The 56,756-nt window shown below is 62.2% G+C and carries 53 protein-coding genes and 1 riboswitch (1 of these 54 running past the window's edge); of the genes, 33 read left to right on the plus strand and 20 right to left on the minus strand.

What is annotated here, in order from left to right; all coding sequences use genetic code 11:
• The 10 genes from I6E42_RS08550 to I6E42_RS08595 all read right to left on the minus strand — a co-directional run.
• On the minus strand, positions 1-574 hold a 574-nt coding region (locus tag I6E42_RS08550; RefSeq protein ID WP_235371501.1), incomplete at its 3' end, for an HAD family hydrolase.
• Positions 571-1,827: a phosphoribosylamine--glycine ligase gene (gene purD / locus I6E42_RS08555; RefSeq protein WP_235371574.1), complete on the minus strand. Its 1,257-nt coding sequence runs from the start codon at positions 1,825-1,827 to the stop codon at positions 571-573. The genes purD and I6E42_RS08550, both read right to left, overlap by 4 nt.
• Before the next feature lie 21 nt (positions 1,828-1,848).
• On the minus strand, positions 1,849-3,021 hold the full coding sequence (locus tag I6E42_RS08560) for a phosphoribosylaminoimidazolecarboxamide formyltransferase (RefSeq protein WP_235371502.1): 1,173 nt from the start codon (positions 3,019-3,021) through the stop codon (positions 1,849-1,851).
• A 719-nt stretch (positions 3,022-3,740) separates the two neighbouring features.
• A complete protein-coding gene (locus tag I6E42_RS08565; RefSeq protein ID WP_235371503.1) occupies positions 3,741-4,448 on the minus strand; it encodes an IMP cyclohydrolase in 708 nt (235 codons plus the stop codon).
• Positions 4,449-4,495: 47 nt separating this feature from the next.
• Positions 4,496-4,575, minus strand: a riboswitch (ZMP/ZTP riboswitch).
• Between the two features lie 42 nt (positions 4,576-4,617).
• Entirely contained in the window at positions 4,618-5,244 is a 627-nt protein-coding gene (gene purN, locus I6E42_RS08570; RefSeq protein ID WP_235371504.1) for a phosphoribosylglycinamide formyltransferase, read from the minus strand.
• 34 nt (positions 5,245-5,278) lie between these two features.
• A complete protein-coding gene (purM, locus tag I6E42_RS08575) occupies positions 5,279-6,322 on the minus strand; it encodes a phosphoribosylformylglycinamidine cyclo-ligase (RefSeq protein WP_235371505.1) in 1,044 nt (347 codons plus the stop codon).
• A 76-nt stretch (positions 6,323-6,398) separates the two neighbouring features.
• Entirely contained in the window at positions 6,399-7,820 is a 1,422-nt protein-coding gene (locus tag I6E42_RS08580; protein ID WP_235371506.1) for an amidophosphoribosyltransferase, read from the minus strand.
• Between the two features lie 71 nt (positions 7,821-7,891).
• Positions 7,892-8,602 carry a phosphoribosylaminoimidazolesuccinocarboxamide synthase gene (gene purC, locus I6E42_RS08585; RefSeq protein WP_235371507.1) on the minus strand — a complete coding sequence of 237 codons (711 nt, stop codon included), beginning with the start codon at positions 8,600-8,602 and terminating at the stop codon, positions 7,892-7,894.
• A gap of 72 nt (positions 8,603-8,674) precedes the next feature.
• Entirely contained in the window at positions 8,675-9,166 is a 492-nt protein-coding gene (gene purE / locus I6E42_RS08590) for a 5-(carboxyamino)imidazole ribonucleotide mutase (protein ID WP_235371508.1), read from the minus strand.
• A gap of 314 nt (positions 9,167-9,480) precedes the next feature.
• Positions 9,481-10,572, minus strand: a complete 1,092-nt coding sequence (locus tag I6E42_RS08595) for a glycosyltransferase family protein (protein WP_235371509.1) — start codon at positions 10,570-10,572, stop codon at positions 9,481-9,483.
• A gap of 242 nt (positions 10,573-10,814) precedes the next feature.
• Between I6E42_RS08595 and I6E42_RS08600 the strand changes: the two genes are divergently transcribed.
• The gene (locus I6E42_RS08600; RefSeq protein ID WP_235371510.1) at positions 10,815-11,351 is read left to right on the plus strand and encodes a phosphatase PAP2 family protein; all 537 of its coding nucleotides are present in this window, start codon (positions 10,815-10,817) and stop codon (positions 11,349-11,351) included.
• A gap of 48 nt (positions 11,352-11,399) precedes the next feature.
• Positions 11,400-12,254 (plus strand): aminotransferase class IV, encoded by an 855-nt coding sequence (locus I6E42_RS08605; RefSeq protein WP_235371511.1) that lies wholly within the window; start codon positions 11,400-11,402, stop codon positions 12,252-12,254.
• Positions 12,255-12,306: 52 nt separating this feature from the next.
• Here I6E42_RS08605 and I6E42_RS08610 read toward each other — a convergent pair whose 3' ends face one another.
• The 6 genes from I6E42_RS08610 to I6E42_RS08635 all read right to left on the minus strand — a co-directional run bounded on the left by I6E42_RS08610 (position 12,307) and on the right by I6E42_RS08635 (position 18,468).
• A complete protein-coding gene (locus I6E42_RS08610; protein WP_235371575.1) occupies positions 12,307-12,876 on the minus strand; it encodes a uracil-DNA glycosylase in 570 nt (189 codons plus the stop codon).
• 98 nt (positions 12,877-12,974) lie between these two features.
• Complete coding sequence (locus tag I6E42_RS08615) at positions 12,975-14,483, minus strand: YifB family Mg chelatase-like AAA ATPase (protein ID WP_235371512.1); 1,509 nt, start codon at positions 14,481-14,483, stop codon at positions 12,975-12,977.
• Between the two features lie 628 nt (positions 14,484-15,111).
• Positions 15,112-16,563, minus strand: a complete 1,452-nt coding sequence (locus tag I6E42_RS08620) for a sensor histidine kinase (protein WP_235371513.1) — start codon at positions 16,561-16,563, stop codon at positions 15,112-15,114.
• 45 nt (positions 16,564-16,608) lie between these two features.
• Complete coding sequence (locus I6E42_RS08625; protein ID WP_235371514.1) at positions 16,609-17,115, minus strand: flavodoxin domain-containing protein; 507 nt, start codon at positions 17,113-17,115, stop codon at positions 16,609-16,611.
• 85 nt (positions 17,116-17,200) lie between these two features.
• A complete protein-coding gene (locus tag I6E42_RS08630) occupies positions 17,201-17,875 on the minus strand; it encodes a response regulator transcription factor (protein ID WP_235371515.1) in 675 nt (224 codons plus the stop codon).
• Positions 17,876-17,889: 14 nt separating this feature from the next.
• Positions 17,890-18,468, minus strand: a complete 579-nt coding sequence (locus tag I6E42_RS08635; RefSeq protein WP_235371516.1) for a UBA domain-containing protein — start codon at positions 18,466-18,468, stop codon at positions 17,890-17,892.
• A gap of 600 nt (positions 18,469-19,068) precedes the next feature.
• Here I6E42_RS08635 and aspS point away from each other — a divergent pair.
• The 15 genes from aspS (at position 19,069) to ftsZ (ending at position 38,297) form a co-directional block, all read left to right on the plus strand.
• Positions 19,069-20,388 (plus strand): aspartate--tRNA(Asn) ligase, encoded by a 1,320-nt coding sequence (gene aspS / locus I6E42_RS08640; RefSeq protein WP_235371517.1) that lies wholly within the window; start codon positions 19,069-19,071, stop codon positions 20,386-20,388.
• A gap of 24 nt (positions 20,389-20,412) precedes the next feature.
• The gene (gatC, locus tag I6E42_RS08645) at positions 20,413-20,700 is read left to right on the plus strand and encodes an Asp-tRNA(Asn)/Glu-tRNA(Gln) amidotransferase subunit GatC (RefSeq protein ID WP_235371518.1); all 288 of its coding nucleotides are present in this window, start codon (positions 20,413-20,415) and stop codon (positions 20,698-20,700) included.
• A 12-nt stretch (positions 20,701-20,712) separates the two neighbouring features.
• A complete protein-coding gene (gatA, locus tag I6E42_RS08650; protein WP_235371519.1) occupies positions 20,713-22,185 on the plus strand; it encodes an Asp-tRNA(Asn)/Glu-tRNA(Gln) amidotransferase subunit GatA in 1,473 nt (490 codons plus the stop codon).
• A gap of 1 nt (position 22,186) precedes the next feature.
• Positions 22,187-23,617, plus strand: coding sequence for an Asp-tRNA(Asn)/Glu-tRNA(Gln) amidotransferase subunit GatB (gene gatB, locus I6E42_RS08655; protein WP_235371520.1), 1,431 nt, complete (start codon positions 22,187-22,189; stop codon positions 23,615-23,617).
• 286 nt (positions 23,618-23,903) lie between these two features.
• A complete protein-coding gene (mraZ, locus tag I6E42_RS08660; RefSeq protein WP_235371521.1) occupies positions 23,904-24,317 on the plus strand; it encodes a division/cell wall cluster transcriptional repressor MraZ in 414 nt (137 codons plus the stop codon).
• Between the two features lies 1 nt (position 24,318).
• The gene (rsmH, locus tag I6E42_RS08665; protein ID WP_235371522.1) at positions 24,319-25,317 is read left to right on the plus strand and encodes a 16S rRNA (cytosine(1402)-N(4))-methyltransferase RsmH; all 999 of its coding nucleotides are present in this window, start codon (positions 24,319-24,321) and stop codon (positions 25,315-25,317) included.
• 5 nt (positions 25,318-25,322) lie between these two features.
• The gene (locus I6E42_RS08670) at positions 25,323-25,886 is read left to right on the plus strand and encodes a hypothetical protein (RefSeq protein WP_235371523.1); all 564 of its coding nucleotides are present in this window, start codon (positions 25,323-25,325) and stop codon (positions 25,884-25,886) included.
• A 91-nt stretch (positions 25,887-25,977) separates the two neighbouring features.
• Positions 25,978-28,434: a penicillin-binding transpeptidase domain-containing protein gene (locus tag I6E42_RS08675; protein WP_235371524.1), complete on the plus strand. Its 2,457-nt coding sequence runs from the start codon at positions 25,978-25,980 to the stop codon at positions 28,432-28,434.
• A gap of 470 nt (positions 28,435-28,904) precedes the next feature.
• A complete protein-coding gene (locus I6E42_RS08680) occupies positions 28,905-30,395 on the plus strand; it encodes a UDP-N-acetylmuramoyl-L-alanyl-D-glutamate--2,6-diaminopimelate ligase (RefSeq protein ID WP_235371525.1) in 1,491 nt (496 codons plus the stop codon).
• Positions 30,396-30,450: 55 nt separating this feature from the next.
• Complete coding sequence (gene mraY, locus I6E42_RS08685; RefSeq protein ID WP_235371526.1) at positions 30,451-31,437, plus strand: phospho-N-acetylmuramoyl-pentapeptide-transferase; 987 nt, start codon at positions 30,451-30,453, stop codon at positions 31,435-31,437.
• A gap of 58 nt (positions 31,438-31,495) precedes the next feature.
• Positions 31,496-32,719 carry a putative lipid II flippase FtsW gene (ftsW, locus tag I6E42_RS08690; RefSeq protein WP_235371527.1) on the plus strand — a complete coding sequence of 408 codons (1,224 nt, stop codon included), beginning with the start codon at positions 31,496-31,498 and terminating at the stop codon, positions 32,717-32,719.
• Positions 32,720-32,808: 89 nt separating this feature from the next.
• Positions 32,809-33,927, plus strand: coding sequence for an undecaprenyldiphospho-muramoylpentapeptide beta-N-acetylglucosaminyltransferase (murG, locus tag I6E42_RS08695; RefSeq protein WP_235371528.1), 1,119 nt, complete (start codon positions 32,809-32,811; stop codon positions 33,925-33,927).
• 896 nt (positions 33,928-34,823) lie between these two features.
• Positions 34,824-36,077, plus strand: coding sequence for a UDP-N-acetylglucosamine 1-carboxyvinyltransferase (gene murA / locus I6E42_RS08700; RefSeq protein ID WP_235371529.1), 1,254 nt, complete (start codon positions 34,824-34,826; stop codon positions 36,075-36,077).
• 56 nt (positions 36,078-36,133) lie between these two features.
• Entirely contained in the window at positions 36,134-36,988 is an 855-nt protein-coding gene (locus I6E42_RS08705) for a cell division protein FtsQ/DivIB (RefSeq protein ID WP_235371530.1), read from the plus strand.
• A gap of 157 nt (positions 36,989-37,145) precedes the next feature.
• Positions 37,146-38,297 carry a cell division protein FtsZ gene (gene ftsZ, locus I6E42_RS08710; protein ID WP_235371531.1) on the plus strand — a complete coding sequence of 384 codons (1,152 nt, stop codon included), beginning with the start codon at positions 37,146-37,148 and terminating at the stop codon, positions 38,295-38,297.
• Between the two features lie 75 nt (positions 38,298-38,372).
• Here the strand turns inward: ftsZ and I6E42_RS08715 are convergent, their stop codons facing one another.
• The 3 genes from I6E42_RS08715 to I6E42_RS08725 form a co-directional block, all read right to left on the minus strand.
• A complete protein-coding gene (locus I6E42_RS08715) occupies positions 38,373-39,053 on the minus strand; it encodes an LrgB family protein (protein WP_235371532.1) in 681 nt (226 codons plus the stop codon).
• Positions 39,046-39,417, minus strand: a complete 372-nt coding sequence (locus tag I6E42_RS08720) for a CidA/LrgA family protein (protein ID WP_235371533.1) — start codon at positions 39,415-39,417, stop codon at positions 39,046-39,048. The genes I6E42_RS08715 and I6E42_RS08720 overlap by 8 nt, the downstream gene beginning before the upstream one ends.
• A 150-nt stretch (positions 39,418-39,567) precedes the next feature.
• Positions 39,568-40,827: a diaminopimelate decarboxylase gene (locus tag I6E42_RS08725; protein ID WP_235371534.1), complete on the minus strand. Its 1,260-nt coding sequence runs from the start codon at positions 40,825-40,827 to the stop codon at positions 39,568-39,570.
• A gap of 406 nt (positions 40,828-41,233) precedes the next feature.
• Here I6E42_RS08725 and I6E42_RS08730 point away from each other — a divergent pair, with 406 nt between their 5' ends.
• From I6E42_RS08730 to I6E42_RS08775, 10 genes are all read left to right on the plus strand, one after another.
• Positions 41,234-42,589 carry a uracil-xanthine permease family protein gene (locus I6E42_RS08730; RefSeq protein WP_235371535.1) on the plus strand — a complete coding sequence of 452 codons (1,356 nt, stop codon included), beginning with the start codon at positions 41,234-41,236 and terminating at the stop codon, positions 42,587-42,589.
• 195 nt (positions 42,590-42,784) lie between these two features.
• On the plus strand, positions 42,785-43,165 hold the full coding sequence (locus I6E42_RS08735; RefSeq protein WP_235371536.1) for a serine proteinase: 381 nt from the start codon (positions 42,785-42,787) through the stop codon (positions 43,163-43,165).
• Positions 43,166-43,278: 113 nt separating this feature from the next.
• Positions 43,279-43,467: a hypothetical protein gene (locus I6E42_RS08740; RefSeq protein WP_235371537.1), complete on the plus strand. Its 189-nt coding sequence runs from the start codon at positions 43,279-43,281 to the stop codon at positions 43,465-43,467.
• A 114-nt stretch (positions 43,468-43,581) separates the two neighbouring features.
• Positions 43,582-43,929 (plus strand): arsenate reductase family protein, encoded by a 348-nt coding sequence (locus I6E42_RS08745; RefSeq protein ID WP_235371538.1) that lies wholly within the window; start codon positions 43,582-43,584, stop codon positions 43,927-43,929.
• A gap of 218 nt (positions 43,930-44,147) precedes the next feature.
• Positions 44,148-45,257, plus strand: coding sequence for a SpoIVB peptidase (spoIVB, locus tag I6E42_RS08750; RefSeq protein ID WP_235371539.1), 1,110 nt, complete (start codon positions 44,148-44,150; stop codon positions 45,255-45,257).
• A gap of 286 nt (positions 45,258-45,543) precedes the next feature.
• The gene (spo0A, locus tag I6E42_RS08755) at positions 45,544-46,305 is read left to right on the plus strand and encodes a sporulation transcription factor Spo0A (protein ID WP_235371540.1); all 762 of its coding nucleotides are present in this window, start codon (positions 45,544-45,546) and stop codon (positions 46,303-46,305) included.
• Positions 46,306-46,428: 123 nt separating this feature from the next.
• On the plus strand, positions 46,429-46,671 hold the full coding sequence (locus I6E42_RS08760) for a TIGR03905 family TSCPD domain-containing protein (RefSeq protein WP_235371541.1): 243 nt from the start codon (positions 46,429-46,431) through the stop codon (positions 46,669-46,671).
• A 142-nt stretch (positions 46,672-46,813) separates the two neighbouring features.
• Positions 46,814-46,966 carry a hypothetical protein gene (locus tag I6E42_RS08765; RefSeq protein ID WP_235371542.1) on the plus strand — a complete coding sequence of 51 codons (153 nt, stop codon included), beginning with the start codon at positions 46,814-46,816 and terminating at the stop codon, positions 46,964-46,966.
• A gap of 105 nt (positions 46,967-47,071) precedes the next feature.
• Positions 47,072-48,127: a TAXI family TRAP transporter solute-binding subunit gene (locus I6E42_RS08770; protein ID WP_235371543.1), complete on the plus strand. Its 1,056-nt coding sequence runs from the start codon at positions 47,072-47,074 to the stop codon at positions 48,125-48,127.
• Between the two features lie 173 nt (positions 48,128-48,300).
• Positions 48,301-50,313, plus strand: coding sequence for a TRAP transporter permease (locus tag I6E42_RS08775; RefSeq protein WP_235371544.1), 2,013 nt, complete (start codon positions 48,301-48,303; stop codon positions 50,311-50,313).
• A gap of 204 nt (positions 50,314-50,517) precedes the next feature.
• Here I6E42_RS08775 and I6E42_RS08780 read toward each other — a convergent pair whose 3' ends face one another.
• The gene (locus tag I6E42_RS08780) at positions 50,518-51,882 is read right to left on the minus strand and encodes a D-alanyl-D-alanine carboxypeptidase family protein (RefSeq protein ID WP_235371545.1); all 1,365 of its coding nucleotides are present in this window, start codon (positions 51,880-51,882) and stop codon (positions 50,518-50,520) included.
• A 118-nt stretch (positions 51,883-52,000) separates the two neighbouring features.
• On the opposite strand from I6E42_RS08780, the gene I6E42_RS08785 reads away from it, so the two are divergent.
• From I6E42_RS08785 to I6E42_RS08810, 6 genes are all read left to right on the plus strand, one after another.
• Positions 52,001-52,396, plus strand: coding sequence for a ComEA family DNA-binding protein (locus I6E42_RS08785; protein WP_235371546.1), 396 nt, complete (start codon positions 52,001-52,003; stop codon positions 52,394-52,396).
• Positions 52,397-52,463: 67 nt separating this feature from the next.
• Positions 52,464-52,979 (plus strand): CDP-alcohol phosphatidyltransferase family protein, encoded by a 516-nt coding sequence (locus tag I6E42_RS08790; RefSeq protein ID WP_235371547.1) that lies wholly within the window; start codon positions 52,464-52,466, stop codon positions 52,977-52,979.
• Positions 52,980-52,985: 6 nt separating this feature from the next.
• Positions 52,986-53,690, plus strand: a complete 705-nt coding sequence (locus I6E42_RS08795) for a response regulator transcription factor (protein WP_235371548.1) — start codon at positions 52,986-52,988, stop codon at positions 53,688-53,690.
• 29 nt (positions 53,691-53,719) lie between these two features.
• Positions 53,720-55,207, plus strand: coding sequence for a sensor histidine kinase (locus I6E42_RS08800; protein ID WP_235371549.1), 1,488 nt, complete (start codon positions 53,720-53,722; stop codon positions 55,205-55,207).
• Complete coding sequence (locus I6E42_RS08805) at positions 55,204-55,725, plus strand: GerMN domain-containing protein (protein ID WP_235371550.1); 522 nt, start codon at positions 55,204-55,206, stop codon at positions 55,723-55,725. Before I6E42_RS08800 ends, I6E42_RS08805 begins: the two co-directional genes overlap by 4 nt.
• Before the next feature lie 111 nt (positions 55,726-55,836).
• Positions 55,837-56,756, plus strand: partial view of an O-acetylhomoserine aminocarboxypropyltransferase/cysteine synthase family protein gene (locus tag I6E42_RS08810; RefSeq protein WP_235371551.1) — the 5' portion only. The gene runs 364 nt beyond the window's last position; 920 of the gene's 1,284 nt are visible here — the first part of the coding sequence; the start codon lies at positions 55,837-55,839; its stop codon lies off the right edge, out of view.

Below are 56,756 nucleotides of genomic sequence, written 5' to 3' on the forward strand. Positions count from 1 at the left end.
GGTCGGGGACCATGATCACCTGCATCCCGGCTCCACGGGCGGACAGGATGCCGTTGCGGCTGTCCTCCACGGCGACGGCGCGGGCGGGGTCGACGCCCAGAGAGCGGCAGGCCAGGGTGTAGATCTCCGGGTCAGGCTTGCTGTGGACCACCTGGTCGCCGGTGGTCATGGTCTGGAAATATTGCCCCAGCCCGGTGCGCCCCATGCGGTACTGGGTGCGGTCCCGGTAGGTGGAGGTGGCCAGGGCCACCGGAACACGGCGCTCCCGCAAAAAGGACAGAACCTCATGAACGCCCGGCTTGAGGGGGACGCCCTCCTGTTCCATGTGCTCCATGGCACGGCGGGAGCCGTTGGTCAAAAAAGCCTCTCCCGGGAAATCTGCCCCGAACATCCGGGTCATCTCGGATAAAATATCCGCCCGGCTCCGGCCCACAAAGTGGAGGTAGTGCTCTGCGGGCTGGGGACAGCCCATTTCAGCGCCGATCTCCCGCCAGGCACGGCGGCCCAGGTTTTCGGTGTCGAAAAGAACTCCGTCGGCGTCGAAGACCACGCCGTCAAATACCGGCCCGATCATACCTTGCCGATGTCGGTACGGAAGTGCATGTCCTGCCAGGTGATAGGCTTGCAGGCGGCGTAGGCCTTGGCGATGGCATCCTCCAGGTTGGAGCCCACAGCGGTGACACCCAGCACCCGTCCGCCGGCGGTGACGATCTCACCCGCCTCGTTCCGGGCGGTACCGGCGTGGAAGACCACGGCCTGCTTCCCTGCCTCCTCCAGACCGGAGATGGGGTAGCCCTTCTCGTAGGCCACGGGATAGCCGCCGGAGGCCAGCACGATGCAGCAGGCGGCGCCCTGCTTCCATTTGATGTCCACCTGGTCCAGGGTGCCGTCCACACAGGCCTGGAAAATATCCATCAGGTCGGTGTCCAGCATGGACAGGATGGGCTGGGTCTCGGGGTCGCCGAAGCGGGCGTTGTACTCCACCACCTTGGGGCCGTCCTGGGTGAGCATCAGGCCGAAGTAGATGACACCCTTGAAGGGCCGGCCCTCGGCCTTCAGAGCTTCCACGGTGGGCAGGAAGATCTCCCGGGTGCACCGCTGGGCGATCTCCGGGGTGTATTTGGGGGAGGGGCAGAAGGCGCCCATGCCGCCGGTGTTGGGACCCTGGTTGCCGTCGTAGGCCCGTTTGTGGTCCTGGCTGGACAGCATGGGGACCAGGTGCTCCCCGTCGCAGAAGGCCAGCACGGTGACCTCGGGGCCGACCATGCACTCCTCAATGACCACGGTGGAGCCGGAGGCGCCGAACTTGTGGTCCTCCATCATCTCCCGGACAGCCTGCTGGGCCTCCTCCACCGTCTGGGCCACCACCACGCCCTTGCCCAGGGCCAGACCGTCGGCCTTGACCACGATGGGAGCGCCCTGCTCCTGGATGTAGGCCAGGGCCTTGTCCAGCTCGGTGAAGGTCTCATACTTGGCGGTGGGGATGTGGTATTTTTTCATCAGGGACTTGGAGAAGGCCTTGCTGGCCTCGATGATGGCGGCGTTGGCCCGGGGACCGAAGGCGGGGATGCCGGCGGCCTCCAGAGCGTCCACCATGCCCAGGGCCAGGGGATCGTCGGGGGCCACCATGACAAAGTCCATGGCGTTCTCCTTGGCCCACTTGACCATGTTCTCCACGTCGGTGGCCTTGACGGGGACGCAGGTGGCCACCTGGGCGATGCCCGCGTTGCCGGGGGCGCAGTACAGTTCCGTTACCTTGGGGCTCTGGGCCAGTTTCCAGCAGATGGCATGCTCGCGGCCGCCGCCGCCTACCACTAATACTTTCATCATTCGCACCTCTTATTCTAATCAATGATGGAACAGTCTGATGCCTGTAAAGGCCATGACCATGTTGTACTTGTTGGCGGTCTCGATGACCAGGTCGTCCCGGATGGAGCCGCCGGGCTGGACGATGTAGTCCACGCCGGACTTGCGGGCCCGCTCCACATTGTCGCCGAAGGGGAAGAACGCGTCGGACCCCACGGTGACGCCGGAGAGTTGGGCGATCCAGGCCTTCTTTTCCTCCTGGGTCAGGACGTCGGGCTTGACCTTGAAGGTGGTCTGCCACACCCCTTCGGCCAGCACGTCGTCGTGCTCCTCGGAGATGTACAGGTCGATGGCGTTGTCCCGGTTGGGGCGGCGGATGCCGTCCACGAACTGCAGGCCCAGCACCTTGGGGTGCTGCCGCAGCCACCAGATGTCCGCCTTGTCGCCGGCCAGGCGGGTGCAGTGGATGCGGCTCTGCTGGCCGGCGCCCACGCCGATGGTCTGACCGTTCTTCACGTAGCAGACGGAGTTGGACTGGGTGTATTTCAGGGTAATGAGGGCCAGCATCATATCGTTTTTGGCCTGCTGGGACAACGTCTTGTTTTCGGTGACGATGTTGGTCAGCATGTCCTCGGTGATGGCCAGGTCGTTGTAGCCCTGCTCAAAGGTGATGCCGAAGATGTTCCGGCGCTCGATGGGGGCGGGGGTGTAGTTGGGGTCGATCTGGATGACGTTGTAGCCGCCCTTGCGCTTGGTCTTCAGAATGGCCAGGGCCTCGTCGGTGTAGCCGGGAGCGATGACGCCATCGGACACCTCCTCCGCCAGAACCCGGGCGGTGTCGGCGTCACAGACGTCGGACAGGGCCGCCCAGTCGCCGAAGGAGCACAGCCGGTCGGCCCCCCGGGCCCGGACATAGGCGCAGGCGATGGGGGACAGGTCCCCTTCGGGGGCCAGGTAGATCTGCCGCTCCACGTCGGACAGGGGCAGGCCCAGGGCCGCCCCGGCGGGGGAGACGTGCTTGAAGGAGGCGGCGGCGGGCAGGCCGGTGGCCTTTTTCAGGGCCTTCACCAGCTGCCAGGAGTTGAGGGCGTCCATAAAGTTGATATAACCCGGACGGCCGTTGAGTACGGCCAGGGGCAGCTCGCCCTGCTCCATGAAGATGCGGGCGGGCTTCTGGTTAGGGTTGCAGCCGTATTTCAGTTCCAGTTCGGTCATAAGACACATCCTTTCTAAAGATAAAACGGGAGGCATAAATTTTCGTTTATAGGGTTAGGAGATTTCGCCGCTGCGGTGGCGAGTGACTTTTGGAGCCATCCAAAAGTAACCAAAAGATGGCCGGGGGACGGCCAGGCCGGCCTCGGGCTGCGCCCTCCGCCGCCAAGGGCCTTACCCCCGGACCCCACTACGGGAGCCCAGCGGCCCTGCGTTGAACCCAAGCCGCAAAATTTGATTTGCCCCACACCGCCTTTTTGCTTCGCAAAATTCGGAGGTTTTGCGGGGGATCAGCAATACAGCCCGCCTCGACACGGGGAAAACCTGTTCTTGATGCGTCTTACTCCTGTGGCCCGCCGGGGCCGCCCGGTGGGACGTGCCACTGAATTAAGTTTTGCACAACGGGGCGGGGCAGCGCGGCCAAGAATCACGCCGCACAATTCGGAAACTCAGGTGCCGATATTCAGCGGTTGCCTGTATTCAAATTCACTCCGCTCAGGGCCGAAGGCCCGGAAAGAGGGGCAGCAAAACCAGGAAATGAGCGCCGGACGCAAGGAAGGCTTTTTTGTAGGACGCCCCTTGGGGGCCGGGGCCGAAGCCCCGGAGATTTTTTGGGTACTTTTGTATCTCTACAAAAGTACCTCGCCCGAGGGCGAAACATCCCTATCTCCCGTCCCGCCCGCAGGCGAAATTAAAAATCCATTTCACCGATAAACGAAAATTTATCCGTGTTTGTTGATGATAACGGTATCCCGTTCTCCAGTGGACAGATCCATGTATTGGACGAACAGGGATACCTTGTTGTCCTCGTTCAGGCTGGCCCACAGTGCATTGGCCAGCGTCTTGGCGTCAGGCGCGGTGATGGCCACCTTCCGGGGCTCTCCCTCGAAGGAGGGCAGGGGGTCCCGGTTCTCCTGATAGGTGTGGATAAAGCGGCCTTCGCCGGCCTTGGGATGGTCGTAGCCGAAGAAGTACCGGCAGCAGCAGGAGGGGTCGCCGTCGTCGGACTTCAGGATGGACAGGGCGAAGCTGCCGTCCTTGTGGAGCAGGCCGGAGATCCGGGGGGTGTAGTTGGGGCCGTCGGGCTCAAACTCCCGGGTGCGGAGAGGCTGGGCGAAGACCTGACCCGCCAGCAGGCCGTCCCGGATGGTGTCCGTCTGGTCCCCGTTGGTGACCACGGTGTCGTCCCCCACGATGCGGACGGGGTGGTAAATAATGAGGGAGGGGTCGGTCATCTTGCTCTCGTCGTAGGCTTTGGTGCGGATACCGTCCCCGGTAGTCTCAAAGACCCGGTTGCGGCTGTTTTCGCTGCGGCCCATGATGAAATAGGCGATGACCGCCTTTTTGTCATCAGCGGAACGGCCCAGAACAATGCCCCGGCCGGGATAGGGGTGGTCGCGCAGCAGCTGGTTCAGATCGAGTGTTTTCATAAAAGATCCTCCTCAAATCAAGTAAAAAGAGCGCACCAATGCAGAGCACGGTGCGCCCAGACGGTCGGCAGTTCAGAGGCGGCGCTCCCTGTGGTCCATTCCACTTCCGTCAGTTGTGCCGCTTGATTCCATTGTGAGATTTGGGTGCGCCCGGTGGGTGAGTCCGAAATCAGAGTACGCGGACGGTCCGACCCTCCACCTTCAGCCGGTCCTGGCAGAACAGGGAGACGGCCTGGGGCAGGATCTTCCACTCGCACTGCTCCATGATGCGCCGCTGGAGCACCTCGGGGGTGTCGTCAGGCAGCACCTCCACCGCTTTTTGCAGGACGATGGGGCCGGCGTCGCATTCCTCGGTGACAAAGTGGACGGTGGCGCCGGACAGCTTCACCCCGTAGGCCAGGGCCTTCTCATGGACATGGAGGCCGTAGCAGCCCTTGCCGCAGAAGGAGGGGATGAGGGAGGGGTGGATGTTGAGGACCGCGTTTTCATAGGCCTGGAACAGCTCTCCGGTGACGATGGTCATGAAGCCCGCCATCACCACCAGCTGAATGTCCAGCTGGCGCAGCTTTTCCACCAGGGCCTGAGTCATGGCCTGGGTACTGGGGTAGTCGGCCCGGGCCAGCACATAGCCAGGGATGCCGGCCTTTTGGGCCCGCTCCAGGGCGTAGGCATCGGAGGCGGAGGAGATGACGGCGGTGATCTGGCCGCCTATGATCTCGCCCCGGTCCTGCGCGTCGATCAGAGCCTGGAGGTTGGTCCCGCCGCCGGAGACCAGGACCGCGATATTTTTGGTCATAGGTACATCCTCCGAATTTGGTGTGGGAGCGGGCTTACGCCAGGGTGACGCCGTCGTCGCCCTTGACCACGGAGCCGATCTGGTAGGCGGTCTCGCCGGCCTCCTTCAGGACAGCCAGGGCCTGCTGGGCCTGGGCGGCGGGAAGGGCCAGGATCATGCCGATGCCCATGTTGAAGGTGTTGTACATGTCCCGCTCGGGGATGTTGCCCTGCTTCTGGATCAGGCCGAAGATGGGCAGGCGGGGGAAGGAGTCCAGCTGGATCTGGGCGGTGAGGCCCTCGGTCATCATGCGGGGCACGTTCTCGTAGAAGCCGCCGCCGGTGATGTGGCTGATGGCGTGGATGTCCACACCGTCTTTCAGCAGGGCCTTGACGGCCTTCACATAGATCCGGGTGGGAGTCAGCAGGGTCTCGCCCAGGCTCTTGCCGTCCAGCTCCGCCACAGGGGAGGTCAGATCGGCGTGCTCCACGTCAAAAACCTTCCGGACCAGGGAGAAGCCGTTGGAGTGGACACCGGTGGAGGCCAGGCCGATGAGGACGTCGCCCTCAGAGAGACGCTTGCCGTCGATGATCTTCTCCTCGTCCACGATGCCCACGGAGAAGCCGGCCACGTCGTAGTCGTCGTCCGCCATGAGGCCGGGGTGCTCGGCGGTCTCGCCGCCCACCAGGGCGCATTCGGACTGGCGGCAGCCCTCGGTGATGCCGGAGACGATCTCGGCGATGTGGACGGGATCGTTCTTGCCGCAGGCGATGTAATCCAGGAAAAACAGGGGGGCGGCGCCGCCGCAGATGATGTCGTTGACGCACATGGCCACGCAGTCGATGCCGATGGTGTCATGCTTGTTCATGAGCTGGGCTAGGCGCAGCTTGGTGCCCACGCCGTCGGTGCCAGACACCAGCACGGGCTTCTTCATGCCGGCCACATCGGGGGCGAACATGCCGCCAAAGCCGCCCAGGGTGCCCATGACCCCGGGGATATAGGTGGACTCCACCATGGGCTTGATGCGCTTGACCGCTTCGTACCCGGCGGTCACGTCCACGCCGGCGGCGGCGTAGGACTCGGAATGGGAGTTCTTCATCACTAAAACCTCCAGATAATGAATAGAGGGGTGGGCGGGGACACATCCCCGGCCCGCGAAATGCAAGGAGAAAGTCTTACTCTTTGCCGCTCCAGCAGTAGGTGCACACCTTGTCCTTGTCGATTCCGATGGCCTCCAGCAAGCCTTCCAGGGACTGGTAGCCCAGGGAGTCGAAGCCGAACTTCTCGCAGATGGTCTTGAGCATGCACTGGCCCCGCTCGGTCTTGGCGTCGGCATACTCATCCAAGTGCTTCTGGCCCTCGTCGCCCTCCAGCTCCTGGACGGTGCGGCGGGCCAGCAGCTCCATCTCGGAGTTGCTGCTGGAGAAGTTCAGGTATTTGCAGCCGTACATGATGGGGGGGCAGGCGGAGCGCATGTGGACCTCCTTGGCCCCGGACTCGTAGAGAAATTCCACCGTCTCCCGCAGCTGGGTGCCCCGGACGATGGAGTCGTCCACAAAGAGCAGCTTCTTGCCCTGAATCAGCTCAGGAACGGGGATCTGCTTCATCTTGGCCACCTGGTTGCGGACCTTCTGGTTGGTGGGCATGAAGGAACGGGGCCAGGTGGGGGTGTACTTGACGAAGGGGCGGGCGAAGGGGATATGGCTGGCGTTGGCATAGCCGATGGCGTGGGGCAGGCCGGAGTCGGGGACGCCGGCCACGAAGTCCACGTCCTGGGCCAGCCCCCGCTCCTTGTCGGCGCGGGCCATGATCTCGCCGTTCTTATACCGCATGACCTCCACGTTGACACCCTCGTAATTGGAGTTGGGGTAGCCGTAGTAGGTCCACAGGAAGGCGCAGATCTTCATGTCCTTCCCGGCGGGGGACAGGGTCTCGTAGCCGTCGGCGGTGAGCTTTACGATCTCCCGGGGGCCCAGCTCGTAGGCGTCCTCATAGCCCAGCTTGTGGTAAGCGAAGGACTCGAAGGAGACGCAGCAACCCTCCTCGTTGCGTCCGATGAGGACGGGGAGGCGGCCCAGCTTGTCCCGGGCGGCGATGATGCCCTCGGGGGTGAGAATCAGGATGGTGGCGGAGCCGTCGATGAGCTCCTGGGCATGGAGGATGCCGGACACCAGGTCCTCCTTCTGGTTGATGAGGGCGGCGATGAGCTCGGTGGCGTTGACCTTGCCGGAGCTCATGGCCATGAACTGGTGGCCGTGGTCGGAGAAGTAGGTCTCCACCAGCTTTTCCGCGTTGTTGATGATGCCCACGGTGGAGATGGCGTACAGACCCAGGTGGGACCGGACCAGCAGGGGCTGGGGGTCGGTATCGCTGATGCAGCCGAAGCCGCAGTGGCCGTGGAAGTCGGCCAGGTCCTTTTCAAATTTGGTGCGGAAGGGGGTGTTTTCGATGTTGTGGATCTGGCGCTGAAAGCCGTCCGTTTCATCGTAGACGATCATGCCGCCCCGGCGGGTGCCCAGATGGGAGTGGTAGTCCACTCCGAAGAAAATATCCAGGGACACGTCCCGCTTGGATACGGCGCCAAAAAAGCCTCCCATGGAGTTCCTCCTCGAACTGATATAGAATCGGTAGAATCAGGCCGCCGTTGGCCTGGGAAAATAAAGCCGGATTACTTGCCCATCAGACGGCGGCTCATCTCCTGGTAAGCGCCCTCCACGTTGCCCAGGTCGCGGCGGAAACGGTCCTTGTCCAGCTTCTCGCCGGTCTTGGAGTCCCAGAAGCGGCAGGTGTCGGGGGAGATCTCGTCGGCCAGGACGATGGTGCCGTCGGCGGTCTTGCCGAACTCCAGCTTGAAGTCCACCAGGGTGACGCCGCACTCCAGCAGGGTCTTCTTCAAAAAGTCGTTGACCTGGAAGGCGTACTTCTTGATGAGGGCGATCTCGTCCCAGGTGGCCAGCTTCAGGGCCACGGCGTGATACTCGTTGATCAGAGGGTCGTGGAGGTCGTCGTTCTTGTAGGAGAACTCGATGGTGGGCTCCTCAAAGACGATGCCCTCCTTGACGCCGTAGTTGCTGGCGAAGTGGCCGGCGGAGATGTTGCGGACGATGACCTCCAGGGGGACGATGGACACCTTCTTCACGGCGGTCTCCCGCTCGCTCAGCTCCTCCACATAGTGGGTGGGGACGCCCGCCTTCTCCAGCTGCTGCATCAGGAAGTTGCTCATCTGGTTGTTGATGGCGCCCTTGCCGGTGATGGTGCCCTTCTTCAGGCCATCAAAGGCGGTGGCGTCGTCCTTGTAGGAGACGATGACGATGTTGGGGTCCTCGGTGGAATAGACCTTCTTGGCCTTGCCCTCGTAAAGCTGCTCAACTTTCTTCATGATAGACGTTCCTTCCTTTTTCAAGAAATTTTATATGTGAGATCAAACCATTTGACAGCGGATGGACAGGAGTTACGCCAACTCAGCCTGGAGCTTGGCCTCCTTCTCGGCGATCTGGGCGGCCATCTTCTCCCGGGCCGCGTCCAGCTTGGCGGCCAGCTGGTCGTCGGAGACGGCCAGGATCTGAGCGGCCAGGACGGCGGCGTTTTTGGCGCCGTTAATGGCCACGGTGGCCACGGGGATGCCGCTGGGCATCTGGACAGTGGCCAGCAGGGCGTCCAGACCGTCCATGGCGCCGCCCTTCATGGGAATGCCGATGACGGGCAGGGTGGAGTTGCCGGCGAAGGCGCCGGCCAGGTGGGCGGCCATACCGGCGGCGCAGATGAGGACGCCGAAGCCGTTCTTCCGGGCATTTTTGGCAAATTCCGCGGCGGCGGCGGGGGTGCGGTGGGCGCTGAGGATATGGGCCTCATAGGGGATGCCGAATTCCTTCAGCTGGGCGCAGGCGCCCTTGACCACCGGCCAGTCGGAATCAGAACCCATGATAATGGCGACTTTCTTCATGTGATAGCTCCTTCCTATCAAAAAAGTTCAGGCTATCTGCGCATACAGATAGCCTGGTCAGGTTTTATCGGTGGATTTTGGGCGTGCTGGGGCCATGTCCGAACTGCTGCATGGGACAAAACAGACGAGAGCAGATCATGACAGGAACCTCCCCCATTGGAATCAAGGCGTTGCGCCCAACATCTCGGATTTTATTCTATCGAAAAAAGGCAGATTTTGCAAGAGGTGATAACATTTTCGTGAGCTTGTACAAGGAAAGGGAAAAAAGGGCGGGTAAAGTTGTCAGCCCGGGGCATACCCGGCGGGAAGAGAGGTCAAAGCAGTCCCGCAGTGCTCAGAATCCGGCTGACCTCCCGGGCGCGGTTGGGCCAGGCGGCCTGGGCGCCATAGTCCCGCCGGCGCTGGGAGACGAACCCCGGAGCCTCCTCCAGGGCGTGGCGGCACAGGGTGACGAACTCCTGCTGGTCGTGGGCCCCGTAGATCACGTCGGGGAACCGCTCCACCTGGTCGGGCCAGAGCATGGATACCACCGGCTTTCCGGTGGACAGGTATTCATAGACCCGGGTGGGCACCACTCCGTCGTCCTGCCGGTCGTCCCGGAGAAAGTTCAGCAGCACGTCGCAGCGGTAGAGCCAATCGGGCACCTGGTCCAGGGAGCAGGGCCCGGCCAGCACCACATTAGGCTGCCGCTCCAGACGGGGGAGCAGGCGGTTGCCCTCCCGGCGGCCCAGAAGCAGGAAGGTCCAATGGGGGCACTCCCGGGCGGCATAGAGGAGGGGGGACAGGTCCACGTCCTCACGTATGGTGCCCGCCCAGCCCAGCACGGGGCCGGAAGCCTGGGGCAGGGGGTCGGAGCGGAGGGAGGCGGTCTCTCCGGAGAACAGGGGGAAGTTGACTCCGTTGGGCAGCAGGGCGATGTTGGGACTGCAGGGGGACAGCCGCTCCCCCAGCAGGGGGGAGGCCACGAAGACCACGTCGGCGGCGTTGGCCAAACTGCCCTCCCAGATGGGGGGCAGGTCCTCCCATTCCCGGTCGCAGTCATAGACCAGACCGCTGTAGTCCAGCTGGTCCAGCAGGTGGATGTGTTCCGGACTGGAGGTCCAAAGAAGGGGGGAGCGGAACCGGTGCCGGGCGGCCTGCTCCGCGATAAAACGGCCCAGCTTGCGCTGGCCCAGGCGGAAGAGCCCCCCGTACCGCTCCTCCATGGGCAGAAGGAGGGGGGGCAGGGTGTAGGCCGTCACATTGGGGCGGACCTTGCGGCCCTTTTCCCGGAAGGACCGGTCCATCGGTCCCGCGGCGGGGGAAAAATACAGCACCTGGGTGTCCTTCAGCCGGGAGATCAGCTGTTGGGTCCGGCCGGGCGTGGAGCTCCAGGGCTTGTTGGACAGGCATAGGATCTGCCGCACGTTGGGAAGCCTCCTAAAATCAAAAGTAATGAATTGGTTCGGGATTTGTGAGGTTCAGGTGAAATCGGGGAAATGTACCTTGCGCAACAGGACAAATGCGGCTATAATGAAACCTGAATCTAAATGGAGCGGTTGGACGGTCCGGGGAACATGCCTGCGGTGACCGCCCCATACTCAGAACATACACTGTGTCCATTATAAGTGACGGGGAAGACCTGGTCAAGGAGCGGGAGGTGAAAAATATGTTAGGTGCCCTGCAGAGTGTTGACGAGGGGATTTTGCTGGCCCTACAGGCGGTACACAGCGATTTTCTGGATCCTCTGGTGGAGGCCTATACCTGTACGGGCAACGCGGGGATGATCTGGATCCTGCTGTCCCTGGCCATGCTGTGCTACCAGCCCACCCGCCGGGCGGGGGTCCTGGCCCTGTGCGCCATGGCGCTGGGCCTGGTGTGCACCAACATGATCCTGAAGCCCCTGGTGGCCCGGCCCCGGCCCTGGCTGGACGTGGCGGGACTGGTCCCCCTCATCCAAGAGCCGGACCCCAATTCCTTCCCCTCGGGCCACACCTGCGCCGCCTTTGCCGCGGCCGTGATCTTCTGGCGGGCCCTGCCGGAAAGCTGGGTGGGGACCAAGGCCCTGACGTTGACCATGGCCTTTCTGATGGGCCTGTCCCGGCTGTATGTGGGGGTCCACTATCCCTCGGACGTGGTGGCCGGAGCGCTGGTGGGTTACGCCTGCGCCTGGTCCGTATGGCATGTTTATCTGCTGCGCCGGTAGAGAAGGCGGCGCGGAAAAATACAGATAAAGAGAAAGAGGAGAATGGAAATGAAGGAAGTAGGATATTATAACGGGACCATCGGTCCCCTGGCGGAGATGACCGTCCCCATGGGGGACCGGGCTCTGTACTTCGGCGACGGCATCTATGAGGCCACCTGCGTGGCCAACCGGGTGCCCTTCGCCCTGGACGACCACCTGGACCGGATGTACAACAGCCTGCGGCTGCTGGAGATCCCCTTCACCATGGAGCGGGAGCAGGTCAAGGCGGAGCTGCAGAAGGTCATCGACGCGGCGGAGGAGACCCCTGTCCAGTTCCTGTACTGGCAGGTCACCCGGGGCGTCTGTCCCCGGAACCACCCCTTCCCCCCGGCGGACGTACATCCCAGCCTGATGATCTATGTGAAGCCCCACACCATGAAGTCCATGGACAAGCCCTATAAGCTCATCTCCATGGAGGACATCCGGTTCAAGCTATGCAACATCAAGACCCTGAACCTGATCCCCAGCGTGCTGGCCAACCAGCGGGCGGTGGAGCACGGCTGTGACGAGGCGGTGCTCCACCGGGGCAGCCGGGTCACCGAGTGCGCCCACAGCAACATCTCCATCCTGAAGGACGGCGTGCTGCGCACCGCCCCCACCGACGAGCTGATCCTTCCCGGCATCACCCGGAAGCACCTGCTGGCCCTGGCCAAGGAGCACGGCATCCCCACCGACGAGCGGCCCTTCTCCATGGTGGAGCTGATGAACGCCGACGAGGCCATCGTCACCAGTTCCAGCGCCCTGTGTATGCGGGTGGAGTCCATCGACGGTATCCCCGTGGGCGGTAAGGATCCCCAGCGGCTGAAGCTGCTCCAGGACGCCTACTGGGAGAAGTTCCAGCGGGAGACGCAGCCTGCCAAGTAAAAAGAATGAAAACAGCCCCCGGCGTTTTGGAAACGCCGGGGGCTGCGCTGTCTCAATAGGTGTGGGTGCATACCTCACGGATCTTGGCCTGGAGGCTTTTCAGGTCCTGGAAGGTGTCGGGGCGTTTGCTGGGGTCCCGGAGGATGGCGGCGGGGTGGTACAGGGCGGTCATCTGGACCCCGGCCTTGGTAAACCACTGGCCGTGTTCCTTGGTGATCTTGAAATCCTCCCGGATCAGACGGGTGGCGGCGATGCGCCCCAGGCAGACGATGATCTTGGGCCGGAGCAGAGCCACCTGATTCCGAAGGTAGCCGATGCAGGCGTCCTGCTCTGTGTTCAGGGGGTCCCGGTTCTGGGGCGGACGGCACTTGACAATGTTGGCGATGTACACGTTTTTCTTCCGGTCCAGGTCGATGAGCTCCAGCATGTCGTCCAGCAGCTTGCCGCCCCGGCCCACGAAGGGCTCGCCCTGGAGGTCCTCGTTTTCACCGGGGCCCTCGCCGATGCACATGACCTCGGCGTCCCGGGGGCCCACGCCGAAGACCACGTTGTGCCGGGTGTCAGCCAAGGCGCACTTCTGGCAGGCCATGCAGGTCCGCTCCAGCGCCTCCCAATTTAACATCGCCATCCGTGTTTCATCCTTTCTTACGGCCGGTGACCGGTATCAAACAGGCCGCCGGAGTTTTCCTGCCCCGGCCATTGCGGGGAGGAAAGGCGGGACTACCGCCTCAAATATTCCGGCGGGCGGTACTGGAGGGCCTCGGCCAGGTGGGGGACCTGAATGGTCCCGCTGCCCTCCAGATCGGCGATGGTCCTGGCCACCCGCAGGATGCGGTCGTAGCTCCGGGCGGTGAGGCCCATCCGCTCAAAGGCACCCTTCATCAGCCGCTGGCAGCTCTCATCCAGCGCGCAGAACCGGTCCAGTTCGTCCCGTTCCAGCCGGGCGTTGCAGGGGGCGGTCTGGCGGCGGCGCTGGAGGTCCCGGGCCTCGTTGACCCGTTCCCGGACCATGGCGGAGGGCTCGGAGCGCTCCTGCTGGGACAGCTCCTCAAACTCCAGGGCTGCCACCTCCACAAAGATGTCGATGCGGTCCAGCAGGGGACCGGACAGCCGGGAGAGATACTTCTTTACCTCACTTTCCGTACAGCGGCACCGGCCCGAGGGGTGGCCGTACCAGCCGCACTTGCAGGGGTTCATGGCGCATACCAGCATGAACCGGCTGGGGTAGGTGACGGTGCCCGAGGCCCGGGAGATCTGGACCTGTCCGTCCTCCAGGGGTTGGCGCAGCACCTCCAGCACCTCCTTGGGGAACTCGGGCAGCTCGTCCAGAAACAGCACCCCGTTGTGGGCCAGGGAGATCTCTCCCGGCCGGGGGTTGGAGCCGCCCCCCGCCATCCCCATGGGGGAGACGGTGTGGTGGGGGGACCGGAAGGGACGCGCGTCGATGAGGGGGTGTTCCGAGGTGGTGAGCCCCATGACGGAGTGGATCTCGGTGGCCTCCAGGGCCTCCCGGTGGCTCATGCGGGGGAGAATGCCGGGCAGGCGGCGGGCCAGCATGGACTTGCCAGACCCCGGCGGGCCGGACATGAGGATGTTGTGGCCGCCGGCGGCGGCGATCTCCAGGGCCCGCTTCACCTGCTCCTGGCCCTTCACCTGGTCAAAGTCGGGACCCTGGACGGCGTCAGACCCGGGACGCCAGGGGGCGGCGGGAAGGATGGGCTCCTCCCCGGACAAGTGGCGGACCAGCTGGGCCACGTCGCGGACGGGGTAGACAGTGGGACCCTCCGCCAGGGTGGCCTCGGCGGCGTTGTCCTCGGGGACATAGATGGCTTCTATCCCCTCCCGCTTGGCAGCCAGCGCCATGGGCAGCATCCCGGCGCAGGGCCGCAGGGCGCCGGACAGGGACAGTTCCCCCAGAAAGGCGCAACTCTGCTCCCGCAGCTTCAGCTGGCCTCCGGCGGCCAGAATGCCTACCAGCATGGGCAGGTCGTAGAGGGTGCCCACCTTCTTCAGGTGGGCGGGGGCCAGATTGACGGTGATACGGCTGACCGGGAAGGTAAACCCACAGTTCTTGATGGCGGCGCGTACCCGCTCCCGGGCCTCGTTGACGGCGGCGTCAGGCAGACCCACAACTGTGAAGGCGGGCAGACCGCCGGACAGGTCGCACTCTGCGGACACCAGGTAGCCGGACACGCCATGCAGCCCCAGCGAGCGGACAGAACATACCATGTTGAAACCTCCCGGGCAGAATGAGATGGTCCTCCCCACCTGCGGCAGATGGGGAAATATGTTCCTATTTTAGCCCTTTTGGCCAGAGATTGCAACCGGGCATCTCTCGGGTTTTTGAGAAAGCTGAATTTTGAGAAATAAGGGTTACAAACGGTAAATTTTGGTTTATCGCCCTAAGGCACCTAAAACCTATGTTATGTAGGGCAAGGGCTTTGCCCTTGCCTTTTCTGGGTAGACAAAATACTGGGAAAAATTTGCGCACTGGAACACTTCGCTTGCGGGCGGGACGGGAGATGGGATGTTTCGCCCCCCGGGCGAGGTGCTTTTGTAGAGATACAAAAGTACCCCAAAAATCTCCGGGGCCCCGGCCCCCCAGGGGCGTCCTACAAAAAGGTCTGCCTCGCATCCGGCGCCCATCCCCTGGTTTTGCTGCCCCGCCTTCCGGGCCTTCGGCCCTGGGTCGGGGAAACTTGGATTGGGACAGCCGCTGAATCCTGCGCCTGGGTTTCACAACTGTGCGGCGTGGTCCTGGACTGCGCTGGCCCGCTCCACAGCACAGCTTGATTCATCGGCAACCACTCATACAGAGCGTATCATTGCTGCCCCATAAACTAAAATGGATAAAGGACTAACCCCGTTCGTCCGGTTCTTCACACAGCGGCAGCACAAACGTGATCCGAGTGCCCACATCCACCCGGGACACCACCTCGAACCAACCGCCGTGGCGGTCTACGATCCACTTGGCGATGGATAAACCCAGGCCGGTGCCGCCGGTCTTGCGGTCCCGGGACTGGTCGGCGCGGTAAAACCGCTCGAAAATGTGGGGGATCCCCTCGGGGGGGATGCCCATTCCCTCATCCTGAACGGTGACCCGGGCATAGCCCTGGTTTACTGTCACCCGCAGGTAGACCTTATCCCCTTGGCTGCTGTATTTCACGCTGTTGTCCATCAGCACCCGCATCAGCTGCTTCATCAGGCCGGGGTCTGCGAACACCGTCACCGGTTCCTCACCCCACCGGGGCAGGAACAGCCGGTCGGGATGGATCATCTCCTCCTCCCGGAGCACCTCGCCGGCCAGCCGGGTCAGGTCCAGCCGTTCCTTTTTCACCGGCTGGGAGTCGTTGTCGCCCCGGGCCAAGAAAAGCAGCTGTTCCACCAGCCGTTCCATGGCCGCGGCCTCAGACCGGATGGCATCGATGGACTCCTGAAGGGCTTCCGGGTCTGACTTGCCCCAGCGGTCCAGCAGGGCGGCGTAGCCCTGGATGACGGCGATGGGGGTGCGCAGCTCGTGGCTGGCGTCGGAGACAAAACGCATCTGCGCGGTGTACGCCCGGTTCACCCGGTCCAGCATGTCGTTGATGGCCTGGGCCACGCCCCGCAGCTCCTTCTGGGTGGCCAGAAGATCGATGCGGCTGTCCAGGTGCTTGGCGTTGATCTTATCCAACTCTCCCGCCAGGTTTTCCAGCTCCCGCCGTGACATGTGTGTCATGGAGTTGAGGCGGGAGGCGGTGGCGGCCAGGTCCTGGATGGGCCGCAGCACCTTGCGGATGGCTCGGTTGTTTCGGAACAGGTTGGTCAGCAGGGACAGCCCCTGGCAGACCAGCAGAGCCATGCCCGCCCAGTACAAAGTCCGGAAGATCCCGGCCAGCTCCACCCTGACGGCGTAGGGACGCCCGCCGTTTGGCAGCTCCACGGTGTAGTAGCTGCTCAAGTTCCAGCTGCGCAGGCCGTCTTTGGTCTCATCCCGCAGGGGAAGCCAGGAGAAGGCCGACAGCTCATAGCCCTCCGGCGCCCTGTCCAGGGGAGCGATGGTATAGTCGCTGGCCTCCATCCAGGGGATGGCGTCGGCGGTGGGCACTCCGCGCTCCGCCACAAGGGCGGCCACATCGGCGCAGCGGTTCTCGGCATAAAAGACCAGGCCCACCAGCGCCATCAGCACCAGCAGCAGGTCCATGACCAGAAAGATCCCCAGCTGCCGCAGGAAAAAACCGCTGTTCAGCCGGAAGACCAGGGAGGAGTCCCGGGCCGCGGTGATGGGGTCCGCCGGGGGCGGGTTTCGAAACCGGTTTTTTTTGACCACAGATACTCCCTCCTTCCAAGCTTTTTCCAGGGAAGAAGCTGCCGCTCAGCCCTGCTCCCTCAGCCACTTCCGAATCGTGTCCAGATTCTGATAGGCCACAAAGCTGCCGCCCTTCAAGTACATGTCCAGCTGGGCCTGCTCCTCCGGGGTGCGGCGGCTACCCTTGTCCTGGAGCGCCTCGCGGTCAGACCGGGTGGCCATGTTCACCATACGCCGCTTCAGCCAACCCACCTTTTTGGGGGCATACCCGCCCTGGAGATAGAAGATAGGCGCATTGGGTACATAGTTGGCCTTGCTCAGGGTGGATAGGGCCTGGGACCCGGGCGGGGTCATACCTACGCCGCAGGCCGCCTTGACAGTAAAATGTTTGACCGCCTGGTCGATCCCCTGGATGTGTCCGGCCATCAGCGGACCCATGAACAGCACTTCGTCTTCGAGGCCCAGCTTCTCCTGGGCCTGGTCCAGCTCATAGAGCTTCAGCTTCTCCGCCTTGGACAGCATCTCGGCGTACTCTTTGGTGAATCCGGTGTTGGATTTGTAAACAATGACCACTGTGGACCGCTCCTTTTGTGTTGTTATATTTGTGAGAGTGCGAGGCAAAGTCCGGCTTGCCGGCTCACGGCAGCCAAACGCGGCATTATTCGTCTTTGATCACATATCCCACGCCACGGACGGTATGAATCAGTTTGATGCCGAAGGCCTCGTCGATCTTGCTGCGCAAAAAGCGGATGTACACATCTACAGAATTGGTTTCTCCCACGAAGTCAAAGCCCCACACGCTGTCCAGCAGGGCTTCCCGGGTCAGGACCCGGCCCTTGTTTTCCAGCAGGTGGCACAGCAGGTCGAATTCTTTCTTTGTCAATTCCACCTCCTGGCCCCTGACAGTGACCCGGTGGCGATCAATATCCATGGACAACTCGCCTGCGGTGAGGACCTGGCTGTCGTGCCCGCCGTGGTTCCGCAGGGCGGCCCGGATCCGGGCCAACAGCTCCTCGATGGCGAAGGGTTTGGTGATGTAGTCATCCGCTCCGGAATCCAGGCCGGACACCTTGTCCATGACGCTGTCCCGGGCGGTGAGCATGATGACGGGGAGCTGGCTCTCCTTCCGCAGGCGGCGCAGCACCTCCATCCCCGACAGCTGGGGCAGCATGATGTCCAGCAGCACCAGGTCGAACTCCCCGGACCGGGCCCACTCCAGACCGGTGCGGCCGTCAAAGGCCTTTTCCACCCGGTAGCCCTCATACTTCAGCTCCATCTCCACCATACGGGCCAATTTTTCCTCGTCTTCCACCAAAAGGATCCGTTCTCCCATATCCCTTCACCTCATCACTGACCGTCTTTTTTGTTCCGGGTGTATTTGTCATGCTGGCTGCGCAGCTCGTCCATGACCTGCCGGCCCAGGTCGGCAGCTCCGTCCGCCACATTTCCCATCATGTTGTTGATGCCGTCCCGCTCCAGGTCTGGGCCGGAAAACCGGTAACGGAAGCCGAAGAAAAGCCCCAATATCAACAGAGGCAGCGTCACATAGAGGGCGAAGACCAGCAGCAGGATCAGGATGAGCACCGGCAGGGCGGTGACCGGCTGGTCCTTCCGCCAGATCTCCAATTCGTTGTCCAGCAACAAATAGCGGATGCGGCTGAAAATATTCATTCTGGGACGCGCTTTTTTTTCTTCTGGGAGGGGCTGCGGCAGAACGTCGGCTTGGTTTTCCTGAGCTGCGGCGGTATGTTCGCCCCGGGTGGAGTAATAAGCCTCCTCGGGACGGGGGATGGCCCCTTTCTCCTCCAGGTAGATCAGGGCGTCCAGCAGATTGCCGCCGCTGTACTCCAGTGCCTCCTTGGCCTGGGCGTAGCTGACGTCGGCCTTTTCCCGCAGACGCTCCACCTGTTCCAATGTGATCTCCATAAAATGGCTCCTTTCGCCCGGTCGGCTCCTGATGGTCAGCCTCAGGGTACCACGACCGGCTTGAAAGAAATTTTACCGATCATTAAAATTGCATTAAGTATTTGTTTGCCCATGGGAACCAAACCCCGCGCGGGGCGGGCGTTATTCCCCTGCCCACAGTATAGCATGCCTGCCGCCGCAAAAAAAGACAAACTTTCAACGTGAAAATTCACCTCGTTAGCACACTGAAATACAGAAAAATTTTCTCTTGACAAACGGGAATGGGGGACGTATAATCCGTCCATAATATTTCAAAAGCGCCGACGAAGACCGCGCTCCACGGCGTCCAACAGAGAGACCGGGCCACTGTGCTGAAAGCCCGGTTGGGAAAGACGGAGACGCGCAACACTTCCGAGCTGACAGTTCGAAGCATTCCGCTTGAGGGCTGTCCGTCTTCCCCACGTTACCGGGGCTCGAAAGAGGTTCCTTGTTGGAGGAGCAACGCGGGTGGTACCGCGGAATCATGGAAACGATGATTTCGTCCCGGGTCGTATTGTTGATACGACCCGGGACGTTTTTTGTTCCGGGGACGTATCCAAGGCAGAAAGGAATGTGAAAACCATGGAATTTGTCACCGGAACACAGAAAACCGCCATTACTGCATCTGAGATCGCCTCCGGCGCGCTGGATGGACAGACCGTCACCGTCAAGGGCGCGGTCCATGCCCTGCGGGAGCTGGGCGGCATCGACTTCATCACCCTGCGCCTGCGGGACGGCGTTCTCCAGTGCGTCTGCGGGCCTGAGGGCCTGCCCGAGGGGCTGACGGAGGAGTGCACGATCGCCGTGACCGGCGCCCTCCGGAGAGAGGAACGGGCTCCCGGTGGCCGGGAACTGGCGATGGAGTCCCTTCAGATCCTGTCCCGTCCCGCCGAGGCCATGCCGGTCCCTGTGTCCAAGTGGAAGCTGAACCTGAATCTGGACACCGAGTTGGGCCTGCGTCCGGTGGTGCTGCGCAACCTGCGGGAGCGGTCGGTGTTCAAGATCCAGGAGGGCCTGTCCCGGGCCTTCCGGGAGTACCTGACAAAGGAGGGCTTCACCGAGATCCACACCCCTAAGATCGTCCACGCCGGAGCCGAGGGCGGCAGCAATATTTTCCGCCTGGACTACTTTGGAAGAAAGGCCTTCCTGGGCCAGTCCCCCCAGTTCTATAAGCAGACCATGGTGGGCGTGTTCGAGCGGGTCTTTGAAGTGGCCCCCGTCTTCCGGGCTGAAAAGCACAACACCCAGCGCCACCTGAACGAGTACACCTCCCTGGACTTCGAGATGGGCTATATCGACTCCTTTGAGGACATCATGGCCATGGAGGCCGGCTTCCTGAAATACGCCATGGAGCTGCTGAAAGCCGAGTACGCCGACGATCTCAAGCGGCTGGACGTGGAGCTGCCCGAGGTGGATAAGATCCCTGCCGTCCGCTTTGACGAGGCCAAGCGGCTGGCCGCTGAGAAGTACGGCCGCCCCATCCGGGACCCCTTCGACCTGGAGCCCGAGGAGGAGCACAACATCGGTCGCTACTTCAAGGAGGAGTATGGCGCCGACTTCGTGTTCGTCACCCACTACCCCACCAAGAAGCGCCCCTTTTACGCCATGGACGACCCTGCCGACCCCCGCTACACCCTGTCCTTCGACCTGCTGTTCCGGGGCATGGAGGTGACCACCGGCGGCCAGCGCATCCACGACTACCAGGCCCAGGTGGAGAAGATGCTGTCCAAGGGGATGCACCCCGAGGAGTTTGAGAGCTACCTGATGATCCACAAGCACGGCATGCCCCCCCACGGCGGCCTGGGCATCGGCCTGGAGCGGCTCACCGCCCGGCTGTGCGGCCTGGACAACGTGCGCTACGCCAGCCTGTTCCCCCGGGATTTGAACCGGCTGGAGCCCTAAATGCGGAGGAAAGGAGCAAATGCTATGAAGATCACGACAGAAATGGTCGATTACATCTCCGTCCTCTCCCGGCTGAAGCTGCCGGAGGAGGAGAAGGAGAAGATGACGGGCGAGCTGGAGCAGATCATCGCCTATATGGACACCCTGAACGCCCTGGACACCAGCAGCGTGGAGCCAATGAGCCACGTGTTCCCGGTGAAAAACGTGCTGCGGGAGGACGAGGTGGTCCCCTCCTTCGACCGGGCCGAGCTGCTGAAAAACGCCCCCAAGGCGGACGAGGAAGCCTTCCTGGTCCCCAAGACGGTGGAATAAGGAGGAGCGACGATGAAAGAGATTTTGAACCTGACCGCCCTCCAGCTGGGCGCGGCCATCCGGAAGGGGGAGGTCAGCCCCGTGGAGGCCGCCAGGGCCGCCCTGGAGCAGATCGAGGCCACCAAGTCCGACAACGCCTTCGTGGCCCTCACCGCCGAGGCTGCTTTGCAGCGGGCCGAGGAAGTGGGCAAAAAGATCGCCGCCGGGGAGCTGACCGGCCCGCTGGCCGGCGTGCCCCTGGGCATCAAGGACAACATCTGTACCCGTGGCGTGTCCACCACCTGCGCCTCCAAGATTTTGACGGGTTTTGAACCCCCCTACAACGCCACCCTGGTGGAGAAGCTGGACGCCCTGGGGGCCGTCTCCCTGGGCAAGCTGAACATGGACGAGTTCGCCATGGGCTCCACCACCGAGACCTCTTTTTATGGTCCCACCCACAACCCCTGGGACGCCGGACGGGTGCCCGGCGGTTCCTCCGGCGGCGCGGCCGCCGCGGTGGCGGCCCGCTCCTGCTGGTACGCCATCGGCTCGGACACTGGCGGCTCCATCCGCCAGCCCGCCGCCTACTGCGGCGTCACCGGCATCAAGCCCACCTACGGTACCGTGTCCCGCTACGGCCTCATCGCCTACGCCTCCTCCCTGGACCAGATGGGTCCCCTGGCCCGGGACGCCGCCGACTGCGCTGCCGTCCTGGACGCCGTGATGGGCAAGGACCCCCGGGACGGCACCTCCCTGGACGTCCCCGCCGGAAACCTGTTGGCCGGTCTCACCGGGGATGTGCGGGGCATGAAGATCGGAATCCCCGCCGACTGCTTCGGGGACGGCCTGGACCCCGAGGTGAAAAAGAGCGTGCTGGCCGTGGCCGACGTGCTGCGCGCCCGGGGCGCGGAAATCGTGGAGTTCACCTTCCCGGTGATGGAGTATGTGGTGCCCACCTACTATATCATCGCCGCCGCCGAGGCCAGCTCCAACCTGTCCCGGTTCGACGGGGTCAAGTACGGCTGGCGGGCCGAGGGGTACGAGGATCTCACCGACCTATATAACCGCACCCGCACCGAGGGCTTCGGCTCCGAGGTGAAGCGCCGCATCCTGCTGGGCACCTTCGTGCTGTCCTCCGGCTACTACGACGCCTACTATAAAAAGGCCCTCCAGGTGAAGGGGCTCATCAAGCAGGCCTTTGACGACGCCTTCGGCAAGTGCGACCTGATGCTCACCCCCGTGGCCCCCACCACCGCCCCCAGAATCGGCGAGAGCCTGTCTGATCCTTTGCAGATGTACCTGTCCGACATCTATACCGTGTCGGTGAACCTGGCCGGCCTGCCCGGCCTGTCCATGCCCTGCGGCTTCGACTCCAAGGGCATGCCCATCGGGGCCCAGCTCATCGGCCCCGCCCTGGGGGAGGCCAAGGTGCTGAACGCCGCCCACGCCTTCCAGCTGGATACCGACTACCATAAACAATCCCCCGTAGGAAAGGAGGCGCGCTGATATGACCTGGGAAACTGTCATCGGTCTGGAGACCCATGTGGAGCTGGCCACCAAGACCAAGATATTTTGCTCCTGCACCACCGAGTTCGGCGGCGCGCCCAACACCCACTGCTGCCCCGTGTGTACCGGCATGCCCGGCACCCTGCCTGTGGTCAACCGGCAGGTGGTCCGGTTCGCCGCCAAGGCCGGCCTGGCCCTGAACTGCGAGATCACCCGGTACAACAAGTTTGACCGGAAGAACTACTTCTACCCCGACCTGCCCAAGGCCTACCAGGTGTCCCAGCTCTACCTGCCCATCGCCCGGAACGGCCGGGTGCCCATCAAGACCGAGTCGGTGGAAAAGGACATCCGCATCCATGAGCTGCACATGGAGGAGGACGCGGGCAAGCTGGTCCACGACCCCTGGATCGACCAGACCAAGTGCGACTACAACCGCTGCGGCGTGCCCCTGATCGAGATCGTCACCGAGCCCGATTTCCGCTCCGCCGACGAGGTCATCGCCTACCTGGAGAAGCTGAAATCCACCCTGGAGTACCTGGGGGTGTCCGACTGTAAGATGCAGGAGGGATCTCTCCGCTGCGACGTGAACCTGTCCGTCCGCCCCGCCGGCAGCACCGAGCTGGGCACCCGCACCGAGATGAAGAACCTGAACTCCTTCAAGGCCATCTCCCGGGCCATCGAGTATGAGGCCCGCCGCCAGATCGAGCTGATCGAGGAGGGCAAGCGGGTGGTCCAGGAGACCCGCCGCTGGGACGACAACAAGGACGCCACCTTCTCCATGCGCTCCAAGGAGAACGCCCAGGACTACCGCTACTTCCCCGAGCCCGATATCCCGCCTCTGGAGCTGTCCCAGGAGTATCTGGAGCAGCTGCGGGCTGAGCAGCCCGAGATGGCGGAGGCCAGAAAGGCACGCTATCAGGAACAGTACGGCCTGCCCGAGTATGACGCGGGCATCCTCATCAGCCAGAAGGCCCTGGTGGACTTCTTCGAGGAGACGGTGGCCCTGGGGGCCCCCGCCAAGGAGGTGTCCAACTGGATGCTGGGCGACATGATGCGCCGGCTGAAGGACGAGGAGCTGGAGCCCAAGGACATGAAGCTGACCCCCGCCAACCTGGCCAAGCTCATCAAGCTGATTGCCGACGGCAAGATCAACCGCAACACCGCCGCCAAGGTCTTCCGGGCCATCTTCCCGGACAACGCCGACGCGGAGGAGTATGTGAAGACCCACGGTCTGGAACAGGTCAACGACGCCGGACTGGTGGCCCAGGTGGTGGAGAAGGTCTTTGCCGCCAACGAATCCGCAGTGGCCGATTACCGGGCCGGCAACCAGAAGGTCATGGGCTTTTTGGTGGGCCAGGTCATGAAGGAACTGAAGGGCAAGGCCGATCCCAAGGCCGTCAACCAGGCGGTACGGGAAAAATTGGAGGGCTGAGTCCGCCGATTGTGGGGCAACAAAAAACGGATACACAATATATTGCGACTTGAAGGCGAAATAAAAATATATATTGTGAGCCGTAACGGAAAGTGTAAACTAAATAGAACATTAGTTTTATATCGAAAAACCGCTGATTTTCCAGGAAATCGGCGGTTTTTTTCTTTTCAAATTGCGAAAAAAACTCTTGCAATTTATGTCAACAGCCCTTATACTAAAACCATGGTGGGGCAAAGTGGGGTAAAATCCCCATAAAAGAAATTAAAGTGGGGGAGAGGTGGACAGCATGACTGGCACGTACGAGCACAGCATCGATGCCAAGGGCCGTCTGTTCATCCCTGCCAAGCTCCGGGTGGAGCTGGGCGAGACCTTCTACCTGGCCATGGGCGTGGACGCCTGTCTGGCCATTTATCCCCAGTCCACCTGGGACCGCTTCACCGAAAAATTTGCCTCTCTGCCCATGAGCCAGTCCAAGGCTATGCGCCCCCTGTTCGCCAACGCCACCAAATGTGAACTGGACGCCCAGGGCCGCATCGTCATTCCCCAAAAGCTGCGCAAGTACGCCGGACTGGAGAAGGATGCCGTCATTATCGGGGTCAATGACCGGGCGGAGATCTGGGCGGCCGACACCTGGAACGCCCAGGAGGAAGAAATGACGCCTGAAAAGATGGCCGCCTGTATGGCGGAACTGGGGTTCTGATATGGCAGAAACGAATGGAACCTTCACCCACCGTCCGGTACTGCTGGACGAGTGCATTGAGGCGCTGAACATCCGGCCCGACGGGATCTATCTGGACGGCACCCTGGGCCGGGCGGGCCACAGCCGGGAGATCGCCAGGCGGCTCACCACCGGACGGCTCATCTGCGTGGACCGGGACCAGGCTGCTTTGGACGCCGCGCAGGACCGGCTGGCCGATTGGATGGACAAGGTCACCCTGGTCCACAGCAACTTCGACCGGATCGACGCCATTTTAAACGACCTGAGCCTGAGCGGTGTGGACGGGATGCTTTTCGACCTGGGGGTGTCCTCGCCCCAGTTGGACGACGGCTCCCGGGGCTTCTCCTACATGGCGGACGCGCCCCTGGACATGCGGATGGACCGCAGCGAGGGACTGACCGCCGCCGACGTGGTCAACACCTGGAGCCAGGAGGAGCTGCGCCGCATCCTGTTCCAGTACGGGGAGGAGCGGTGTGCCGGCCAGATCGCCGCCGCCATCGTCCGCCGCCGGGCGGACAAGCCCGTCGAAACGACCCTGGAGCTGGTGGAGGTCATCAAAAGCGCCATGCCTGCCAAGGCGTTAAGGGAGAAGCAGCACCCGGCCAAACGCAGCTTCCAGGCCATCCGCATCGCGGTCAACGACGAGCTGGCCTCGGTGGACCGGATGATCCGGGGGGCGGTGCCCCGCCTGAATAAAGGAGGGCGGCTGGCCGTCATCACCTTCCATTCCCTGGAGGACCGGATCGTGAAAACGGGCCTGGCGGAGTTCGCCAAGGGCTGCACCTGTCCGCCGGACTTTCCGGTGTGTGTCTGCGGCAAGACTCCGGACGTGAAATTAGTGAACAAAAAGCCCATTCTCCCCACGGAGCGGGAGGTGGAGGAGAACCCCCGGGCCCGGAGCGCCAAGCTGCGGGTGGCGGAGAAGTTGAAGGACCCCCCGCCGGTCCCGGCGTATAAAGGAAACCTGAGAGAAATGGAGTGAGCGCCATGGCTGCCCGCCGACGCAATACAACCGCATACCACACCTATGGCAGCGTAGCCTACGCCCCCGCCTATGACGGCTCCGCCGTCCGCGTTCCCCGCCGGGAGGAAGAACTCCAGCGGGTCCCCCAGCCCCGGACCAGAGAGCGGGCGCGGCAGAAGGAACTGACCCGGGCCCAGGTACAGGTCCGGGAGGCGGGGCAGGTAGCCCCTTTCGCCGTGGTGGGATTTGTGGCGGTGGCGGTCTTTGCCGCCCTGCTGCTGCTGAGCTATGTCCAGTACACCGTCCTCAGCAGCGAGATGGTCTCCCTGCGCAGCGAGATGAGTTCCCTCCAGAAGGAGAACGCCACCCTGTCCGCCCAGTACGAAAAGGTGTTTGACATGGATACCATCCAGGCAGCTGTGGGAGACACCATGGTCCGGCCCACCAGTGACCAGGTGGTCTATATCGACCTGTCCGAGCCCGACACCGTGGTGGTGTACGGCGAGCAGGCCGGAGAGAACAGTCTGGTGAGCGCCGTGAAGGAGCTGGGCGCGGTTCTGGGTGAGTTTATAGAATATTTCCGGTGAACCGGCAATATAGTTGAGCGACGAAAGAAACATTCAGGGGCGCAAGAAAGGAATTTTCTTGCGCCCTTCTACCGCTAAGGGGGAATTTCAAATGCGGGAAAGACAGGAGCGGGCCGGGGACCGGACGGGAGGCGCCCCCCGGGGCGCCCACTCCAAACGGGTGATCCTCCGCCGGACGCTGTTCCTGATGGTGGTGTGCGGCGTGCTGTTGTTCGTGCCGCTGATCTGGAAGCTGTGGGACATCGCCATCGTCCACCACGAGGACTACCAGCAGAAGGCCAGCGACCAGCAGACGCTGGACCTGTCGGTGTCCGCCAGCCGGGGCAATATCTATGACCGGAACGGAAACGTGCTGGCCATGTCGGCCACGGTGTACGATCTGATCCTCTCCCCCAGGGATCTGGTCCAGGACCGGGTGCCCCAGAAGAACTACACCGACGAGGAGACCAAGGTGTTCGACGAGGCGGCCTGGAACGCCGCGGTGGAGGCGGAGCAGGACAAACTGATCCGGGACCTGATGGAGCTGCTTCCCGGTCTGGACCAGGAGCGGCTGGAGAGCCAGGTCCGGGACACCACCAAGGCCTATAAGGAGATCAAGACCAAGATCGAGGAGGAGGACGTGGAGGCCATCCGGAACTATATCACGGAGAACAAGACCACCCACTACCTCTATTTGAAGCCGGGCACCCGGCGCTACTACCCCTACTCCAGTCTGGCGGCCCAGGCCCTGGGCTTTGTCAACGCCGAAGGGGGCGCGGTGGGCATCGAGGCGGCCTACGATGATGTGCTGGAGGGGACCGCCGGACGGGTGGTCACCACCAAGACCGCCCGGGGCACCCAGATGTACAACAGCTATTCCGAGTTCATCGACGCCATCGACGGCTACGACCTGACCCTGACCATCGACGCCACCATCCAGTCCTACGCGGAAAAGACCCTGGAGGAGGGGATCAAGGAGTTCGACGTCCGGGAGGGGGCCTTCTGCATCGTCATGAACCCCAAAACCGGGGCCGTCATGGCCATTGCCAGTTCCCCGGATTTTGACCCCAATAACTACTCCACCATCGTGGATGACCTGCTTCTCAAGGAGATGGAGGAGGAGGCCAACTCCCTTTTCGCCAGCCTGAAGGCCAACAACACCGAGGGGCTGACGGAGACGGAGCTCTTCGAGAAGGCCCAGGCCCAGGCCTACTCCAACGCGGTCAATACCCAGTGGCGCAGCCGGGCCGTGGACTCCCGGTATGAGCCGGGCTCCACCTTCAAAGCTCTGGTGTTGGCCGCCGCCCTGGAAGAAGGGGTGGTGACGGAGAGCGACACCTTCTACTGCCCCGGCTATTATAATGTGTCCGGCTGGCCCAAACCCATCGCCTGTTCTAAAAAAGCGCCGGGCCACGGCAGTCAGACCCTGGCGGAGGCGGTGCAGAACTCCTGCAACCCCGCCTTCATGATGATCGGCCAACGGCTGGGCATCGACAAGTTCTATGACTACTTCGAGGCCTTCGGACTGAAGGAGAAGACAGGCATAGACCTGCCCGGCGAGGCCAGCTTGGCCAAGAACATCTGGGACCGGGACGCCATGACCAACGTCAACCTGGCAACCGCTTCCTTCGGCCAGCGCTTTGAGGTCACCCCGCTCCAGATGATCACTGCCTTTTCCGCCGTCATCAACGGAGGCAACCTGGTCCAGCCCTATGTGGTCCAGTCCGTCAGCACCAAGGACGGCACTGTGGTGCAGAACACCGAGACCACCGTGGTCCGCCAGGTGGTGAGCCAGGAGACCAGCCAGCGGGCCACCAAGATCCTGGAGAGCGTGGTGTCTGACGGCACTGGCGGCAACGCCTATGTGGCGGGCTACCGCATCGGCGGCAAGACCGGCTCCTCTGAGGTAGGCCTGGAGCAGGACCACACCCTGGTGTCCTTCATGGGCTTCGCCCCCGCCGACGACCCGGAGGTCATCGTCCTGCTGGCCTATGACCGGCCCCAGGTGGCGTCTCCCCACAGCAACTATTCCACCACCGGCGTCTACATCAGCGGCGGCAACATGGCCGCCAAAAAAGCCGGCCCCCTGATCGCAGAGATCCTGGACTATATGGGGGTGGAGAAGAAGTACACCAAAGAGGAGTCCGCCGCCGTGGATGTGTCCACCCCCCGGGTCACCGGTAAAACGGTCACTGACGCGGCCAAGGCCCTGGCAGAGAAGAACCTGAAGTACCGCGTGGTGGGGGAGGGCGACACCGTCACCCACCAGGTCCCGGCGTCCGGCGCCTCGGTCCCCGGCGGCTCCACTGTGGTGCTGTACCTGGGCGGCGCCGTCCCGGAGGAGACCGGAACGGTGCCCGACGTGGTGGGCCTGGGCTATGAGACGGCCAGGAAAAAGCTGGAGGAGGCAGGGTTCTTTATGCGGGCCTCCGGCGCGTCCACCTACTACGGCAACTCCACCACCGCGGAGGGGCAGAGTGTCGCCGCCGGCGAGACCCTGGCCACTGGCACCGTCATCGACGTCCAATTCTCCAATATGGTGGAGGACGGCCCGGTAAACGCAGGATAAATTTTCGTTTATAGGACAGCAGTCTGTGCGCTGTAGGACGAACCGGTGCGGGTTTCCGCTGAATCAAGCTGCACACAATGGTGCGGATCAGCGCAGTCACGGACCACGCCGCACGATTTGGAATCTCAGGCTCCAGTATTCAGCGGCGATCCGGATTCCGGTTCGCTCCACCCAGGGCCGAAGGCCCGGAGATTTTTTGGGTACTTTTGTATCTCTACAAAAGTACCTCGCCCGGGGGCGAAACATCCCCATCTCCCGTCCCGCCCGCAGACGAAGTTTTCAAGTGCGCAGATTTCTCTCAGTATTTCGGATACCTGGAAAGGCAAGGGCAGAGCCCTTGCCTACATAACATAGGTTTTAGGTCCCATAGGCTGATAAACGAAAATTTACCGATACAGGATTATTCGGTATCGATTCCCGGCGACGCAAATCTTAGATAGAATGAAACTCACCCGTGAGGGGTGACACCCATGAAGCTGCGCGACCTTTTGGCCGGCGTCCCCCTCAGGGGGGAGCATCCTGATCTCGATATGGAAATTTCTTCCATATCCCATGACACCCGGACCCTTGTCCCCGGCGCTCTGTTCGTGGCTATGCCGGGAGACAAGACCGACGGACACCGTTATATTCGCCAAGCCCTGGACCGGGGGGCGGCGGCGGTCCTGTGCCAGACTCCGCCCGGCGGTCCCGGACCCTGGCTGGTGACGGAGGACAGCCGGCTGGCCCTGGCCCTGGTCTCGGCCAACTGGTTTGGCCGGCCGGGGGACGGGATGACCCTCATCGCCGTCACCGGTACCAACGGCAAGACCACCACCAGCAGCTTGATCAAGGAGATGTTGGAGGGTACCCTTGGGACCAAGGTGGGCCTGGTGGGCACCAACCGGAACATGGTGGGGCAAATGGAACTGCCCGCCCACCGCACCACCCCGGAGAGCTATGAGCTCCAGGCGCTCCTGCGCCGGATGGCCGACGAGGGCTGTACTCATGTGGTGATGGAGGCCTCCTCCCACGCCCTGGTCCAGCACCGGACGGCGGGGCTCACCTTCGACGTGGGGGTGTTCACCAATCTGACCCAGGACCACCTGGACTACCACCGGACCATGGAGGAGTACCGGGCGGCCAAGGGGCGGCTGTTCCGCCAGTGCCGCCGGGCGGTGCTGAATCTGGATGATGAGGCGGGCCGCTGGTATCTGGATCGGCTGCCCTGTCCCGGGTTCACCTATTCGGAGAACCGGGCCCAGGCGGACCTGACCGCCCGGAATATTCGTCTGTTCCCCAGCCATGTGGAGTTTGAGGCGGTGACTCTGGGCCATATTTCCCGGGTGCACCTACCTATCCCCGGGGGCTTCTCCATCTACAACGCCCTGGCCGCCCTGTCAGCAGGACTGTGCCTGGAGTTAGACCTGGCAAGCATGGCCGCCGTTCTGCGCAGCGTCCACGGGGTGAAGGGACGGGTGGAGATCGTGCCCGTCCCCCGGGCCTACACGGTCCTCATCGACTATGCCCACAGTCCCAACGCCCTGGAAAATATTCTGATGACCGCCCGGGATTTTACAGCGGGGCGGCTCATCTGCCTCTTTGGCTGCGGCGGGGACCGGGACCGGACCAAACGCCCCATCATGGGGAGCGTGGTCCAGGAGCTGGCGGACCTGGCGGTGGTCACCTCCGACAATCCCCGGAGTGAGGAACCGGAGGCCATTATCGCTGACATTCTGACGGGAATGACGCCTGATCCGGAACGGGTCCATGTGGAGCCCGACCGGGCCCGCGCCATCGGCTGGGCGCTGGCCCAGGGACGTCCGGGGGACGTGATCGTTCTGGCGGGAAAGGGACATGAGACTTACCAGGAGATCCGCGGGGTACAGTACCCCATGGACGAGCGGGAGATCGTGAAAAAATGGTTTGAAACCGCCCCGGAACGACAAGAAAGGACTGGAAATATCCCGGCGGGCATAGTATAATAATAGGCCGCAAACACAGCCAGCAAAAGAGAAAGAAAACCTGGAGGTTTCCGATATGACGTATATACTGAGTTTCATCGTGGCCTTTGGCGTGGCCGCCATTTTGGGTCAGATCCTGATCCCCCTGCTGCGCCGCCTGAAGGCGGGGCAGGCCATCCGGGAGGACGGCCCCACCTGGCACATGTCCAAGCAGGGCACCCCCACCATGGGCGGCCTGATGTTCATCGCGGCCATCGGAGTGGCCGTGGTGGTGGCGGGGTGGGATGAGATGAGAATGGGCAGCTGGAACCATGTTTATGTGTTTCTGTTCGCCCTGGTCTTTGGCGTCATCGGATTTATCGACGACTTCCAGAAGCTGCGCCACCATGCCAACGAAGGGCTCACCGCTCCCCAGAAGTTTCTGCTTCAGCTGGCGGCGGCGGTGGCCTTCACCGTCCTGCTCCGCGGGACCGGCTATCTGACACCCAACCTGTATATTCCCTTTTTTAATGTGGAGCTGCCTCTGCCCTGGGTGGTCTACATGGTGTTTGCCGCTTTTGTCATGGTGGGTACCGTCAACGCGGTAAATCTGACCGACGGCGTGGACGGCCTGGCCACCGGCGTCACCATCCCCGTGGCCCTGTTCTACGTGGCGGTTTCCGCCTGGTACGGGCGCAACGACCTGACTGTTGTGGCGGCGGCCCTGGCAGGCGGCCTGTCCGCCTTCCTGATCTACAATTTCCACCCGGCCAAGGTGTTTATGGGCGACACCGGCTCCCTGTTCCTGGGGGGCATGGTGTGCGGAATGGCATTTGCCCTGAATATCCCCCTGATCATCCCGGTGGTGGGCCTTGTCTATGTGCTGGAGGTGCTGTCCGACATCATCCAGGTGGTTTATTTTAAGAAGACCCACGGCAAGCGGTTTTTCCGCATGGCGCCCCTTCACCACCACCTGGAGCTGGGCGGGTGGAGCGAGATGAAGCTGTTTTGTGTCTTCTCCGGCGCCACCCTGGTCCTGAGTGTGCTGGCTTTCCTGGGCGTGATGAACCGGTACCCCATGTGACGGCCGGGAACATATCCTGGCGGTTGTCCCCATACCTGTCTGAAACGAGGTGATCCCAGTGTCCCGAAAACCAAAACGCGACCTGACCATGGAGGAGCAGCTGGCCCGGGGCCCTGTGGACCTGCCCTTCCTTATGCTGACCATGATGCTGGTGGGCATCGGGCTCATCATGGTCTTTTCCGCCTCCTATGCCTCGGCGCTGTATGACAACAGCGCCAGTGTGGGTAACAACCCCCTGTTTTACATCAAGCGCCAGGCCATGTTTGCCGCTGCCGGACTGGTGGTCATGTACCTGGTTTCCAAGATCAACTACCAGACCCTGCGGGTGCTGTCCATCCCCCTGCTGGCCGGCTCCATCGGTCTGCTGGTGCTGGTGCTGACCCCCCTGGGCGTCACCATCAACGACGCCCAGCGTTGGCTGAAAATGTTCCTGGTGGCCGGCCCCACCTTCCAGCCCTCGGAGATCGCCAAGGTGGCCGTCATCATCTTTTTCGCCGCCCGCCTGTCTAAGCGGGACACGGAGAAAAAGCGGAAATTCACCAACCGGACCCTCACCGGACGGACGCTGAACCGGCTGGAGCGCATCGGCTTTCTGGAGTTGATACCCTACGGCCTGGTGCTGGGGACCGTGTTGGTCCTGGTGGTGCTGGAGCCCCACATGTCTGGTACCATCCTGATCATGGTGGGGGCGGCTTCCGTCCTGTTCGCCGCCGGCATCCACATGGGCTGGTTCGTCTCCCTGGGTTCCATCGCCGTGGCGGGGCTGGCCTTCATCATTTTCAACACCAAATATATGACCTCCCGCATCAACCTGTGGCTGGACCCTTGGCTGGACCCCCAGGGCAAGGGCTACCAGACCATCCAGTCTCTGCTGGCCATCGGCTCCGGCGGCCTGTTGGGCCTGGGTCTGGGCAACAGCCGGCAGAAGCTGCTGTACATCCCCGAGCCGGAGAACGACTTTGTCTTTGCCATCGTGGTGGAGGAGCTGGGCTTTGTGGGGGCGGCCATTGTGCTGCTGCTGTTTGCCCTGCTGATCCTCCGGGGCTACTGGCTGGCCATCCACGCCCGGGACAAATTCGGCGCCCTGACTGTGGTGGGCATCATCACCCTGCTGGCGGTCCAGGTGTTTTTGAACATCGGCGTGGTCACCAACCTGATCCCCAATACCGGCATTTCTCTGCCCTTTTTCAGCTACGGCGGCACCGCCCTGATGATCCATATGGCGGAAATGGGGATCGTCTTGAGCATTTCCCGGCAGATCCCGGCCCCGAAAAACGATTAGATCAGGGATATGAGACAGGAGACGAGGAACTCCTTCTCTTCTGTCTCATGTCCCTTGTCCTGTGACCTGAAATAAACGAGGTGTAACGAATGAATATCCTCTTTACCTGCGGAGGTACCGCCGGACATGTGAATCCGGCCGTGGCCTTGGCCCGTATCTTCCAGGAGAAGCACCCCGGCTGCCGGGTGCTCTTTGTGGGAGCCGACGGAGGAATGGAGAACAAACTGGTGCCCAAGGAGGGCTATCAGATCCGTTCCGTGACCATCACCAATTTCCACCGCTCCTTCGCTCCGGCGGACGTCGTCCACAACCTGGGAACGCTGGTGAATATGCAGAAGTCCAAGAAGCAGGCCAAAGCCATTCTGGACGAGTTCAAGCCCGACCTGGTGGTGGGGACGGGGGGATACGCCTCCTTCCCTGTGGTCAACGAGGCCGCCCACCGGGGCATTCCCACCGCCGTCCACGAGTCCAACGCCGTTCCCGGCCTGACCACCAAGGCCCTGTCCAGGGTGGTGGACCGGGTGATGGTGGGCTTTGAGGAGAGCCGGGCCCACTACGACGACCCCTCCAAGGTGGTGGTCACCGGCACCCCGGTCCGGGGCGACTTTTTCAAGTATACTCGGGAGGAGGCCCGGGCAAAGCTGGGGTTCACCGACAACCGGCCCCTGCTGCTGTCCTACTGGGGGTCTCTGGGGGCGGAAGTCATGAACCAGAAGATGGTAGATTTTCTGGCCAAGGAGTGCTATGAGGGCGCGCCCTACCGCCACATCCACGGGGCGGGGCGGGATTTCCCCTGGATGCAGGAGGAACTGCTCCGCCGGGGCCTGAAGCTGGGGGACAATGGCATCGAGGTCCGGGAGTATATCTACGATATGCCTCTGGTCATGGCCGCCGCCGACCTGGTGCTGTGCCGGGCGGGCGCCTCCACCATCTCGGAGCTCACCGCCATCGCCAAGCCAGCCGTGCTGGTGCCCTCCCCCAACGTCACCGCCAACCACCAGGAGAAGAACGCCCGGGTGCTGGCTGACCAGGGCGCCGCCGTGCTCCTGCGGGAACAGGACTGTGTGGAAAACACCCTTTATGATACCGCGGCCCTTCTGCTCCGGGAGAAGGAACGCCGGGAGGGCATGGTCAAGGCTCTGAAGGCCATGGCCGTTCCCAACGCCGGGGAGAAGATCTATGAGACCCTCCTGGCAATTATGAAGTAAATTTTCTTTTAGCGGCCCATGGGCCCGGAAGCCTGTGTAATGTAGGGCAAGGGCTCTGCCCTTGCCTTTGGTGGCCGTTATTCTGCGTTCAGGTAGGGCGTCCCCTTAGGGCCGCCGCGGTAAGGAACCACGGACACTGGAGCATCGCCTGCGGGCGGTACGGGGGATTAGGGAAGTTTCGCCCTCGGGCGAGATACTTTTGTAGAGATACAAAAGTACCCCAAAAGATCTCCGGGGCTTCGACCCCGGCCCCCGAGGAGAGTTCGATTGGGAAAGTGTTCCTTGCGTCCGGCGCGCAAAATTCGGTTCTGTTGCCTCTTTTTCCGGGCCTTCGGCCCTGAGTGAAACGAATTTGGATAAGAACAGCCACCGGATGTCAGCGCCTGGGGCTCCGAATTGTGCGGCGTGGTTCCTGACTGTGCTGCCCCGCCCCGCTGTGCAAAACTAGATTCAGTGGCACGTCCCACCGGGCGGCCCCGGCGGGCCACGGAAATAAGAAGCATCAAGAACAGGTTTTGCCCGTACCGAGGCGGGCTGAATTGTTGATCCCCCGTAAAACCTCCGAATTTTGCGAAGCAAAAGGCGGTGTGAGTCAATTCAAATTTTGCGGCTTGGGTTTCGCGCAGGGCCGCTGGGCTCCCGTAGTGGGGTCCGGGGGTAAGGCCGTTGGCGGCGGAGGGCGCAGCCCGAGGCCGGCCTGGCCGTCCCCCGGCCATCTTTTGGTGACTTTTGGATGGCTCCAAAAGTCACTCGCCGCCGCAGCGGCGAAATCTCCCAACCCTATAAACTAAAATTTAGCATCATTTATCATCAACTGTATCTTTTACCCTCACAGAAACCAATTCCCGCTTTTTCGCATAGGATAGCCTGAATCAACGAGGTTTGGAGGCTATCCCATGAGCAGTTATCGAATCGAGGGCGGACGTCCGCTGGACGGCTGCCTGAAGGTCCAGGGGGCCAAGAACAGCGTACTGCCCATTCTGGCCGCCACGCTGCTGGCCCCCGGCCAGAGCACCATCCACAACTGCCCCGACCTGTCCGACGTGTCCGCTACCCTGGACATTCTGGCCCTGCTGGGCTGCCGGGTGGACCGGGAGGGGGACACCGTCACAGTGGACGCCTCGGTGCTGACCCGTGCCGGTATTCCCGACCGGCTGATGCGTGAGATGCGCTCCTCCGTGATCTTTCTGGGGGCGCTGTTGGCACGGCTGGGGACGGCGGAGCTGTCCTACCCCGGCGGCTGCGAGCTGGGTCCCCGGCCCATCGACCTCCACCTGGCGGCCCTGCGGACTCTGGGCGCTGAGATTCGTGAGGAACAAGGCTGCCTGCGCTGCCGGGGGAACGGGAACATGCGCGGCCGGGAGCTGTGCCTGTCCATGCCCAGCGTGGGAGCAACGGAAAACGCCATGCTGGCCGCCTGCGGCTGTCCCGGCGTCACCGCCATCGTGGGCGCGGCCCGGGAGCCGGAGATCGTGGACCTGCAAAATTTCCTCCGGGCCATGGGGGCCGAGGTCACCGGCGCGGGAGGCTCGGTCATCTGTGTCCGGGGCGGAAGGAGCCTTCACCCGGCGGAGTACCGGGTGGTGGGGGACCGGATCGCTGCCGCCACCTATTTGTGCGCGGCGGGGGCCGCCGGGGGCCGGGTGGAACTGACCGGCGTGGAACCGGGCCATCTGACGGCGGTACTGACCTGCCTGGAGCAGGCGGGGTGTGCCGTCCATACTGGGCCGGAGGCGCTCTCTCTGGAGTGCTGTGCCCCGCTGAAAGGGATCGCTCCGGTGCGTACCGCCCCCTACCCCGGTTTTCCCACTGACGCCCAGGCCCTTCTCATGGCCGCTCTGGCGGGGGGAGAGGGGACCACCATGTTCGTGGAAAACATCTTCGACAGCCGTTACCGCCATGTGGATGAACTGTGCCGGATGGGCGCGGACATCCAGGTGGCCGGGCGGGTGGCGGTGGTGACCGGCGTGGGGAAGCTCCACGGCGCGGCGGTGCGGAGCACCGACCTGCGGGGCGGGGCGGCGCTGGTGGTGGCCGGACTGGGGGCTGAGGGAGTAACCACGGTCTCCGGCCTGCGGCATATCCGCCGGGGCTACGACGGGTTGGACCGGGGACTGCGGGCCCTGGGGGCCCGGATCTGGGAAGAATGAGGGAACAACCGCCGCGGACGTTCCGCCCGCGAGCCTACGATACACAGGAGAATGCCATGGCATCAGCGAGAAACAACCGCAGACGCAGACGGGGCAGAGGCCGCCTTGGCCCTCTGTTCAAGCTGCTGTGCGTCCTGGCGGTGATCGTGGCCCTGACCATGGGAGCCACCGTGTTTTTCCAGGTGGAGACGGTGGTGGTCTCGGGCAACAGCCGCTATACCGAGGAGGTGGTGGTCCGGGCCACCGGGATCCAGGTGGGGGATAACCTCTACCGCATGAATAAGAACCAGATCGCCGACAAGGTGCTGCGGGAATTGCCCTATACCCGGGACCTGCGCATCCGCCGCAGCCTGCCCAGCACCATCATTATCACCATGACCGAGTGGGAGGCGGTGGCCCGGGTGAAGGCGCCGCCCGCCGGAACGCAGGTGTCTGCCGCGGCGGCGGAGAGCGCCCCGGAGGGGGACGGCTCCAGCCAGGAGAACGCCCCCGAGGTGGCCTCGGAGGACTGGCTCATCAGTGTGGGCGGCAAGCTGCTGGAGCCCGCTCCGGCGGACAGTACCGCCATAGAGGTGTCCGGCGTCACGCCGCTGATGCCCCGGGCGGGCACCATGCTGGCCCTACCCCAGGAGGAGCAGCCCAAGTATGACGCCCTGCTGGCCCTGCTGGCCGCTCTGGAGGAGCGGGGCATGATGGGAGCGGTGGAGTCCATCCGCCTGGAATCCACTCAGGTGGTCATGGGCTATCTGGGGCGCTTCCAGGTGAAAATGCCCCTGAATTCCGACTTCGACTATAAGCTGCGGGCCCTGGAGGCGGCGGTGGCGGAGACGGAGAAGACCCTGGGAGACCAAACCTCCGGGACCTTCGACCTGACCCAGGAGGAGTGCACCGCGGTGTATTCTCCCGATTAAGGTAAATTTCTGGAAAGTTTGGTCAAAAACGTGTTTTTCTCTTGACCTGCCAGGAAAAGAGCGATACAATATAACAAAATATTGACATCTCAGCGGGGGTCCCCACACAATAGCTTGTTTTTCGGGGAACTTCGACATGTACATAGGAGGAAGGAACATGGCCTTCGGATTGGATATGGGTCCCGACAGCGTGGTTAATATCAAAGTGATCGGTGTGGGCGGCGGCGGCAACAACGTGGTCAACCGCATGGTGCGCACCGGCACCAAGGGCGTGGATTTCATCGCCGTCAATACAGATAAGCAGGCGTTGGCTGTCTCCAGCGCCACTATGAAGATCCAGATCGGCGAGAAGCTGACCAACGGCCAGGGTGCCGGCTCCGATCCTGAGGTGGGCCGCAAGTCCGCCGAGGAGAACCGCACCCAGATCTCCAAGGCCCTGGAGGATGCCGACATGGTGTTTATCACCGCCGGTATGGGCGGCGGAACCGGCACCGGCGCGGCCCCCATCGTGGCGGATATTGCCAAGGAGCTTGGGGTCCTCACCGTGGGCGTGGTGACCAAGCCTTTCCGATTTGAGGGCATGCGCCGGATGAAACAGGCGGAGGGCGGCATCGCCGAGCTGCGCAACAAGGTGGACTCCCTGGTCATCATCCCCAACGAGCGCCTGAAGCTGGCCACCGACCAGAAGATCACCATGGTCAACGCCTTTGAGATTGCCGACGATGTGCTCCAGCAGGCCGTCCAGTCTATCTCCGACCTGATCAAAAACACCGGATTCATCAACCTGGACTTCGCCGATGTGTCCGCCGTCATGAAGGACGCCGGCCGGGCCCACATGGGCGTGGGCCGCGCCGCCGGCAAGAACAAGGCTGAGGAGGCCGCCCGCATGGCCATTTCCAGCCCCCTGCTGGAGACCTCCATCAACGGCGCCCGGGGCGTGCTGATCAATGTCACCGGCTCCATGGACATCGGCCTGGAGGAAGTGGAGACCGCCGCCAACCTGGTCCAGGAGGCTGCCCACCCCGACGCCAACATCATCTTCGGCGCCGCCTTCGACGAGAGTCTGGAGGACGAGATCCGGGTCACCGTCATTGCCACCGGCTTTGACGAGGCCCCCGCGGCTGTTTCCGCCCCCGCCCCCGCGGCCAAGGAGGCTCCCAGAGCCGCTGCTCCCGCCGCAGCCGCGCCTGCTGCTCCGGTTGCCTCTCAGGAGGCGGCCCAGCCCGAGGCACCCGAGGCCGAGGAGAAGCCTTCGGTCAGTGACGATGACTGGGACATTCTGGAGCGCATTTTCAGCAAAAAGCGGTAAGATAAAAAGCAAAACCCGCGTCCAGTGACGGACGCGGGTTTTTTATGCGTTTGGGGATTTCCAAAAGAAGGCCGCTCACAGGAACAGAACCAGAATGGAAGTGAGGATGCCGCAGACGCACAGGGAGACGGAACTCATGGCTCCCTGGAGGGGGCCGATCTCCAGGGCCTTGGAGGTGCCGATGGCGTGGCTGCTGGCGCCGATGGCCACGCCCTCGGCCACGGGATCGGTGATCCGGAAGAGCTTTGCGAACAGGGGGGACAGCATGGCTCCCTCCACTCCTGTGATGACCACCGAGGCGGCGGTGATGCCCTGGATGCCGCCCCGGCTCTCGGAGATGCCCACGGCGATGGCGGTGGTGATGCTCTTGGGGACCATGGAGGCGGTGAACATGTCCTCTGTGGCGAAGAACCAGCAGAAGGCCAGTACCACGGCGATGCTGGTGAGGCTGCCCATGAGGCAGCCCGCCAGAACAGGCAGGAAGTGGGACCGGAGGATCTGGCGCTGCTGGTAGATGTTCAGGGCCAACACCGCCGTGGCCGGACCCAGCATCAGCTTGATGATGCTGCCGCCGGCGTTGTAGTCCTCCAGGGAGACGTGGAACAGGGTCATGACTCCGATGACCAGCAGGGCGGCCACCAGCACCGGGTTGCAGACCAGAAGCCCGGTGCGCTTCTGGAGCCAGAGGGCAAAGACCCAGCAGGCGGCGGTGAGGGTCAGGCCGAAAAAGGGGGAAGAGAAAAGGGCCTCAGTCATGGGAGTTCCCTCCCTTCCGGTCCAGCCGCCGGATCAGCAGCTGAACAGTCCATGCGGTGACCAGGTAGACAACGGGAGTGGTTGCCAGGGTGATGACCAGAAAGGGGATGAACCGGGCTTTGAGGATCTCGGCATACTCCAGAGTCCCCACCAGGGAAGGAATAAAGAACATCCCCATGTTGGCGATGAAGAAGCTGGAGAGCAGCTGGATGTGCCTGGGCTTGACGGCTTCGGTGAGCAGCAGAACGGCCAGGATCAGCATACTGATGACGCTGGCGGGGAAAGTGAAGGGGAGAAGGGCGGTGATGCCCTCGGAGAGAAGACAGATGCCGAAAATAATGGAGATCTCTCCCATGATACGCATAACAGTCACCTCGACATGTTAAAATGGAAAATAGCGCGGGGGAAGGGGGGCAAACAAGCCGCCGCGGGCGGGGCCGCGGCGGCTGAAAGAACGGAGCGGGCGTCGGGATCTGGCGGGCAGTTGGGCCTGGCGCTGATTTTTCGATGGGGCTCAGTCCCAGATAGCGGTGGCGAAGTAGTCCTCGGGGGTCTCGGCCCGACGGATCAGACGGGTCGAGCCATCCTCACACAGCAGGACCTCGGCGGAGCGCAGGCGGCCATTATATTGGTAGCCCATGGCGTGGCCGTGGGCGCCGGTGTCGTGGATGACCAGCAGGTCGCCGATGTCGATCTTGGGCAGCATCCGGTCCACGGCGAACTTGTCGCAGTTCTCACACAGGGAGCCGGTGACGTCGTACTTGTGGTCGCAGGGCTGGTCCTCCTTGCCCATGACGGTGATGTGGTGGTAGGCGCCGTAGATGGCGGGGCGCATCAGGTTGGCGGCGCAGGCGTCCACGCCGATATAGTCCTTGTAGGTCAGCTTCTCATGGAGGACACGGGTGACCAGATGGCCATAGGGGGCCAGCATAAACCGGCCCAGCTCGGTGCACAGGGACACGTCGCCCATGCCGGCGGGGACCAGGATCTCCTCATAGGCCTTCCGGACGCCCTCGCCGATGACGGCGATGTCGTTGGCGGGCTGCTCCGGGCGGTAGGGCACGCCTACGCCGCCGGACAGGTTGATGAAGGTGATGTGGCAGCCGGTCTCCTCCTTCAATTCCACCGCGACCTTGAACAGAATGGCGGCCAAGGCGGGATAATACTCGTTGGAGATAGTGTTAGAGGCCAGGAAGGCGTGGATGCCGAACTCCTCAGCGCCCAGCTCCTTCAGGCGCTTGAAGGCCTCGGTCATCTGGGAACGGGTCATGCCGTACTTGGCGTCGCCGGGGTTGTCCATGACCTGGAAGCCCTCTTTGCTCTCACCCAGGGTGAAGACACCGCCGGGATTATACCGGCAGGAGATCTTCTTGGGGATATAACCCAGGGTACCCTTCAGGAAGTCGATGTGGCTGATGTCGTCCAGATTGATGGTGGCGCCCAGCTGGGCGGCCAGGGCGAACTCCTCGGCGGGGGTGTCGTTGGAGGAGAACATGATCTCGCCGCCCCGGAAGCCGCAGCGGTCAGACATCATCAGCTCGGTGAGGGAGGAGCAGTCCACGCCGCAGCCCTCCTCCTTCAGGATCTTCAGGATCTGGGGGTTGGGGGTGGCCTTCACGGCGAAAAACTCCTTGTAGCCGGGGTTCCAGGAGAAGGCCTTGTACAGGGCGCGGGCATTTTCCCGGATGCCTTTCTCGTCGTAAAGGTGGAAGGGGGTGGGGTACTGGTCGGTGATGGGCTGGAGCTGTTCCAGGGTGACAAAGGGCTTTTTCATATCCGCGGGCTCCTTTACAGTTTAATAGGAAAAGCACTGAAAAATTCTCCCGATATGGGAGAGAATAGGCACAAAAAAGGAAAATCATGTATAGTTTATCCAGATAAGGAAAAAAAGTCAATGGCGGAACAGACAACAAGGGAAGAATGGGGGGAGATTCTTTTGCCGGTTTCAGAAAAAACACCAAAAATCGACATTTTCTCTTGCACCTTTGGAGGGATTCTGATATGATGATTCGGAAAGTGAAAGGAGGGGATACCGTGGCTGAAATGGAGCGGTTTACGCGGCTGTTGCTTGGGTACGGTATCAGTGCCTTTTTCTCTGTTCGCTGACAATCACTTGGCGTGGTTGTCTTTTTTTGTGTGTAGGTTCCAAAACATGATGAGTTGAAGGGAGAAAACGAAAGATGAATCAAAACGACGCCATCTATGACGCCCGCGTCCTCGGCACCCCCAAGATGCTGGTCCTGGGCGTTCAGCACATGTTCGCCATGTTCGGCGCCACCGTGCTGGTCCCCGCCCTCACCGGCCTGTCCGTCTCCGCCACCCTGCTGTTCGCCGGCCTGGGCACCCTGCTGTTCCACCTGCTGACCAAGATGAAGGTCCCCGCCTTCCTGGGCTCCTCCTTCGCCTTTATCGGCGGCTACGCCGCCATCGCCCCCATGCTGCCTGACGCCTCCGGCAACGCCACCATCCCCAACACCGAGATGCTGCCCTACGCCTGCTTCGGCGTGGCCTGCGCCGGCCTGATGTATGTGATCCTGGCCGCCCTGTTCAAGGTGTTCGGCACCAAGGCGGTCATGCGCTACTTCCCCCCCATCGTCACCGGCCCCATCATCATTTGTATCGGCCTGACCCTGTCCAAGACTGCCATCGACTCCTGCCGTACCAACTGGCCCATCGCCCTGGTGGCCATTCTGGTCGTGGTAGCCTGCAACATCTGGGGCAAGGGCATGGTCAAGATCATCCCCATCCTGCTGGGCGTGATCGCCTCCTATGTGGTGGGCGCCCTCACCGGAAACGTGGATTTCACCGCTGTGCAGGAGGCGGCCTGGATGGGCCTGCCCTTCCAGTTTGAGAACACCCTCTTCGGACTGTTTACCCGCCCCAATCTGGACACCGGCCTGCTGGTGACCTCCGCCGTGACCATCATGCCCCTGGCCCTGGCCACCATGGTGGAGCACATCGGCGACATGTGCGCCATCTCCTCCACCTGTGAGCGCAACTACCTGGAGGACCCCGGCTTCCACCGCACCCTGCTGGGCGACGGCCTGGCCACCACCCTGGCCTCCCTGTTCGGCGCTCCCGCCAATACCACTTACGGTGAGAACACCGGCGTGCTGGCCCTGAGCAAGGTCTACGACCCCAAGGTCATCCGCATCGCCGCCGGCCTGGCCATCCTGTTCTCCTTCAGCCCCAAGTTCGCGGCCCTGGTCTCTGCTATGCCCCAGGCCACCATGGGCGGCGTGTCCATGGTCCTCTACGGCATGATCTCCGCTGTGGGCGTGCGCAACGTGGTGGAGAACCAGGTGAATTTCTCCAACAGCCGCAACGTCATCATCGCCGCGCTGATCATGGTGCTGGCCATCGGCGTCAACTACTCCGGCGCTGTGACCTTCAGCCTGGGCGGCGCCTCCATCAGCATGTCCGGCCTGGCCGTGGCCGCCATCGCCGGCATCCTGCTCAACGCCATCCTGCCGGGCAAGGACTACGAGTTCGGCACCGACCAGAAGGGCGATACCTCCGTGAATTTCAAGGTCTGATCCCCCCGCTTCTTTCGGAGCTTCCAAGCCCGCCGCGCAGCGATCCGCGGCGGGCTTTTCCTGCCTGAAAGGCGCCTCTAAAAAAATTAAAAAAAAGATTAAATCACGGGGAAGGTCCTTGCGTGCGAGTGGAAAATAGGATAGAATAGGTCCATCAACGGGAAACCGTATTGCTTAAAAGGAGGTTCATGACACATGGGATTTTTTGATACTCTGAAGGACCGCGCCACCGATCTGGCCCAGGCCGGCGTGGCCCAGTCCAAGCGCCTGGCGGAGATCGCCAAGCTGAAGACCGCCAACATGGGCGAGGAGGACACTATCAAGAAGGCGTACATCGAACTGGGCAAGCTGTACTATGCCGAGAAGGGCACCGCGCCCGACGGCGCCTATGCCGCCGCCTGTGAGAAGATCACCGCCGCCAAGGCCGCCATCGAGGTCAACAACGAGCGCATTGCCGAGTTGAAGGAGAGCGAGGACGGAGAGGTCCAGACCAGCGACTTTGAAGTCGATCCGGTGCAGGAGGCCGAGCCCGCCGCCGATGAGCCTGCCGCCGAGGAGCCCAAGACGGAGGAGTAAGCGCCCCGTCTTTGATCCACTGACCATACCCTGCCGCAGTACGGTGCGGCGGGGTATTTTTTTGCATGTTTTGCTTCCGACCGGGGATACTGGGGGAGAAAAGGGGGGAGTTTATGGAGCAGTTTTACCGTCACCCCAGGGAGGTGGTGGGCAGCGACCCGGAGCTGCTGGCGTACTGGAACCAGATCCCGCCCAAGGCCCGGCTGCGGCTGCTGGACAGCACCATCACGGTGTCCACCTTGGGAGAACTGAAAAAACTGGCGGAGGAGCTGGGGACCGACACCACGGTCCCGCCCGGCTGAAATCCGGAGACGGCGGGTTGCGGGACCGGCAAAAACATGGTATAGTCATGCTGGAATTGGAACGGATCATTTCTGAGCGAGATGACCGCAATCTCAAAAAGGGAGCGTGACACCATGCTGTTTGTAGAGTACCCCAAATGCAGCACCTGCCAGCGGGCCAAAAAATTCCTGGACGCCCACGGCGCCGCCTATACTGACCGCCACATCAAGGAGGACCGGCCCTCGGCGGAGGAACTGCGTATCTGGCAGCAGGCCAGCGGCCTGCCCCTCAAGAAATTTTTCAACACCTCCGGACTGCTGTACAAATCCATGGGCCTGAAGGACAGGCTGCCCGGTATGAGTGAGGAGGAACAGCTGGAGCTGCTGGCCTCTGACGGGATGCTGGTGAAGCGCCCCATTCTGGTGGGGGACGGTTTTGTGCTGGTGGGCTTCCGGGAAGGGGAATGGGAAGCCAGACTCTGAGAATTCAGAAAACGATTTGGAAATATATCCCGCCCATGGGGCGGGACAGGCAGGGAAAAGAAGGTATCCCCCGAATCACGGCCCCGGGCACTCGCAGGGCTGGAAAGTCTGGAAGGGCTCTCCACGGTTGAGGAGGTCCAGGGACGGCCATAATGAAGAAGCGGGCGGCGATCGTGCCGCCCGTTTTTCATGATGATGGTGATGAAGGGGGTGGAACAGTGGAACAAGAGCCAAGACAAAAAAGCGGTCCCGGCTTCGTCCTGCTGGCGGCGGCAGTGTGTCTGGTACTGGGCGCCTGCCTGTTCAGGGGCTGGGTCCATCCTGCGGCAGTGCCGGCCTCCGGAGTGCTGGAACTGCCCGGGACCGCCCGGACGGCCGCAAAGGCGTCTTCGGTAGGGCGGACGGTGATCCCGGTGGGAAAAGCGGTGGGTATCAAGCTCTTTTCCGACGGGGTACTGGTGGTGGGCCTGTCCCCGGTGGAGACGGAGGAGGGAGCCCGCTATCCGGGGCGGGACTGCGGACTGAAGGCCGGTGATGTGATCACCCACATCGACGGAGACGAAGTGGATACCATTGAGGAGATCCAGAGCTTGGTGGCCAGCCGGGAGGGGCAGCCGCTGACCATCCAGGCCATGCGGGGACAGAAACAGGTCCAGCTGACGGCTGCGGCGGTGGAGAACAGCCAGGGGATCTATCAGCTGGGGATCTGGCTCCGGGACTCCATGGCGGGGATCGGCACTGTGACCTTCTATGACCCGGCCAGCGGCGTGTTTGCCGCCCTGGGCCACGGGATCAACGATGTGGATACCGCCATGCTCATGCCGCTGGAATCCGGCAGCATCATGGCGGCCACCGTATCCGACGTGAAAAAGGGGCAGAGCGGCCAGCCGGGGGAACTGCACGGCCAGTTTGACCTGACCCGGGACCTGGGGACCCTGTACGCCAACACCGGACTGGGGATCTTCGGGCGGATGACGGAGGACGCAGTGGAAACGGAGCGCGATCCCATGCCGGTGGCCAGCCGGGACCAGGTGAAGACGGGGGGGGCCACGATCCTGTCCAACATTCGGGGGGACCGGGTGGAAGAATTTTCCGTCCGGATCACCCATGTGTCGCCCAATGAGGCGGGGAACCGGAACCTGATGATTCAGGTCACCGACCCCAGGCTGCTGGAGCAGACCGGCGGGATCGTCCAGGGTATGTCTGGCAGCCCCATCCTGCAAAATGGCCGAATCGTGGGAGCGGTGACCCATGTTCTGGTCAATGATCCCAGCCGTGGATACGGTATCCTGATCGAAAACATGCTGGAGGCCGCGGTAGGCGGCTGACAGGGCGGGAGGCCTCCTTTGACCGTGAGTCAAAGGAGGCCGCGCCTTGCCGGGGACTGTGTCCCTTTATGGAAAAGGATGGCGAGGAAAGACGAAAACCCGAAGAAAAGGCGAAAAAATGCAAAATTTTCGACAAAAATATCAAAAAATCTGGCCAAAAAGTTGCTAAAACGCGTCAAAAATGTCTTGCGTATGCTGTCTGATTATGGTACATTATAGGCAGCTAGTTGAAACGCGCGGGCCCAGTGCGAAGCGAGATGTTCAGTATGTTTCAGGAGGAATCATTATGGAGATTGTAAAGCGTGTTTTGCTTGCGGATACCGGAGAGGATTTCCGAAGAAATCTTGCTGCGGGTTTTGCCAAAGAACCGGATATGCAGGTGATCGGTCAGACGGGCGACGGAGCCGAGCTGCTCCGCATGGCCCGGGAACTGGAGCCGGATGCTGTGGTCATGGAGCTGGTGCTTACCGGCATGGACGGTATGGAAGTGCTGGAGGGGCTGGCCAAGCTGGACCGCAGGCCCAAGATCATTATTCTGTCCAGCTATGTCCGGGGAAATGTGGCGGACATGGCGGCGGCCCGAGGGGCGGACTACTACCTGACCAAACCCTGTAATGCGGAGATGGTGTTGGAGCGGGTCCGTCAGCTTACATCGGCAAACGGCCTGGACCCTGAGGAAGAGAAAAGAGTAAATCTGGAGACCCAGGTGACCGCCATCATTCACGAGGTGGGGGTCCCCGCCCATATCAAGGGGTACCAGTACCTGCGGGAGGCCATTCTCATCGCGGTGCAGGACATGGACGTCATCAATGCCGTGACCAAAGTGCTCTATCCCGAGGTGGCCAAGCGGTTTGGAACCACCGCCAGCCGGGTGGAGCGGGCGATCCGCCACGCCATCGAGGTGGCCTGGGACCGGGGCGATCTGGAAACTCTGCAGAAGTACTTCGGGTACACGGTGTCCAATACCAAAGGCAAGCCCACCAACAGCGAGTTCATTGCCATGATCGCCGACCGGCTCCAACTCCAGCGGAAAAAGGTCGGTCTGTGAGGCCCATCCCGGCGGCGCGGGCTGGAACAAGGCGGCGGAAAGCGCCGGCATGGGCCTGTTCCGGGGAAGTGCTTGAGTTTTCCCGCGATCCGTGCTAGAATGCCGGAGAAAGGTGGGAGATCCATGACAATTCAGTATACACCCAGAGGAGTCTGCTCCAGACGGTTCACCATTGACGTGGAGGACGGAGTGATCCGGAAAATCGAAGTGGTGGGCGGATGCAGCGGCAACCTGCAGGGCATTTCCTCCCTGCTGAAAGGGATGAAGGTGGAGGAGGCGATCAGCCGCATGGAAGGGATCCGCTGCGGAATGAAGCCGACCTCCTGCCCAGACCAGATTGCCCAGGCGCTGAAGGCCTGCCTGTGAAGGTAGAAATGGGAATAACAGGAAAAGCGGACGGAATAGGCCACTGAGTCTGCTCCGTCTGCTTTTTTTGCCTGAGGAAAGAGCAGGCGGAGAACCGTTCCATTTCAGACATGGAAGGCAGAAAAAGGAGGGTGGTCCAAAAATGGAGGATGGACAGGCAAAAATTGCAGCGGATAGGCGTGTCAAGGCAAAAAATGACGAAAATCCTGCAAAAGAGTCCGGGAAAAGTGGAGAATATATTCATATTTTTCAAAAGAGACGAAAGAAAATATGCAAAACAGGAAAGCGACTTTGAAAAATATATTGCTTTTTTATCCCAGGTACAGTATAATAACTGTGGTTCCGCAAGAGAAATCATTGTGACGAAGCAAATCGAATCATGAATTGGAGGAATTGAAACATGAAGAAGAAACTTGCTCTCGCCCTGGCTGCCGCTATGATGCTGAGCCTGGCTCTGACCGGCTGCGGCGGCAACGACAAGCCCGCCAGCACTGGCTCCGCCGACAAGCCCGCCGTCAGCGCTTCTGCCAGCGCTGCCACCAGCGAGCCCGCCGGCCTTGGCCCCAAGGATGGCGGCAGCAACCTGACCTTCACCACCGGCGGTGAGACCGGTACTTACTACGGCTTCGGCAACGTCATCGCCAACAAGGTGGGCGACCTGACCAGCACCTCTGTCAAGGCTATCACCTCCGGCGGCTCCGCTGCCAACATCCAGGCCCTGGAGGACGGCGACGCCCAGCTGGGCTTCGTGCAGTCCGACGTTATGGTCTACGCCTACAACGGCGAGCGCACCTTTGCTGAGACCGGCGCTTCCACCGGCTTCTCCACTGTGGCCAACCTGTACATGGAGCAGGTCCAGATCGTGACCGTCGACCCCAGCATCAAGACCGTTGCTGACCTGGCCGGCAAGAAGGTCTCCGTCGGCGCCGCCGGCTCCGGCGTGTACTTCAACGCCGTTGACGTTCTGGGCATCTATGGCCTGGACATCGAGAAGGACATCGTCCCCACCTACCAGTCCTTCGGCGATTCCGCCGAGGCTCTGAAGGACGGCCAGATCGACGCCGCCTTCATCGTGGCCGGCGCTCCCACCACCGCTGTCACCGACCTGGCCTCTGGCCGTGAGATCTCTCTGGTCAGCCTGGACGAGGAGCACATCGCCAAGCTGATCGAGGCCTCCCCCTACTACAGCAAGGCCACCATCGCCAAGGACACCTATGGCACCGCTGAGGATGCCACCACCGTGGCCGTGGGCGCTGTTGTCATCGCCCGCGACGACGTGTCCGACGTGGACGTGTACAACTTCCTGTACGGCGTGTTCGAGGACATCCCCAACCTGTCTCACGGCAAGGCCGCTGAGCTGGACCTGGACTTCGCCGCTTCTGTCACCTCCATCGGCTATCACCCCGGCGCTGTCGCCTACTTCGCTGACAAGGGCATCGAGGTCCCCGCGAAGTAATTTGACACTGGCTTAAATACGGACCAATCATGGAACGGCTGCGGCGGGCCCAGCCCGCCGCAGCCGCCCTGTTACCGTCCAAATCACAGAACAGATGCGTCCGCGCCGGGCGGGACGCGGAGGCATGTGTCCTGTGGTAATAAGTGCCAACGCTAGGAGAAAGGAGACAATTTATGGAATCAAAAGACAATGAAAAGCTGTTAGAGCCTCAGGTGGAAGATTCCTCTGTGGGTACTGCGGCTGATGTGGACGAGGTCATGAAAAAATATGACCGTGAGTCCAACACACGCATCTGGGAGGGTACGCCCAAACTGATCGTGCGCGCCATGGGTATTGCGTTCTCCTGTTACTGTATCTTCTCCACCCTGAAAGGCTGGCCCACCCTTCCGGAGCAGAAGCTAAATATTTTCCTGGGCCTGATCCTGATCATGGGCTACCTGCATTACCCCATCAAAAAAGGTTCTAGCCGGGTCAATTACCTGCCCTGGTATGACCTGATCATCATGATCGCCGGAGCCTTCCCCTTCTTCTACTTCGCGTGGAACGCCAATACGGTCATTCAGTTGGCCACCCGTGTGACCCGCGACCCCAAGATGGTGGTCTTTGCCATCGTCGGCGTGCTGGCCCTGATGGAGCTGTGCCGCCGCTGCGTGGGCATCCCCATCCTGTGCGTGCTGGGCGCCCTGCTCGTCTATACCTTCGCCAACGTCCGGTTCGGCAAGGTGATCTATGACCTGTTCTACACCACCAGCGGCGTGATGGGCACCCCCATCAACGTCTGCCAGAAGTACATCGTCGTCTTCATTATCTTCGGCGCGTTCCTGGAGCGCACCGGCATCTCCAACTTCTTCATCAACCTGGCGAACTGCGTGGCCGGCTCCTCCGCCGGCGGTCCCGCCAAGGTGGCCGTCATCTCCTCCGCCCTGTGCGGCATGGTGTCCGGCTCCTCCGTGGGCAACACCGTGACCACCGGCTCCGTCACCATCCCCATGATGAAGAAGACCGGCTACAAGGGCGAGTTTGCCGGCGCCGTGGAGGCCGCGGCTTCCACCGGCGGCCAGATCATGCCCCCCATCATGGGCGCCGCCGCCTTCCTGATGGCCGAGTACATGGGCATCCCCTACGCCCAGGTGGCCCTGAAGGCCATCCTGCCCGCCGTGCTGTACTTCACCGGCATTTACATCGCCGTCCATCTGGAGGCCAAGAAGCTGGGCCTGAAGGGCATCCCCAGGGAGGAGCTGCCCAAGTTCAGCAAGCTGCTGCCCAAGATCTACCTGCTGCTGCCCCTGGTGGTCCTGGTGGTCCTGGTTTCCACCCAGGCCCGCACCATGCAGATGTCCGCCGCCATCGCCATCGTAGTCACCGTGATCGTGGGCGTGATCAACAATTTTGTCAATAAGGCGGCCGGGATCGATGAGCCCACCGAGCAGTTCACCGTGACCAAGTTCTTTGACGCTCTGGAAGCGGGCGGCAAGAGCGCCGTCACTGTGGCCGTGGCCTGCGCCATGGCCGGTCTGGTCGCCGGCTGTATCACCACCACCGGCCTGGCCTCCACCCTGATCACCACCATCGTCAAGGTCTCCGGCGGCAAGGCCATCATCGCCCTGTTCCTGACCATGGTCTGCTGCATCATCCTGGGCATGGGCGTGCCCACCACCGCCAACTTCTGTATCATGGCTTCCACCTGCGCCCCCATCCTGATGGATGCCCGCATCGGTATCGTGCCTGTGGCCGCCTACTTCTTCGTCTTCTACTTCGGCATCGTGGCCGACATTACCCCGCCCGTGGCCTTGGCCGCCTATGCCGGCTCCGCCATCGCAAAGGCGCCTCCCATGAAGACCGCCCTCAACGCCACCCGGCTGGCCATCGCCGCCTTCGTGGTGCCCTATATCTTCGCCTTCAGTCCCGTCATGCTCTTTGAGTTTGCCGAGGGTACCTCCACTGTGTTCATGGTGGTCCAGGTCATCCAGATCTGCATCACTTCCCTGTTGGGCCTGTTCGGCATTGCCGCCGCTCTGAACGGCTTCCTGTTCCGGCCCATCAATCCCCTGTTCCGCATCGTGATGATCGCGGGCGGCCTGTGCATGATGATCCCCGGCACCCTGACCGATGTGATCGGCCTGGTGGTCGTGGGCGGCGTGTACTTCCTGCAGCGCGCGGGGGCCAAGAAGGCCGCCAACGCCTGACCCCGTTAGAGAGCGAAATGTACCAAAGCGATCCAGAAATAGCGTAAGGAGGCGTCCGGCCAGGCCGGACGCCTCCTTTTTGATGGGACGATGGGGAAGGGAAACAAAACATTGCGCGCCCTTCCGGGCACAGCGGGAGGACGGGACAAACAAAAGCTCTGGCTTGCGGCGGCAAGCCAGAGCTTTTATGACCGGATGCGTGATTCATCTCCTGCGGGTGCCCCGGTAATTACCCCGGGTCCGGGAACCCACGCCGGAATGGTAACGCCGGCGCTTGCGAAATACGGTCAGCCGCAGCGTGATCAAAACAATGACGGCAAGCACCAGGATCAGCGCCAGCTTAACCCAGGACTGTTGGAAAAAGGCGATAAACTGGGCCTTTTTGTACAGCAGATCGGAGCGCTCCACCGAGGTGACCGCCACCAGATCCAGGGTGCCGTAGACCTCGTCCTCGTAGGACAGCTTCATGGTGCCCAGTACCTGTCCCTCCTGGACAGGGGCCTCTACTTCATGGGAAAACAGTGTGATTTCAGTCTGGATCTGCTCCAAATCCAGGTCCTTGGGGAGCGTCCGGGTGATGGAGCCCTGGGGCTTTACCATCACCTCGTCTGCCTGCCGGGAGAGGGTGACGGCCACTTTGGCCACCGGCTCGCTGCCCTTGGTGATGGTCACCCGCTCGAAATTGGCGAAGCCCCATTTCAGCAGCTTGGTGCTCTCGGTGAACTGGCCCTGACGGAGCTTTTCATAGCCGGGATCTTCAATGGGTCCGGAGCCCAGCACCACGGAGACCAGCAGGGTGTCGCCGTCCTCCGCCGCCGCCACCAGACAGCGGCCCGCCTCGTCGGTGGTACCCGTTTTGCCGCCGATGCACTTGTCGTAGACATATCCGGCGTAGTGCAGGTTGGAGATCAGGCCGTTGGTGTTGTAGTAGAGGCGCTCGCCGGAGAGGTTGGTGGCGGGGACAGTGTGGCTGGCGGTCCCAATAATGGTGCGGAACAGGTCGTATTCCAGCGCCGCGGTCATAAACAGGGAGATGTCGTAGGCGGTGGTATAGTGGTCGTCGTTGTGGAGGCCGTGGGGATTGGCGAAATGGGTGCCCTGACAGCCCAGCTCCCCGGCCTTCCGGTTCATGTGGGCCACGAATTCCTCAATGCTGCCGTCCACCGCTTCGGCCAGCGTCTTGGCCGCGTCGTTGGCGGAGGGGAGGAGAAGGCAGTAGAGCAGTTCCAGAACCGTCAATTGTTCCCCTGTCTTCAGGTTGGCGGTGGACTCGTCGGCGAAGGACTTCCGGGCGGCCAGCTCGCTGACGGTGACCACGGTGTCCTCCGTCAGCTGTCCCGACTCCAGGGCTTCCATGACCAAAAGCGCGGTCATCACCTTGGTGATGCTGGCGGGATAGGCCTTGTCGTAGGCGTTCATGTCGTAGAGGACCTCGCCGTAGTTGGCGTCCACCAGCACCGCGTTGCGGCACTGGAGCGTTGGCTCCTCCAGGGCGAAGGCGGAGGGGGACAGCAGGGAAAGGACCAGGGGAACGAGCAGCAGAAAGGAGAGAACACGATATTTTTTCATAGGAAAATCTCCGTATGTATGGTATACTGTTACTATACGCGGCACAGCGCCGCGGAAAGGTGTGTAAGACACATTATATCAAAGGGCGGTGTGGTCCGCAAGAGCTGGGGGGAGAAAGATGGCTGGAATATCCCGGTATGAAAAGGCAGTACTGGGGCTGACGGCGGCTTTCCTGCTGTTTACCGGCGGCTGGTTCCTGGCCCGGCAGAACACCGCCGCGCCCTATGAGGTGACCACCACCCAGACGGTCCGGCCCCAGACGGAGGCCGCCCCCTCGGCCGCTGGGGAGGAGAGCCGCCCCGACAGCCTGATGGAGGGGGAGGTCATCGACCTGAATACCGCCGATGTGTATGAGCTCCAGCGGCTGCCCGGGATCGGAGAGAAGCGGGCCCAGGCCATTGTGGCGTACCGGGAGGAGCACGGCCCCTTCCAGTCGGTGGAGGACCTGACCCGGGTGTCCGGGATCGGGGAAGGCGTCTTGGCTGGCTTGAGGGAGTATGCTTCGGTTGGATAGGAAAAAAAGAACTGCGCCGCTCCGTCCGGCTGATTGGATCACAGCCGGGAGGGGAGTTCTGGCCCTTTTGCTGCTGTTTCCCAAGCCGCTGTCGGCGGAATTTTATGGAATCTATACCCTGGCCGGGCTGTCGGATGCGGCGGACGGCACCGTGGCCCGGCGGACCGGGACCCAGAGCGAGGCGGGCGCACGGCTGGACAGCGGGGCGGATCTGATGCTTTTGTGTGCCGCCGCCTTCCGGCTGCTGCCCGGATTGTGGAGGGCGGTCCCGGCCTGGATGTGGGCCGGCGGCCTTCTGGCGGCCCTACTCCGTTGCGGAGCCTATTGGGTAGGCTGGCGGCGGCACAGGACCTTCGCGCCGCCCCATACGCTGTGCAACAAATTGACAGGGCTGGCATTGTTTGCTGTCCCGTACGGTCTGGCAATGCTCCCGCCGGGAAAAGCGCTGGCGGTCCCCTGCGGACTGGCGGTCCTTTCGGCGGCAGAGGAGCTTTGGATCACCTGGAAAAGAAAGAAGCCCGACCCCGAACTCCGGGGAGCTTGGGAGCTGTATTTCCCCAACGGGACTGAGATTGAGGAGTAGAATACGATGGCAAAGATTTTAGTGGTAGATGACGAGCAGGTGCTGGTCAAGGGCATCAAATTCAACCTGGAGCACGAGGGCTACCAGGTGGAGGTGGGCTACGACGGGGAACAGGCGGTGGAACTGGCCCGGGAGGGCCGCTTCGACCTGATCATTTTGGACCTGATGATGCCCAAGATCGACGGCCTCCAGGCATGTATGCGGATCCGGGAGTTCTCCAACGTGCCGGTCATCATGCTGACGGCCAAGGGGGAGGACGCGGACAAGATCATGGGCTTCGAGTGCGGAGCGGACGACTACATCACCAAGCCCTTCAACATTCTGGAACTGAAGGCCCGGGTCAGGGCCTTGCTGCGCCGGTCGGGCGCCGCGGTGCAGAAGCAGTCCGGCGGCGTTCTGACGGCGGGCCATATCCGCCTGGACTCCGGGGAGCGGGCGGCCTGGAAGGACGGGGAGCGGGTGGAGCTCACCGCCAAGGAGTTTGACCTGATGGAGCTGCTGATGCGCAATCCGGGGCGGGTGTACAGCCGGGAGAACCTGCTGAACGTGGTATGGGGCTATGAGTATATCGGGGACTACCGGACGGTGGATGTCCATGTCCGCCGCCTGCGGGAGAAACTGGAGCTGGACCCCGCCAACCCGGAGTATATCCGTACCAAGTGGGGCGTGGGCTACTATCTGGCCAGTCAGGCGGAGCATAAAAACGGCTGATCCGCTGCAACAGGAGAGAAGGTGCGGAAATGAACGGGACTGGAGAAGAAAAACGGAAAAAGGTGCCCTTTTTTTCTACCCTCCAGATGAAATACGCCATGAGCTACCTGGTGATCTTCGCCGTGGTCCTGGTGCTGCTGAACACCTACCCTGTGCTGGCCTCCCAGGAGCTGCTGTTCACCTCCAAGCGGGACTCCCTGAAAAGTCAGGCGGCGGTGATGGCCTCGGCCCTCATGGAATTGGAGTCCCTGTCCGCCGACCAGGTGGTCCGGGTGATGAATATGCTGGACAACATGGGCTTGACCCGCATTCTGGTCACCGATCCCGCCGGGCTGGTCCTCTATGACAGTACCCGGGACAGTGAGGACGGGGAGGACCCGGGCGGAGAGGAAACGGAACCGGAGTACCGCTATGCCCTGTACCAGGAGGTGGTATCCGCCCTGCGGGGGAACGACGTGTTCTATTCCCGCTACTCTGACAAGGTCTTCACCTCCACGGCGGCCTGCCCCATTATTTACCGTGGCATGGTCATCGGGGCCATCTACATCCTGGAGGTGGACAGCGCCCAGGGCGCCCTGCTGCTCAGCCTCCAGCAGAACCTGCGCAATATTTCCCTGGTGATCGCGGTGGTCACTCTGCTGATGAGCGCCCTGTTCTCCAAAATGCTGACCACCCGAATGGCGGCCCTGCTGCGTGCCATCCGGATCGTGGGGGAAGGGGAGTACGGCCACCGGCTCCAGCCCGCCGGACGGGACGAACTGGCCCAGCTGGCGGAGGAATTCAACCAGCTCACGGACCGCCTCCAGGTGACGGAGGAGGTGCGGCGGCGTTTCGTCTCCGACGCCAGCCATGAGTTGAAGACCCCTTTGGCTTCCATTCAGCTGCTGTCCGACTCCATTCTCCAGAACGAGCAGATGGACCAGGAGACCGTGCGGGATTTTGTGTCTGACATCGGGGAGGAGGCCAAGCGCCTCACCCGGATCACCGAGCACCTGCTGGCACTGACCCGTCTGGACAGCCTGCCGGCGGAGAAGACGGAGCCGGTGGATGTGTCCGCCGTGGCGGAGCGGGCGGTCAATATGCTGACCCCGGTGGCCGATACCGCGGGGGTCACCATCCGGGCCGAGACCAAACCGGGGTGTCTGATCCGCTGCACCAACGACGATTTGTACCAGATCTGCTTCAATCTGATCGAAAACGCCATCAAATACAACTTTGCCGGGGGCTACGTCTATGTGTCCACCCATAAGGATGGGGACCAGATCCTCATTGAGGTGGCGGATACCGGGATCGGCATCCCGGAGGAGGAACTGACCAAGGTGTTTAACCGGTTCTACCGGGTGGACAAGGCCCGCTCCCGGGCGGCGGGGGGGACCGGCCTGGGGCTGTCCATTGTCCGGGACACCGTCCGGCGACACGGCGGCTGGGTCACTGCCCGCCGCCGCAATCCGGAGGGCAGCGTGTTCACCGTGGGATTTCCCCGGTATGTCCCGGACCCGGAGGAGGAATTACCATGAAAATGAGATGGATCATCCTTCTCCTGGCCCTGTGTGCGCTGGCGGCCGGGATCGCCGGGTGCAGGGGAGAGAAACCGGAGGAACAGGCGGGCTATGTGCTCTATTTTGCGGCCGGAAGCGGGGAAAACCATGGCCCGGCCCTGGGAACGGAGGCCTATACCGGGCCCCTCTCCGTCGCCGGGGGAGTGGAACCCATGCCTTCGGAACTGGTCCAGGCCCTACTGGCGGGGCCGGCCTCGGAGGACCTGCGCTCTCCCTTCCCCAAGGGGATCACGCTGCACCGCTGTGAGTTTGACCCGGACCAGCCGGGGCATTTGAAGGTGCACTTATCCGAACAGTACGGAGAGCTGACGGATATATCCCTGACCCTGGCGGATTACGCCATTGTCCTGACATTGAACCAATTGGAGAATGTGGAGTCGGTGGAGATCATCTCCGGCGGCTATGCGGCCAACTACCGCAGCCACCAGATCCTGACGGCGGCGGAGGCCCTGCTGACGGACGAATTGGCGGATTGAGTCCCCAAGTGGTTTGCTCTTGACTTCTCCTGCCAAAGACGGTATCTTAGTCATGTTAGTGTGTCAGAACGCGGGCGTGCCCGCCGGAAACCAGAGAAAGAAGGAAGCCCAATGAGCGATTATAAGATGAATACCAAGTGCGTCCAGAGCGGCTACACTCCCGGAAACGGAGAGCCCCGCCAGATCCCCATTATCCAGTCCACCACCTTTAAGTATGCCACCAGTGAGGATATGGGCAAGCTCTTCGACCTGGAGGCCGACGGCTATTTCTATACCCGCCTTCAGAACCCCACCAATGACTATGTGGCGGCCAAGATCTGCGACCTGGAGGGCGGCACCGCCGCTATGCTCACCTCCTCCGGCCAGGCGGCCAACTTCTATGCCATCTTCAACATCGCCAACTGCGGCGACCATGTGGTGGCTTCCTCCACCATCTACGGCGGCACCTACAACCTGTTCCATGTGACCATGCGGAAGATGGGCATTGAATTCACCTTCGTGGAGCCCGACTGCTCCGACGAGGAGCTGGAGGCGGCCTTCCGTCCCAATACCAAGGCCGTGTTCGGTGAGACCATCGCCAATCCCGCCCTCACCGTCTTTGACATCGAGCGCTTCGCCAAGGCGGCTCACGCCCACGGTGTGCCCCTGATCATCGATAACACCTTCGCCACCCCTGTCAACTGCCGGCCCTTCGAGTGGGGCTGTGACATCGTCACCCACTCCACCACCAAGTACATGGACGGCCATGGCGCCGGGGTGGGCGGCTGTATCGTGGACAGCGGCAAGTTTGACTGGATGGCCCACGCCGAGAAGTTCCCCGGCCTGTGCACCCCCGATGACAGCTACCACGGCATCACCTACGCCGAGCGGTTCGGCCAGGCGGGCGCCTTTATCACCAAAGCCACCGCTCAGCTCATGCGGGACTTCGGTTCCATCCAGTCCCCCCAGAACGCCTTCCTGCTGAACCTGGGCCTGGAGAGCCTCCATGTCCGCATGGCCCGTCACTGTGAGAACGGCCTGGCCGTGGCCAA

The sequence above is a fragment of the Pseudoflavonifractor phocaeensis genome, assembly GCF_021531815.1.
Lineage (GTDB): Bacteria > Bacillota > Clostridia > Oscillospirales > Oscillospiraceae > Lawsonibacter > Lawsonibacter phocaeensis_A.

Coding starts and splice junctions, on each gene's coding strand:
- purD (WP_235371574.1), bottom strand. CDS start 1,827: ATGAAAGTATTAGTGGTAGGCGGCGGCGGCCGCGAGCATGCCATCTGC.
- I6E42_RS08560 (WP_235371502.1), bottom strand. CDS start 3,021: ATGACCGAACTGGAACTGAAATACGGCTGCAACCCTAACCAGAAGCCC.
- I6E42_RS08565 (WP_235371503.1), bottom strand. CDS start 4,448: ATGAAAACACTCGATCTGAACCAGCTGCTGCGCGACCACCCCTATCCC.
- purN (WP_235371504.1), bottom strand. CDS start 5,244: ATGACCAAAAATATCGCGGTCCTGGTCTCCGGCGGCGGGACCAACCTC.
- purM (WP_235371505.1), bottom strand. CDS start 6,322: ATGAAGAACTCCCATTCCGAGTCCTACGCCGCCGCCGGCGTGGACGTG.
- I6E42_RS08580 (WP_235371506.1), bottom strand. CDS start 7,820: ATGGGAGGCTTTTTTGGCGCCGTATCCAAGCGGGACGTGTCCCTGGAT.
- purC (WP_235371507.1), bottom strand. CDS start 8,602: ATGAAGAAAGTTGAGCAGCTTTACGAGGGCAAGGCCAAGAAGGTCTAT.
- purE (WP_235371508.1), bottom strand. CDS start 9,166: ATGAAGAAAGTCGCCATTATCATGGGTTCTGATTCCGACTGGCCGGTG.
- I6E42_RS08600 (WP_235371510.1), top strand. CDS start 10,815: ATGTTAGGTGCCCTGCAGAGTGTTGACGAGGGGATTTTGCTGGCCCTA.
- I6E42_RS08605 (WP_235371511.1), top strand. CDS start 11,400: ATGAAGGAAGTAGGATATTATAACGGGACCATCGGTCCCCTGGCGGAG.
- I6E42_RS08610 (WP_235371575.1), bottom strand. CDS start 12,876: ATGTTAAATTGGGAGGCGCTGGAGCGGACCTGCATGGCCTGCCAGAAG.
- I6E42_RS08615 (WP_235371512.1), bottom strand. CDS start 14,483: ATGGTATGTTCTGTCCGCTCGCTGGGGCTGCATGGCGTGTCCGGCTAC.
- I6E42_RS08630 (WP_235371515.1), bottom strand. CDS start 17,875: ATGGGAGAACGGATCCTTTTGGTGGAAGACGAGGAAAAATTGGCCCGT.
- I6E42_RS08635 (WP_235371516.1), bottom strand. CDS start 18,468: ATGGAGATCACATTGGAACAGGTGGAGCGTCTGCGGGAAAAGGCCGAC.
- aspS (WP_235371517.1), top strand. CDS start 19,069: ATGGAATTTGTCACCGGAACACAGAAAACCGCCATTACTGCATCTGAG.
- gatC (WP_235371518.1), top strand. CDS start 20,413: ATGAAGATCACGACAGAAATGGTCGATTACATCTCCGTCCTCTCCCGG.
- gatA (WP_235371519.1), top strand. CDS start 20,713: ATGAAAGAGATTTTGAACCTGACCGCCCTCCAGCTGGGCGCGGCCATC.
- gatB (WP_235371520.1), top strand. CDS start 22,187: ATGACCTGGGAAACTGTCATCGGTCTGGAGACCCATGTGGAGCTGGCC.
- mraZ (WP_235371521.1), top strand. CDS start 23,904: ATGACTGGCACGTACGAGCACAGCATCGATGCCAAGGGCCGTCTGTTC.
- rsmH (WP_235371522.1), top strand. CDS start 24,319: ATGGCAGAAACGAATGGAACCTTCACCCACCGTCCGGTACTGCTGGAC.
- I6E42_RS08670 (WP_235371523.1), top strand. CDS start 25,323: ATGGCTGCCCGCCGACGCAATACAACCGCATACCACACCTATGGCAGC.
- I6E42_RS08675 (WP_235371524.1), top strand. CDS start 25,978: ATGCGGGAAAGACAGGAGCGGGCCGGGGACCGGACGGGAGGCGCCCCC.
- I6E42_RS08680 (WP_235371525.1), top strand. CDS start 28,905: ATGAAGCTGCGCGACCTTTTGGCCGGCGTCCCCCTCAGGGGGGAGCAT.
- mraY (WP_235371526.1), top strand. CDS start 30,451: ATGACGTATATACTGAGTTTCATCGTGGCCTTTGGCGTGGCCGCCATT.
- murG (WP_235371528.1), top strand. CDS start 32,809: ATGAATATCCTCTTTACCTGCGGAGGTACCGCCGGACATGTGAATCCG.
- murA (WP_235371529.1), top strand. CDS start 34,824: ATGAGCAGTTATCGAATCGAGGGCGGACGTCCGCTGGACGGCTGCCTG.
- I6E42_RS08705 (WP_235371530.1), top strand. CDS start 36,134: ATGGCATCAGCGAGAAACAACCGCAGACGCAGACGGGGCAGAGGCCGC.
- ftsZ (WP_235371531.1), top strand. CDS start 37,146: ATGGCCTTCGGATTGGATATGGGTCCCGACAGCGTGGTTAATATCAAA.
- I6E42_RS08715 (WP_235371532.1), bottom strand. CDS start 39,053: ATGACTGAGGCCCTTTTCTCTTCCCCCTTTTTCGGCCTGACCCTCACC.
- I6E42_RS08720 (WP_235371533.1), bottom strand. CDS start 39,417: ATGCGTATCATGGGAGAGATCTCCATTATTTTCGGCATCTGTCTTCTC.
- I6E42_RS08725 (WP_235371534.1), bottom strand. CDS start 40,827: ATGAAAAAGCCCTTTGTCACCCTGGAACAGCTCCAGCCCATCACCGAC.
- I6E42_RS08730 (WP_235371535.1), top strand. CDS start 41,234: ATGAATCAAAACGACGCCATCTATGACGCCCGCGTCCTCGGCACCCCC.
- I6E42_RS08735 (WP_235371536.1), top strand. CDS start 42,785: ATGGGATTTTTTGATACTCTGAAGGACCGCGCCACCGATCTGGCCCAG.
- I6E42_RS08740 (WP_235371537.1), top strand. CDS start 43,279: ATGGAGCAGTTTTACCGTCACCCCAGGGAGGTGGTGGGCAGCGACCCG.
- I6E42_RS08745 (WP_235371538.1), top strand. CDS start 43,582: ATGCTGTTTGTAGAGTACCCCAAATGCAGCACCTGCCAGCGGGCCAAA.
- spo0A (WP_235371540.1), top strand. CDS start 45,544: ATGGAGATTGTAAAGCGTGTTTTGCTTGCGGATACCGGAGAGGATTTC.
- I6E42_RS08760 (WP_235371541.1), top strand. CDS start 46,429: ATGACAATTCAGTATACACCCAGAGGAGTCTGCTCCAGACGGTTCACC.
- I6E42_RS08765 (WP_235371542.1), top strand. CDS start 46,814: ATGGAGGATGGACAGGCAAAAATTGCAGCGGATAGGCGTGTCAAGGCA.
- I6E42_RS08770 (WP_235371543.1), top strand. CDS start 47,072: ATGAAGAAGAAACTTGCTCTCGCCCTGGCTGCCGCTATGATGCTGAGC.
- I6E42_RS08775 (WP_235371544.1), top strand. CDS start 48,301: ATGGAATCAAAAGACAATGAAAAGCTGTTAGAGCCTCAGGTGGAAGAT.
- I6E42_RS08780 (WP_235371545.1), bottom strand. CDS start 51,882: ATGAAAAAATATCGTGTTCTCTCCTTTCTGCTGCTCGTTCCCCTGGTC.
- I6E42_RS08785 (WP_235371546.1), top strand. CDS start 52,001: ATGGCTGGAATATCCCGGTATGAAAAGGCAGTACTGGGGCTGACGGCG.
- I6E42_RS08795 (WP_235371548.1), top strand. CDS start 52,986: ATGGCAAAGATTTTAGTGGTAGATGACGAGCAGGTGCTGGTCAAGGGC.
- I6E42_RS08800 (WP_235371549.1), top strand. CDS start 53,720: ATGAACGGGACTGGAGAAGAAAAACGGAAAAAGGTGCCCTTTTTTTCT.
- I6E42_RS08805 (WP_235371550.1), top strand. CDS start 55,204: ATGAAAATGAGATGGATCATCCTTCTCCTGGCCCTGTGTGCGCTGGCG.